The organism is Streptomyces sp. NPDC046977, assembly GCF_040644455.1.
Classification (GTDB): domain Bacteria; phylum Actinomycetota; class Actinomycetes; order Streptomycetales; family Streptomycetaceae; genus Actinacidiphila.
Map to the genome: position 1 here is coordinate 172588 of NZ_JBEYWO010000001.1, position 56081 is coordinate 228668.

General features: G+C 73.5%; 52 protein-coding genes and 7 tRNA genes (2 of these 59 only partly in view). 37 read left to right on the top strand and 22 right to left on the bottom strand.

All coding sequences use genetic code 11. The features are described 5' to 3' along the window. Positions 1–839, top strand: partial view of a SpoIIE family protein phosphatase gene (locus ABZ883_RS00610; RefSeq protein WP_360899135.1) — the 3' portion only. 775 nt of this gene lie to the left of the window's left edge; 839 of the gene's 1614 nt are visible here — the last part of the coding sequence; its start codon lies off the left edge, out of view; it ends in the stop codon at positions 837–839. A 169-nt stretch (positions 840–1008) separates the two neighbouring features. Here the strand turns inward: ABZ883_RS00610 and ABZ883_RS00615 are convergent, their stop codons facing one another. Further along, positions 1009–2466 (bottom strand): MFS transporter, encoded by a 1458-nt coding sequence (locus tag ABZ883_RS00615; protein WP_360899138.1) that lies wholly within the window; start codon positions 2464–2466, stop codon positions 1009–1011. 318 nt (positions 2467–2784) lie between these two features. Here ABZ883_RS00615 and ABZ883_RS00620 point away from each other — a divergent pair, with 318 nt between their 5' ends. The 6 genes from ABZ883_RS00620 to ABZ883_RS00645 all read left to right on the top strand — a co-directional run bounded on the left by ABZ883_RS00620 (position 2785) and on the right by ABZ883_RS00645 (position 13386). Continuing rightward, complete coding sequence (locus ABZ883_RS00620) at positions 2785–3363, top strand: helix-turn-helix domain-containing protein (RefSeq protein ID WP_360899141.1); 579 nt, start codon at positions 2785–2787, stop codon at positions 3361–3363. A 67-nt stretch (positions 3364–3430) separates the two neighbouring features. Continuing rightward, positions 3431–3646, top strand: coding sequence for a type II toxin-antitoxin system VapB family antitoxin (locus ABZ883_RS00625; RefSeq protein ID WP_360899144.1), 216 nt, complete (start codon positions 3431–3433; stop codon positions 3644–3646). A 355-nt stretch (positions 3647–4001) separates the two neighbouring features. Beyond that, positions 4002–5513 (top strand): NlpC/P60 family protein, encoded by a 1512-nt coding sequence (locus ABZ883_RS00630; protein ID WP_360899147.1) that lies wholly within the window; start codon positions 4002–4004, stop codon positions 5511–5513. Between the two features lie 259 nt (positions 5514–5772). Next, on the top strand, positions 5773–9567 hold the full coding sequence (locus ABZ883_RS00635) for a helix-turn-helix domain-containing protein (RefSeq protein WP_360899150.1): 3795 nt from the start codon (positions 5773–5775) through the stop codon (positions 9565–9567). 404 nt (positions 9568–9971) lie between these two features. Then, entirely contained in the window at positions 9972–11987 is a 2016-nt protein-coding gene (gene fusA, locus ABZ883_RS00640) for an elongation factor G (RefSeq protein WP_360899153.1), read from the top strand. A 295-nt stretch (positions 11988–12282) separates the two neighbouring features. Further along, on the top strand, positions 12283–13386 hold the full coding sequence (locus ABZ883_RS00645; protein ID WP_360899156.1) for a mechanosensitive ion channel family protein: 1104 nt from the start codon (positions 12283–12285) through the stop codon (positions 13384–13386). Here the strand turns inward: ABZ883_RS00645 and ABZ883_RS00650 are convergent. From ABZ883_RS00650 to ABZ883_RS00690, 9 genes are all read right to left on the bottom strand, one after another. After that, complete coding sequence (locus ABZ883_RS00650) at positions 13374–14099, bottom strand: helix-turn-helix domain-containing protein (protein ID WP_360899159.1); 726 nt, start codon at positions 14097–14099, stop codon at positions 13374–13376. The two genes, ABZ883_RS00645 and ABZ883_RS00650, sit on opposite strands and share 13 nt — an antisense overlap. 70 nt (positions 14100–14169) lie before the next feature. Further along, on the bottom strand, positions 14170–15492 hold the full coding sequence (locus tag ABZ883_RS00655) for an ABC transporter substrate-binding protein (protein WP_360899162.1): 1323 nt from the start codon (positions 15490–15492) through the stop codon (positions 14170–14172). 74 nt (positions 15493–15566) lie between these two features. Beyond that, the gene (locus ABZ883_RS00660) at positions 15567–16679 is read right to left on the bottom strand and encodes a branched-chain amino acid ABC transporter permease (RefSeq protein WP_360899165.1); all 1113 of its coding nucleotides are present in this window, start codon (positions 16677–16679) and stop codon (positions 15567–15569) included. 6 nt (positions 16680–16685) lie between these two features. Then, positions 16686–17531: a branched-chain amino acid ABC transporter permease gene (locus ABZ883_RS00665; protein ID WP_360899168.1), complete on the bottom strand. Its 846-nt coding sequence runs from the start codon at positions 17529–17531 to the stop codon at positions 16686–16688. Between the two features lie 30 nt (positions 17532–17561). Further along, positions 17562–18278 carry an ABC transporter ATP-binding protein gene (locus ABZ883_RS00670; protein ID WP_360899171.1) on the bottom strand — a complete coding sequence of 239 codons (717 nt, stop codon included), beginning with the start codon at positions 18276–18278 and terminating at the stop codon, positions 17562–17564. Beyond that, positions 18271–19095, bottom strand: coding sequence for an ABC transporter ATP-binding protein (locus tag ABZ883_RS00675; protein ID WP_360899175.1), 825 nt, complete (start codon positions 19093–19095; stop codon positions 18271–18273). Before ABZ883_RS00675 ends, ABZ883_RS00670 begins: the two co-directional genes overlap by 8 nt. Positions 19096–19554: 459 nt before the next feature. Next, positions 19555–22068 (bottom strand): SpoIIE family protein phosphatase, encoded by a 2514-nt coding sequence (locus tag ABZ883_RS00680; RefSeq protein WP_360899178.1) that lies wholly within the window; start codon positions 22066–22068, stop codon positions 19555–19557. Between the two features lie 53 nt (positions 22069–22121). Continuing rightward, positions 22122–22937, bottom strand: a complete 816-nt coding sequence (locus ABZ883_RS00685) for a tyrosine-protein phosphatase (RefSeq protein ID WP_360899181.1) — start codon at positions 22935–22937, stop codon at positions 22122–22124. 36 nt (positions 22938–22973) lie between these two features. Beyond that, the gene (locus ABZ883_RS00690; protein WP_360899184.1) at positions 22974–23978 is read right to left on the bottom strand and encodes a polysaccharide deacetylase family protein; all 1005 of its coding nucleotides are present in this window, start codon (positions 23976–23978) and stop codon (positions 22974–22976) included. Between the two features lie 417 nt (positions 23979–24395). On the opposite strand from ABZ883_RS00690, the gene lpdA reads away from it, so the two are divergent. Then, complete coding sequence (lpdA, locus tag ABZ883_RS00695) at positions 24396–25799, top strand: dihydrolipoyl dehydrogenase (protein ID WP_360899187.1); 1404 nt, start codon at positions 24396–24398, stop codon at positions 25797–25799. 18 nt (positions 25800–25817) lie between these two features. On the opposite strand, the gene ABZ883_RS00700 is transcribed toward lpdA, so the two are convergent. After that, positions 25818–26942 (bottom strand): XdhC/CoxI family protein, encoded by a 1125-nt coding sequence (locus tag ABZ883_RS00700; RefSeq protein ID WP_360899190.1) that lies wholly within the window; start codon positions 26940–26942, stop codon positions 25818–25820. A gap of 715 nt (positions 26943–27657) precedes the next feature. Between ABZ883_RS00700 and ABZ883_RS00705 the strand changes: the two genes are divergently transcribed. Together ABZ883_RS00705 and ABZ883_RS00710 are read left to right on the top strand one after the other, a co-directional pair. Further along, the gene (locus ABZ883_RS00705) at positions 27658–28386 is read left to right on the top strand and encodes a hypothetical protein (RefSeq protein WP_360899193.1); all 729 of its coding nucleotides are present in this window, start codon (positions 27658–27660) and stop codon (positions 28384–28386) included. Next, positions 28383–28889, top strand: coding sequence for a histidine phosphatase family protein (locus ABZ883_RS00710; protein ID WP_360899196.1), 507 nt, complete (start codon positions 28383–28385; stop codon positions 28887–28889). Before ABZ883_RS00705 ends, ABZ883_RS00710 begins: the two co-directional genes overlap by 4 nt. Before the next feature lie 15 nt (positions 28890–28904). On the opposite strand, the gene ABZ883_RS00715 is transcribed toward ABZ883_RS00710, so the two are convergent. Then, entirely contained in the window at positions 28905–29522 is a 618-nt protein-coding gene (locus ABZ883_RS00715) for a TetR/AcrR family transcriptional regulator (RefSeq protein WP_360899199.1), read from the bottom strand. Positions 29523–29683: 161 nt separating this feature from the next. Between ABZ883_RS00715 and ABZ883_RS00720 the strand changes: the two genes are divergently transcribed. From ABZ883_RS00720 to ABZ883_RS00735, 4 genes are all read left to right on the top strand, one after another. Further along, on the top strand, positions 29684–30589 hold the full coding sequence (locus ABZ883_RS00720) for an ABC transporter permease (RefSeq protein ID WP_360900185.1): 906 nt from the start codon (positions 29684–29686) through the stop codon (positions 30587–30589). Continuing rightward, positions 30582–31355, top strand: coding sequence for an ABC transporter ATP-binding protein (locus ABZ883_RS00725; protein WP_360899202.1), 774 nt, complete (start codon positions 30582–30584; stop codon positions 31353–31355). Before ABZ883_RS00720 ends, ABZ883_RS00725 begins: the two co-directional genes overlap by 8 nt. A 92-nt stretch (positions 31356–31447) precedes the next feature. After that, on the top strand, positions 31448–32233 hold the full coding sequence (locus ABZ883_RS00730; RefSeq protein ID WP_360899205.1) for a VOC family protein: 786 nt from the start codon (positions 31448–31450) through the stop codon (positions 32231–32233). 126 nt (positions 32234–32359) lie between these two features. After that, entirely contained in the window at positions 32360–33154 is a 795-nt protein-coding gene (locus ABZ883_RS00735; RefSeq protein WP_360899208.1) for a VOC family protein, read from the top strand. A 13-nt stretch (positions 33155–33167) separates the two neighbouring features. Here ABZ883_RS00735 and ABZ883_RS00740 read toward each other — a convergent pair whose 3' ends face one another. Both ABZ883_RS00740 and ABZ883_RS00745 read right to left on the bottom strand, forming a co-directional pair. Next, a complete protein-coding gene (locus ABZ883_RS00740) occupies positions 33168–34082 on the bottom strand; it encodes a YceI family protein (protein WP_360899211.1) in 915 nt (304 codons plus the stop codon). A 65-nt stretch (positions 34083–34147) separates the two neighbouring features. Continuing rightward, positions 34148–34804: a TetR family transcriptional regulator gene (locus tag ABZ883_RS00745; RefSeq protein WP_360899214.1), complete on the bottom strand. Its 657-nt coding sequence runs from the start codon at positions 34802–34804 to the stop codon at positions 34148–34150. A gap of 163 nt (positions 34805–34967) precedes the next feature. Here ABZ883_RS00745 and ABZ883_RS00750 point away from each other — a divergent pair, with 163 nt between their 5' ends. The 3 genes from ABZ883_RS00750 (at position 34968) to ABZ883_RS00760 (ending at position 36024) form a co-directional block, all read left to right on the top strand. Continuing rightward, entirely contained in the window at positions 34968–35123 is a 156-nt protein-coding gene (locus tag ABZ883_RS00750; RefSeq protein ID WP_360899217.1) for a hypothetical protein, read from the top strand. Between the two features lie 29 nt (positions 35124–35152). Continuing rightward, a complete protein-coding gene (locus tag ABZ883_RS00755) occupies positions 35153–35437 on the top strand; it encodes a DUF4190 domain-containing protein (protein ID WP_360899220.1) in 285 nt (94 codons plus the stop codon). Between the two features lie 461 nt (positions 35438–35898). Further along, positions 35899–36024: a hypothetical protein gene (locus ABZ883_RS00760; RefSeq protein WP_360899223.1), complete on the top strand. Its 126-nt coding sequence runs from the start codon at positions 35899–35901 to the stop codon at positions 36022–36024. Between the two features lie 14 nt (positions 36025–36038). Here the strand turns inward: ABZ883_RS00760 and ABZ883_RS00765 are convergent, their stop codons facing one another. Further along, a complete protein-coding gene (locus ABZ883_RS00765; protein WP_360899226.1) occupies positions 36039–37415 on the bottom strand; it encodes a helix-turn-helix domain-containing protein in 1377 nt (458 codons plus the stop codon). A gap of 183 nt (positions 37416–37598) precedes the next feature. Between ABZ883_RS00765 and ABZ883_RS00770 the strand changes: the two genes are divergently transcribed. From ABZ883_RS00770 to ABZ883_RS00785, 4 genes are all read left to right on the top strand, one after another. Continuing rightward, on the top strand, positions 37599–38213 hold the full coding sequence (locus ABZ883_RS00770; protein WP_360899229.1) for a hypothetical protein: 615 nt from the start codon (positions 37599–37601) through the stop codon (positions 38211–38213). Between the two features lie 309 nt (positions 38214–38522). Further along, positions 38523–39905 (top strand): FtsK/SpoIIIE domain-containing protein, encoded by a 1383-nt coding sequence (locus tag ABZ883_RS00775; RefSeq protein ID WP_360899232.1) that lies wholly within the window; start codon positions 38523–38525, stop codon positions 39903–39905. A 72-nt stretch (positions 39906–39977) separates the two neighbouring features. Beyond that, complete coding sequence (locus tag ABZ883_RS00780) at positions 39978–40331, top strand: VOC family protein (protein WP_360899235.1); 354 nt, start codon at positions 39978–39980, stop codon at positions 40329–40331. Positions 40332–40411: 80 nt separating this feature from the next. Next, positions 40412–40485, top strand: a tRNA-Met gene (locus tag ABZ883_RS00785). A gap of 71 nt (positions 40486–40556) precedes the next feature. Here ABZ883_RS00785 and ABZ883_RS00790 read toward each other — a convergent pair. Further along, a complete protein-coding gene (locus ABZ883_RS00790) occupies positions 40557–40826 on the bottom strand; it encodes a DUF6343 family protein (RefSeq protein ID WP_360899238.1) in 270 nt (89 codons plus the stop codon). A 146-nt stretch (positions 40827–40972) separates the two neighbouring features. Here ABZ883_RS00790 and ABZ883_RS00795 point away from each other — a divergent pair, with 146 nt between their 5' ends. The 6 genes from ABZ883_RS00795 to ABZ883_RS00820 all read left to right on the top strand — a co-directional run bounded on the left by ABZ883_RS00795 (position 40973) and on the right by ABZ883_RS00820 (position 45138). Continuing rightward, positions 40973–42064, top strand: coding sequence for an MFS transporter (locus tag ABZ883_RS00795; RefSeq protein WP_360899241.1), 1092 nt, complete (start codon positions 40973–40975; stop codon positions 42062–42064). Positions 42065–42107: 43 nt separating this feature from the next. Beyond that, a complete protein-coding gene (locus tag ABZ883_RS00800; RefSeq protein WP_360899244.1) occupies positions 42108–42629 on the top strand; it encodes a SigE family RNA polymerase sigma factor in 522 nt (173 codons plus the stop codon). 50 nt (positions 42630–42679) lie between these two features. Further along, positions 42680–43477 carry a hypothetical protein gene (locus ABZ883_RS00805; protein WP_360899247.1) on the top strand — a complete coding sequence of 266 codons (798 nt, stop codon included), beginning with the start codon at positions 42680–42682 and terminating at the stop codon, positions 43475–43477. Positions 43478–43737: 260 nt separating this feature from the next. Further along, positions 43738–44214: an SRPBCC family protein gene (locus ABZ883_RS00810; RefSeq protein ID WP_360899250.1), complete on the top strand. Its 477-nt coding sequence runs from the start codon at positions 43738–43740 to the stop codon at positions 44212–44214. After that, positions 44211–44558, top strand: coding sequence for a metalloregulator ArsR/SmtB family transcription factor (locus ABZ883_RS00815; protein WP_360899253.1), 348 nt, complete (start codon positions 44211–44213; stop codon positions 44556–44558). Before ABZ883_RS00810 ends, ABZ883_RS00815 begins: the two co-directional genes overlap by 4 nt. A 10-nt stretch (positions 44559–44568) precedes the next feature. Continuing rightward, on the top strand, positions 44569–45138 hold the full coding sequence (locus ABZ883_RS00820) for a hypothetical protein (RefSeq protein WP_360899256.1): 570 nt from the start codon (positions 44569–44571) through the stop codon (positions 45136–45138). 3 nt (positions 45139–45141) lie between these two features. Here the strand turns inward: ABZ883_RS00820 and ABZ883_RS00825 are convergent, their stop codons facing one another. Then, positions 45142–45390 (bottom strand): hypothetical protein, encoded by a 249-nt coding sequence (locus ABZ883_RS00825; RefSeq protein ID WP_360899259.1) that lies wholly within the window; start codon positions 45388–45390, stop codon positions 45142–45144. 17 nt (positions 45391–45407) lie between these two features. Further along, complete coding sequence (locus tag ABZ883_RS00830; RefSeq protein WP_360899262.1) at positions 45408–46547, bottom strand: inorganic phosphate transporter; 1140 nt, start codon at positions 46545–46547, stop codon at positions 45408–45410. A gap of 190 nt (positions 46548–46737) precedes the next feature. Here ABZ883_RS00830 and ABZ883_RS00835 point away from each other — a divergent pair, with 190 nt between their 5' ends. Further along, positions 46738–47877, top strand: coding sequence for a hypothetical protein (locus ABZ883_RS00835; protein ID WP_360899265.1), 1140 nt, complete (start codon positions 46738–46740; stop codon positions 47875–47877). Between the two features lie 203 nt (positions 47878–48080). After that, positions 48081–48734, top strand: a complete 654-nt coding sequence (locus tag ABZ883_RS00840) for a DUF4291 domain-containing protein (protein WP_360899267.1) — start codon at positions 48081–48083, stop codon at positions 48732–48734. Here the strand turns inward: ABZ883_RS00840 and ABZ883_RS00845 are convergent. Next, a complete protein-coding gene (locus tag ABZ883_RS00845) occupies positions 48709–49086 on the bottom strand; it encodes an MmcQ/YjbR family DNA-binding protein (protein ID WP_360899270.1) in 378 nt (125 codons plus the stop codon). The genes ABZ883_RS00840 and ABZ883_RS00845 overlap by 26 nt on opposite strands. Before the next feature lie 81 nt (positions 49087–49167). Here ABZ883_RS00845 and ABZ883_RS00850 point away from each other — a divergent pair. The 8 genes from ABZ883_RS00850 to ABZ883_RS00885 all read left to right on the top strand — a co-directional run bounded on the left by ABZ883_RS00850 (position 49168) and on the right by ABZ883_RS00885 (position 52252). After that, positions 49168–49239, top strand: a tRNA-Trp gene (locus ABZ883_RS00850). A 10-nt stretch (positions 49240–49249) separates the two neighbouring features. Further along, positions 49250–49321, top strand: a tRNA-Ser gene (locus tag ABZ883_RS00855). A gap of 21 nt (positions 49322–49342) precedes the next feature. Beyond that, positions 49343–49414 (top strand) — tRNA-Val (locus tag ABZ883_RS00860). A gap of 10 nt (positions 49415–49424) precedes the next feature. After that, a tRNA-Gly gene (locus tag ABZ883_RS00865) sits at positions 49425–49496 on the top strand. A 21-nt stretch (positions 49497–49517) separates the two neighbouring features. Beyond that, a tRNA-Asp gene (locus ABZ883_RS00870) sits at positions 49518–49589 on the top strand. A gap of 10 nt (positions 49590–49599) precedes the next feature. Then, positions 49600–49672, top strand: a tRNA-Glu gene (locus tag ABZ883_RS00875). A gap of 29 nt (positions 49673–49701) precedes the next feature. Further along, a complete protein-coding gene (locus tag ABZ883_RS00880; protein WP_360899273.1) occupies positions 49702–51072 on the top strand; it encodes an SDR family NAD(P)-dependent oxidoreductase in 1371 nt (456 codons plus the stop codon). Position 51073: 1 nt separating this feature from the next. After that, positions 51074–52252 (top strand): ribonuclease inhibitor, encoded by a 1179-nt coding sequence (locus ABZ883_RS00885; protein ID WP_360899276.1) that lies wholly within the window; start codon positions 51074–51076, stop codon positions 52250–52252. 18 nt (positions 52253–52270) lie between these two features. Here the strand turns inward: ABZ883_RS00885 and ABZ883_RS00890 are convergent, their stop codons facing one another. The 3 genes from ABZ883_RS00890 to ABZ883_RS00900 all read right to left on the bottom strand — a co-directional run. Further along, entirely contained in the window at positions 52271–54130 is a 1860-nt protein-coding gene (locus ABZ883_RS00890; protein WP_360899279.1) for an ATP-binding protein, read from the bottom strand. Beyond that, complete coding sequence (locus ABZ883_RS00895) at positions 54127–55536, bottom strand: hypothetical protein (RefSeq protein WP_360899282.1); 1410 nt, start codon at positions 55534–55536, stop codon at positions 54127–54129. The genes ABZ883_RS00890 and ABZ883_RS00895 overlap by 4 nt, the downstream gene beginning before the upstream one ends. Before the next feature lie 90 nt (positions 55537–55626). Beyond that, positions 55627–56081, bottom strand: the 3' portion of a protein-coding gene (locus tag ABZ883_RS00900; RefSeq protein ID WP_360899285.1) for a hypothetical protein. 412 nt of this gene lie beyond the right edge of the window; the window shows 455 of its 867 coding nt (coding positions 413–867); its start codon lies beyond the right edge, outside the window; it ends in the stop codon at positions 55627–55629.

The following is a 56081-nucleotide window of genomic DNA, read 5'->3' on the forward strand; positions in this document are numbered from 1 at the left end:
CGGCCATCCGGGCCCTGCTGCTGCTGGACATGAACCCCGGGGAGGTCATCGCGCGGCTGGGCCGCCGCGCGGGGGCCGCCCGCATCCCCGTGCACTGCCTGCTCGCGGTGTACGACCCTGTCACCCGCCGCTGCACGACCGCCTCCGGCGGTGACGCCGGGGCCGAACCGGCCTTCCCCGCGGACATGTCCCCGCCCGACCGGGCTGGGGCGGAGGAGTGCGCGCCCCTGGCCGCGGCTCCGGCGGCGGAGTTCGACGTGCCCTCCGGGAGCACCCTGCTGCTGAGCTGCGGCACGGACGACGGGACGGGCGCCGCCCCCGTGATCCGCATCCTGCCGCCGACGGGCGACGACCCCGAGGACGCCGTCGACACCGCCGTCTCGGTCGCCTTGGCCGCGGGCGCCGGCGGCCGTTCCGAGCCGGTGCTCCTCGCGGCCCTCATCCGCACCCTGGACCCGGCGGACGTCGCGACGTGGGAGGTCCCGAACGACCCCGCCGCCGTCTCCGCCGCCCGGGCCTGGGCCGACGGCCAGCTCACCCACTGGAGCCTGCCGGAGCTGTCGTTCACCACCACGCTGGTGGTCAGCGAACTCGTCACCAACGCGGTCCGCTACTCCAGCGGCCCGATCCGGCTGCGCCTCATCCGCGACCGGGCCCTCATCTGCGAGGTCTCCGACGTCTGCAGCTCCGCGCCCCATCCGCGCCAGTCCACCCCCAGCGACCAGAACGGCCGGGGCCTGTCGATCGTCGCCCATCTCACGGAGGCCCAGGGCACCCGCTACACGGCGACGGGGAAGACGGTGTGGGTGGAGCAGAACATCCTTCCCGAGGCGGCCTGATGGCCCGTCCCGGCCGCCGGCGGCCGCCCGGAGCGGGCGGCAGCCGCCGCCCCCGCCCGCCCAGGGGACCCGGGCGGCCCACCGCGCGCGGCCGTTTCACCGCGCACGGGTGAGCCGCCGCCGGCCACGGGGTTCCCGTGGCCGGCGGCAGCCCAAAGGTGCGACGGGATCAGCCGCTGGTGACCGGCTCCGCCTCGGCCGTGGTCTGCGCCAGGGCCGGGGTGTCCGAGGCGCGGACGACGCCCGCCGTGGCGTGCCGGCCGTGGAGGGCCGGGACGAGGAGAGCGGCGAGGGCCGCGCCGAGGAGCAGGACGGCGAGCAGGGCGAAGCCGTGGGTGTAGCCGGAGGCGTAGGGGAGGCCGGAGGGCTGCAGGCGGCTGGTGACCAGGACGCTGGTGACGGCGGCGCCGATGGAGCCGCCGATGGTCCGGATGTTGGCGTTCATGCCGCTGGCGGCACCGGTCTGCTCCGGCGGGACGCTGCGGACGATGAGGTTGGCCATGGAGGCGAAGGCGAGGCCGATGCCGAGGCCGAAGATGCCGGCCGACGTGGCGACCTGCCACTGCTGGTCGTGCCAGGCGGCGAGGATGCCGCAGGCCAACGCGCCGAGCGCGGAGCCGGCGACGAGGAGGCGCTTGGCGCCGACGACCGGTTCGAGGCGGCCGCTGAGCACGCCCGAGAAGAACATCGCGACCAGCATCGGCAGCATCAGCAGGCCGGCCGAGGTGACGCTCGCCCCGAAGCCGTAGCCCGCGGCGCGCGGGGTCTGGGCGAAGCCGGGCAGGAAGGACCAGATCGCGTACATGCCGGCGCCGAACAGGAGGCCGGCGGTGTTGGTCGTCCACACCGCGCGCAGGCGCATGATGCGCAGGTCGATCAGCGGGTTGCGGGAGCGGGCCTCGGCGGTCAGCCAGAGGGCGAAGAGCACCACCGCGGCGGCGAACAGCCCGAGCACGCGGCCCGAGGTCCAGCCCCAGTTGCCGGCCTGGCTGAGCGGCAGCAGCAGGGCCACGAGCCAGCCGGACAGGAGAACGGCGCCGAGCCAGTTGACGCGTCCCTCGGCCCGGTTGGGGGACTCGGGGACGTAGCGGAAGGCTATGAGCGCGGTGACGGCGACGATGCCGACCGGGATCCAGAACAGCGAGCGGTAGTCGAGGGCGGAGACGATCGGGCCGGCCGCCACGATGCCGACGCCGCCGCCCGCCGCGATCACCGCGGACAGGTTGCTGATGCTGGGGCTGACCCGGCTCGCCGCGAACTCGTCGCGGATGATGCCGAAGGACAGCGGGAAGAGGGCGCCGCCGATGCCCTGGACGACGCGGGCGATGATCAGGACGCCGATCGTCGGGGCGAGCGCGGCGAGCAGGCAGCCGAGCGTCAGCACGACGAGGACGCCGACGAGGGTGCGCTTCTTGCCGATGAGGTCGCCGAGGCGGCCCAGGATCGGCGTGAAGATCGAGGCGGACAGCAGGTACGCCGTCATCACCCACGTCGCGGTGGACTGGGACGTGTGCAGCGCGTGCTGGACCGTCGGCAGGGCCGGGGCGATCAGTGACTGCAGCATGGAGAACACGCCCGCACCGGTCGCGAGGACCGCGAAGGTGAGGCGGGTGGAGCGTCGGGGCATGAAGGAGCCTCTCCGGATCCGGACAGGGCACGGCCGGGCGCGGATACGTCCGGCGGCGATGTGAGCGGGCTGGTGGTACGGGACGGGCGGGCGGGGCGCGGGCCGCGTGGGGCGCGCAGGCGTCCGCCGGAAGTCAGAGGAAGGGCTTGCGTCGGTGCAAGGCCCGTAACGGGGCACATCAGTGCTTATCGAGGCGCTGCCGGCGCGTGTGGTGACACGTGTCGACGGAAGTGCGCCCCCTGCTGTTAAAGTGGAGGTACGCCTCCACTGTAGCGGAGGCTCACCTCCACTTCAAATGTTCCGGCCGGGGAGGCAGAAGTGACGGCCCAGCCGTTTCCCGTCAGCGAGATCGTCGCGGCCCAGCGCCCGCACCGCAGGGACGCCGCCCGCAACTACGACGCCCTGCTGGCGGCCGCCCGCGAGGCCTTCGCCGAGAACGGCGCCGACGCCTCGCTGGAGGACATCGCCCGCCGCGCCGGTGTGGGCATCGCCACGCTCTACCGGAACTTCCCGACCCGCCGGCACCTCTTCGAGTCCGTCTACGCGGACGAGGTCAACGACCTGTGCCGCGTCGCCCAGGACGTCGCCGCCCTGGAGCCCTGGGAGGCGCTGACCGCCTGGCTGCGCCGCTTCGTCGACTACACCGTGACCAAGCGGGCCATCCGCGAGGCCCTCAACAACGAGTCCGACGTCTTCCTGGCCTGCCGCGACTCCATGTACCAGGCGGGCTACCCGCTCCTCGAACGCGCCCAGAAGGCCGGCGAGGCCCGCACCGACTTCTCCTTCGACGACCTGCTCCGCATGGTCTCGGGCATCAGCTCCACCGCCTTCCCTGACGAGGGCCAGCGCGACCGCGTCCTGGGTGTCGCCCTGGACGGTGTCCGCACCACGCGCTGACGCGCATCACCCCGGCGTCGCCGGTGCCCGCGTCGAAATGCCGGCTGGTCCGCGCCGAGGCGGGCTCATGAGCGGAACCGTCATCGGTCTCGACGGCGACGCGTGGGAAGCCGCGGCCAAGGTGCTGGGCACTTCCACGAAGCGGGACACCGTCAACACCGCCCAGCGTGAGATCGTCGCCCGCAACCGCCGGCTGCGCGCCCTGCGCGATCCGCGGGATTTCGCGGACGAAGGCAATGGGGGCCCGGCTGATCGCTCCGTGCGGCCTCACCGCCAAGGGTGAGCATCGCCGTGCCTGCCGCGGAGGAGGCGGGACTCCCCCTGGTGCACGACGACCGTGACGTCGAAGCCGTCGCGCGCCGTCGGCCGGGAAGCGGAACGGCGAGATCCGGACAAGTGCGGGCGGAGGCGCCGGGGGTGGGTCCGTCCGCCGGGTACGGCGGTCCCCGCGAGGCCCGGCGCGCCGTCATCCCCTGTGCCGTGCAGCCCGGTTGACCGCGCTCACCAGGGGTTTTCCGGTCGCGGGATCAAGAGGAAACGGGAAACCCCTGTCCGCGACGGCCCGTTGGAGGCCACCGTGAGGGCCGACGCGAGAGCGAGGCGGCCCGAGGCGCCGCCGCCCGAGGGGGGATCACCACATGAGAGCACGACGCTGGGGAGGCGGGCTGGTCGCCACCGTGCTGACCGCACTGCTCCTCGCGCTCCTGCCGGCCGCCGCCGCCCACGCGGAGGGGACCAGGGAGCAGAACTGGTGCGCGCTGCAGGGCATCGGCTCCGACGAGGCGCACCGCGCGGCGGACGCGGCCTGCCAGGAGTGGCGCAACCGGACGCTGTACACCTGGGGCGGCGGCCACGGCCCCGCCCCGGGCGCGAGCTACGGCACGCTCGACCTCCACGACCTGGCGGAGACCTGGAACGACCCGTTCACCCGCGGCTTCGACTGCTCGGGCTTCGTGCGCTGGGCCTGGTACAAGGCCGTCGGCCGGGACATCCTCGGCGGCGGCACCGCCCAGGACATGTACATCGGCGCGGGGCGGACGTACCAGGCGGTCCACGGCAGCGGCGGCGGCAAGCCGGCCGTCTCCGACCTGCAGCCCGGGGACATCGTGTTCACCGGGGTGGGCGGCACGGTGGGCAGCATCAGCCACGTGATGCTCTACCTCGGTGGCGGCTACGTCGTCGAGGCGTACCAGTCGCAGCACCCGGTCCGGGTCATCGACATCAACGCGCGCATCAGCGACAACCGCCTGGTCGGCGTCGCACGCATGCCGCAGGGCGGACCGTTCACCGAGCCGCCCGGCTACGACGGGACGCTCCAGGTGACCTGGGGCACCGATGTCGCCGTACGGCAGCACCCCAACAAGACCGCCGCGCTGGTGACGAGGCTGTCGGGCCCCGACCTGGTGTACGCCACGTGCCAGCAGCACGGGGAGACCGTCACCGCCGAGGGCTACACCAACGACGCCTGGACGTACCTGTCCAACCGCGGCGGCTGGATCAGCAACATCTACCTCAGGGGCCCTGCCTGGCTGCCCGAGGTGCCGACCTGCTCCGGCTCGGCCCACGACCCGCAGACCGGGTCCGGCGGAGGGGGCGACGTCGCCCAGGGCGGCGCGTACAGCACCTGGGGCACGGATGTGGCGATCCGCTCCGAACCGTCCACCACCAGCGGCAGCACGGTGGCGCGGCTCAGTGGCCCGACGAGCGTCGCCGTCAGCTGCCAGACGCACGCCCAGTCCGTGACGTCCGAGGGGTACACCAACGACGCCTGGTCCTACCTCCCGCAGTACGGGGGCTGGATCACCAACATCTACATGCGGGGTGACGCCTGGCTGTCCGGCGTCCCCGCCTGCGACGGCAAGGGCACCTCGACCCCGGCAGGGGCGAGCCCGTACCGCACGTGGGGCACCGGGGTCGCGATCCACAGCTACCCGGCGGCGGGTTCGGCGGTGGTGGCGCGGCTGGCGGGCCCGACGAACGTCGCGGTGTCCTGTCAGAAGTACGCGGAGCAGGTCACGGCCGAGGGCTACACCAACAGCGCCTGGTCGTACCTGCCGGAGTACCAGGGCTGGATCACCAACATCTACATGCAGGGTGACGCCTGGCTGTCCGGTGTGCCGAGCTGCGGGGCCCCGGGCGGCGCGATCTGAGGTCCCCTCCGACGGGGATGCCGCGCGGTCACCGCCGCGCGGCCGTCCCGACCGCCACGGGCCGGAGTCGTCCCACCTCTCACGGGGGTGGTGGGCCGACGCCGGCCTGTGGCCGGTTCTCGCCCGTGCGCGTCCCCGCCGCGGCGTCCCCGGGAACCGTGACCCACCCGCCGCCCCTCCTGATCGTGCGGAAGGGCACACCGGCGGAACCGCCGGTGGCAGGCAACGGCGTCACCACGCCGTACGCGGCGGGGAGCCGATGGACCGGACACCAGACGAGCCGGCCGCACCTACGGCGCCGAAGAGGGCGTTCGGTCCGGCCTTGCGTGAACTGCGGCTGCAGCGCGGCCTGTCGCTGGCCGCGCTCGCGCGCCTCACGCACTACAGCAAGGGGTACCTGAGCAAGATCGAGACCGGCGGCAAGCCGGTCAACGCCGATCTCGCCCGGCTCTGCGACGAGGCGCTGGAGGCCGGGGGCGGTCTGCTCGCCCTGCTGCCGTCCGTGCCGCCGCCGGGGGACGACGCCGCGGCGCCCTGCCCCTATCCGGGGCTGTCCGCGTACGGCACCGAGGACGCGGCGCGGTTCTTCGGGCGCGAACGGGCCGTCGCCGCGCTCCTCGAACGCTTCCTCCTGCGCGTCGGCAAGGGGCCGTTGGCCGTGGTGGCGCCGTCCGGGGCGGGGAAGTCGTCGCTGCTGCGGGCCGGTCTGGTGCCCGGTCTGGCCGGGGGCCCGTACGGGCACTGGCCGGTGGTGGTGTGCACGCCGACCGCCCGGCCGCTGGACGCCCTGGTCCACGCGCTGCGCGCCGTGCCGTCCGTGGGCGGGCTCGACGGCCTGCCGGAGCAGGCACCGCCCGCCGTCCGCGCGTCCGCTCTCGTCGCGGCCCTCGGACCCGGCGCCGAGGGCGCGGGCCTGGTCGTCGTGGTGGACCAGTTCGAGGAGACCTTCACCCTCTGCGACGACGAGGCCGAGCGGCGCGCCTTCGTCGCCGCGCTCACCGGCATCGCGGCGTCCGCCGACGTCGCGGTCGTCCTGGGGATCCGCGCCGACGTCACGGGCCGCTGCCTGGAGCATCCCTCCCTCGTGCCGGTCGTCAGCGACGGCCTGTTCGCGCTGGGCGCCATGAGCCCCGGGGAACTGCGCTCGTGCATCGTGCGGCCCGCCGAGGAGGAGGGCACGGAGCTCGAACCCGGCCTGGTCGAGGTCCTGTTGCGGGACCTCGGTGCGCAGACGCAGGCCGGCGCCGGGCGGGAGGACGACGCATCTCCCGGCGGCCCCGCGGGCACGCTCCCGCTGCTCGCCCACGCCCTGATGGCCACGTGGCGGCAGCGCTCGGGCCGCACCATGACCGTCGCGGGCTACCTCGCCGCCGGCGGCATCCACGGGTCCGTCGCGACCGCCGCCGAGGCCCTGTTCACCGCGCTGTCCCCCGCGGAGCAGGAGGCCGCCCGGCGGCTCCTGCTGCGGCTGGTGCGGGTCGGCGAGGACAACGAGCAGTCCCGGCGGCCCCGCGGCACCGCGGACCTCCTCGACGGACTGCCGGACGCCGATGCCGCCCGCGCCGCACTGGACGCCTTCGTCGCGGCACGGCTGCTGACCGTCGGCGCCGACCACGTGGAGATCGTCCACGAGGCGCTGCTGCGCGCCTGGCCGAGGCTGCGGACCTGGGTGAACGCCGCCCGCGCCGACCTGCTGCTGCACCAGCAACTCACCGCGGCCGCCCGCGAATGGGAACGCGAGGGCCGCGACCCCGGGCTGCTCTACCGCGGCACCCGGCTCGCCGCCACCGCCGAGTGGGCGGCGGGGCCGGGCCCCCGGCCAGGTGAACTCAGCCCCGTCGAGGACGCCTTCCTCACCGCCTCCACCGGCGAGGAGGACCTGCGCCGCCTGCTCGTACGCCGCCGGGCCCGGCACCAGGGGATCGGGGTCGCGGTGCTGGCCGTCCTGCTCGTCCTCGCGGTGCTGGCGGGCGGCGTGGCCGTGGAGCAGCGGCTCGCCGCCGACCGGCAGCGCGCCACCGCGCTCTCGCAGGCCATGGCCGCGCGCTCCGCCGAACTGGCCGTGGGCCGCCCCGAGGCGGCGATGCTGCTGGCCGACGCCGCCTACCGCACCGCGCCCACCACCGAGGCCCGCGGCGCGCTGCTCAGTACGCAGGCCGACGCCTTCGCCGGGCGGCTCACCGGGCACACGGGCGCCGTCAACGCGGTCGTCTTCTCCCCGGACCGGCGGCTGCTGGCCTCCGCGGGCTCCGACCGCACGGTCCGGCTGTGGAACGTCGCCTCCCGGACCGGCGCGGCAGTGCTCACCGGGCACCACGGGCCCGTCCGGTCGGTGGTCTTCTCGCCCGACGGCCTGCTGCTCGCCTCCGCGAGCACCGACGGCACCGTCCGGCTGTGGTCCGTGCCGCGCCGCCGGCTCGTCGCCGTCCTGACGTCTCATCAAGGGCCGGTACGAGCCGTGGTGTTCGCGCCCGACGGGCGCACGCTGGCCTCGGCGGGCGGTGACGGCGGGATCAGTCTGTGGGACGTCGCCACGCGCCGCAGGACCGCTGTGCTCACCGGCCACACCGACGAGGTCCTCGCGCTGGCCTTCCGCCCCCGGGGCGCGCTGCTCGCCTCGGCGGGGGCCGACCGCACGGTGCGGCTGTGGAACACCCAGGACACCCAGGACACCCAGGACACCCGGAACACCGGGACGAGTCGGAGCGTGGCCGTCCTGCGCGGCCACAGCGGCGACGTGCTCGCCCTCGCTTTCAGCCCCGACGGACGCACCCTCGCCAGCGGCGGCGCCGACCGCACCGTGCAACTGCGGGACGTCGCCACCCTGCGCCGCACGGCGACGCTCACCGGCCACGACGACGACGTGAACGGCCTCGCCTTCGGGCCCGGCGGCCGCACCGTCCTGTCGGCCGGCGGCGACGGCACCGTCATCCGCTGGGACACCCGCACCCGCCTGCCGGTCGGTACTCTCACCGGCCACACCGACTACGTGCTCTCCGTCGCCGTGGCCGCCGGCGGCGACCTGGTCGCCAGCGCCGGCTTCGACCGGACCGTCGTCCTGTGGGACCTGCGCCGCAGCACCCTGGCCGCCTCGCCCGTCACCGAGGTGTGGAAGGCCGTCTTCAGCCCGGACGGGCACTCCCTGGCCTCGGCCGGCGGCGACGGCGGCGTACGGGTCTGGGACATGGCCCGCCACGTGCTCGCGTACACCCTGACCGGTCACATCGGCCCGGTCTACGACGTCGCGTTCAGCCCCGACGGACGGTGGCTGGCCTCGGCGGGCGGGGACCGCACGGTACGGCTGTGGGACACCCGGACGCGGCGGAGCGCGGCGGTCCTGAGCGGCCATCTGGGTGCCGTGTTCGCGCTGGCGTTCAGCCCCGACGGGCGGACCCTGGCGACGGGTTCCGCCGACCGCACGGTCCGCCTCTGGGACATCGCCGCACGGCGCCAGGCGGCCGTCCTCACCGGGCACACCGACTTCGTGAACTGCGTCGCCTTCAGCCCGGACGGCCGCCTGCTGGCCACCGGCAGCGACGACCTGACGCTGCGTGTGTGGGACACCGGGACCCGGCGCGCCGCGGCCGTCCTCACCGGGCACACCGGCTCCGTGCGGGGTGTCGCCTTCGCGCCGGACGGGCGGAGGCTCGCCAGCAGCGGCAACGACGGCAGCGTGCGACTGTGGGACGTGCCGCACGCCCGCCCGGCGGGCGTCCTCACCAGCCACACCGGCTCCGTGCGGGGTGTCGCCTTCGCGCCGGACGGGCGGACGCTCGCCAGCAGCGGCAACGACCGCACCGTCCGGCTGTGGGACCCGGCGGCACGACGGCTCACCGCCACGCTGACCGGGCACACCCGGGCCGTGTGGAGCGTCGCCTTCAGCCCGGACGGCGCGACCGTGGCCAGCGCGGGCAACGACGGCACGATCCGGCTCTGGGACCCCGACGTCCGCCATCGCACCGCCCGCCTGTGCCGTCTCGCGGGCCCCTCGGACCGGCAGCGCTGGCAGCACCTGCTGCCCGGCTACGCCTGGCGGGGCGCCTGCGGGAGCTGATGGGGCGAAGGGCGAAGGGCGAAGGCGGCGGGACGGCGTGACAGCGGCGGGAGAAAACCCGGTGACCCGGACGCCCGCCGCCCGCTACGCTCGCCCTCGATCACGCGCCGCACCGACACCGCGGCGCGTTCCGTGCCGAACGAGGGGAGCCGGGCCGTGCGTTGCCGCACCGCAGCCGTCGTTCCCCGGTCGGGCCACGAGGTGATCCTGGTGTCCTCCGCGGCCCGGTGCCCGCTGCGCGGCCGGCACCGGACGCCCGCGACGACTTTCTGATCCCCCGCAGGACCGCGGCCTTCGCCGCGCTTGTCACCGCGGGGGCACCCGCGCCCCGGCACCGGGGCGCGCCGTCCGGGAATCGCGCCGCCCTCCTCCCGATCACCTGATCGTCCGAAAGGCAACGGGCCATGCGCACCGTCCGACCCCTGACCACTGTCCGCGCCGTCCGCAATCTCGGCATCCTCGCCCACGTCGACGCGGGCAAGACCACCGTCACCGAGCGGATCCTCTACCTCACCGGCGCCACCCACAAGCGCGGCGAGGTCCACGACGGCACCACGGTCACCGACTTCGACCCGCAGGAGCGCGACCGGGGCATCACCATCTTCGCCGCCGCGGTGAGCTGCGACTGGGACGGCCACCGGCTCAACCTCATCGACACACCGGGCCACGTGGACTTCTCCGACGAGGTGGAACGCTCGCTGCGCGTGCTCGACGGCGCCGTCGCGGTCTTCGACGCCGTCGCCGGTGTCGAGCCGCAGAGCGAGTCGGTGTGGCGGCAGGCCGACCGGCACGGCGTGCCGCGGATCGCGTTCGTCAACAAGCTGGACCGGGCCGGGGCCGACCTGGACTCGGCGGTCGCGTCGATCGCCGAACGCCTCGGCGTCGTCCCGCTGGTGGTGCAGCTGCCGGTCGGGCGCGAGGACGGCTTCACCGGGGTGGTGGACCTGCTGCGTATGCGCGCGCTGACCTGGCCGGCCGGTGGAGGGACGTACGAGGACGGCGAGGTGCCCGAGGCGCTGCGCGAGGAGGCGCGGCGCCGGCGGCGGCTGCTGGAGGAGACCGTGGCCGGGCTGCACCCCGCCGCGCTGGAGGAGTTCTGCGCGGACGGGGCGGTGGCGGAGGCGACCCTGCGCGCGGCGCTGCGCGACCTGACCCGTACCGGGGAGGGCGTGGTCGTGCTGTGCGGATCGGCGTACCGCGACCGCGGCGTCGAGCCGCTGCTGGACGCCGTGGTGGCGTACCTGCCGTCGCCGCTGGACGTCCCGCCGGTGCGCACGGCGGCCGACCCGCGGCAGCCGTTCGCCGGGCTGGTGTTCAAGGTCGCCGCGACCGCGACGGGACGACTGACGTATCTGCGCGTGTACGAGGGCACGATCCGGAAGGGGGACACGGTGCTGGACGCACGGGCCGGGCGCACCGAGCGCGTCGGCCGCATCCTGCGGGTCCAGGCGGACCGGCACATCGACGTCGACCGCGCGGTGGCCGGCGACATCGTCGCGGTCGTCGGCGTGAAGGCGGCGGGCGCCGGGGCGACGCTGTGCGACCCGGCGGCGCCCCTGGTCCTCGAACCGCCCGGAACGGCCGAGCCGGTCGTCACCGTCGCGGTCGAGGCGCGCCGCGCCGCCGACACCGGCCGGCTGGCGACGGCGCTGGCCGGACTGGTGGAGGAGGATCCGTCGCTGACGGTCCGCAGCGACGCCGAGACCGGCCAGACCGTGCTGTCCGGCATGGGCGAACTGCACCTGGAGGTGGCGGTGGAGAAGGTCCGCCGCGCCCACGGGCTGGAGGTCGCCGTCGGCCGCCCGCAGGTCGCCCACCGGGAGACCGTCGTGCGCGGCGTGACGGGGTGGGTGCACCGGCACGTCAAGCAGGACGGCGGCGCGGGCCAGTTCGCCCACGTGGTGATCGACGTCGAGCCCCACGAGGACGACTTCGTGTTCGCCTCGGCGGTCACCGGCGGCCGGGTGCCGAAGGAGTACGTGCGCGCGGTCGAGGCCGGCTGCCGGGACGCCCTTGCCGAGGGGCCGCTCGGCGGTCACCGGGTCACCGGCCTGCGGGTCACGCTCACTGACGGCGCCACGCACGTCAAGGACTCCTCGGAGGCGGCCTTCCGCGCGGCGGGCCGGTTCGCGCTCCGCGAGGCGCTGCGGGCGGGCGGGACCGCCCTGCTGGAACCGGTGGCCGAGGTCACCGTCACGGTGCCCGGCGGGGCCGTCGGCGGGGTGCTCGGTGACCTGGCCGCCCGCCGCGGCCGCGTCACCGGCCAGGCCGTCCGGGCGGGCACGGCCGTGCTGACCGCGACCGTACCGCTGGCCGAGCTGTTCGGCTGGGCGACCCGGCTGCGCAGCCGCACCCAGGGCCGCGGCACCTTCACGGCCCGGTCCGGCGGTTGGGCCCGGGTGCCGGACGGCGCGCGGTAGGCCGCGCGCGCCGCGGCGGCCGGTCCGCTCCCGCTACTGACGGGGGCGGGACCGGCCGCCGTGTGCGCCGCCCCGGCGCGCCGGGCGCCGCCCAACCCGTGGCGCGATGCTCCCCGTTGGCCGGTCCGCGACATGCGCGCACCGTGACGACTGCGGCAGGATGGTGAAGATCGCACACGGACGAGTGATGTCCGGTGCGGTCCTTCGACGTCCCCAGAACGATAAGGCGACCAGTGACGACACAGCACGCACCCCGTCCCGCGGGTGGATCCGTACGCACGGCCGGAGCGGGCCGGTGAACCGCGCGCTGACGATGCACGACCTGATGGTCGCCGGCGCCTGGGTCGCCGCGGGCGCGGTGGCGGCGGTCGCGCTGCGGCTGGCGCTGCGCTGGCTCGGGGAACGGGCCACCCGCACGCGGTGGGACGGGGACGACATCGTCGTCACCGCGCTGCGCACCGCGGTTCCGTGGGCCGTCCTGGCCGCCGGCGTCTGGGCGGCTGCCGCCGCGCTGCCGCTCCAGCACGCGGTGGACCGCACGGTCAACCAGGTGCTGGTCGCCCTGCTGATCCTGGCCGCCTCGGTCGCCGCCGCCCGCATGGTGGCGGAGACGGTGCGGGCGGTCGCGCTGTCGAGGTCCGGTGTGGCGGCCTCGGCGACGATCTTCGTCAACATCACCCGCGTCGCGGTGCTGGCCATGGGCGGCCTGGTCCTGCTCCAGACACTCGGCATCTCCGTGGCGCCGCTGATAACGGCCCTGGGTGTCGGCGGTCTCGCGGTCGCCCTGGCGCTCCAGGACACCCTCGCCAACCTCTTCGCCGGTGTGCACATCCTCGCCTCCAAGACCGTGCAGCCCGGTGACTACATCCGGCTGAGCAGCGGCGAGGAGGGCTATGTCGTCGACATCAACTGGCGCAACACCGTGGTGCGGCAGCTCTCCGACAACCTGGTGATCATCCCCAACGCCAAGCTGGCCGGGGCCATCGCCACCAACTACCACCAGCCCGAGCAGCAGATGTCGCTCATAGTGCAGGCGGGCGTCGGCTACGGCAACGACCTGGAGCACGTGGAGCGGGTGACCGTGGAGGTCGCGGGCGAGGTGATGGCCGGCGTCGAGGGCGGCGTGCCCGCGCACGAGCCCGCGGTGCGCTTCCACACCTTCGGCGAGTCCCGCATCGACTTCTCCGTGATCCTGCGGACCTCGGAGTACGGCGAGCAGTACCGGATCAAGCACGAGTTCCTCAAGCGCCTGCACCGCCGCTACCGGGAGGAGGGCATCGAGATCTCCTACCCCACCCGCACGGTGATGCTCCGTCAGGAGGACGGCGGCAGGGGGACGGCGGAGGTCGCCCTGCCGCGCCAGCGCGACACGACGCAGACGCCGGGTCAGCGCATCTGAGGCTGCCGGGCCGGGTGGCGCACCCCGCCCGGGGCGAAGTCGCAGAGCCCGTCGATGAGTTCGATGGCGCTGTCGGTGAGGGCGGCCGCCTCGCAGGCGTCGTCGCAGGCCACCAGTTCGCGGCCGATCTCCGCGATGGTCGTGGTCAGCGCGATGAGCAGCGTACGGTCGCCCGGCTCCTCCCGGCTGGTGCCGAGCAGGGTCGCGTTGTGGTGGATCCAGGTCCGCAGGTTCCGGCGGCCCATCACGTCGAAGCCCGGCGGGGTGTCGCCGGTGTAGAAGAGCTTGGCCATCTCGCGCCGGGCCCAGGTGTGTTCGAGGTAGGCGCGGGTGCCGGTGAGGAAGAGCGCGCGGGGGTGGCTCTCCCCGGACGCGCGGCGGCGGGAGACGGCCTGCGCGGCGGCGTGCGCCTGGGCGGCGCGGAAGTCCTCCCAGAGGGCGAGGAAGAGGTCGGCCTTGCCGTCGAAGTGGTGGTAGAGGCCGCCCACGCTGGCGTCGGCGCGGCGGACCACCTCGGCTATGCCGGCGGCGGTGTAACCGGCCTCGCCGAAGACCTCCCGCGCGGCCTTGAGCAGGGCCTGGCGGGTGGTCTCGGCGCGGCTGGGCGTCCGGGCCGGCGCGGCCGCGGGTGCGGCGGCCGGCCCGGACCCCCGGTCCGTGAGGGCGTCAGGGGAATCGCCGGTCGGCGGCTCGTCGCCCTGTGTGTCGCCCATCCCTGGACCTCTCGTCCGTCACTGCCCGGTGGGGCAGAACACTACCCTTCGGTCCGATCGGTCCCTTCGGTCAGGATGCCGGTATCCCGTCCGCGGGCGCCTCGGGCTGAGCGGTGGTGTACTCCGTGATCGGTCCGGTCCCGCTGTCGGTGACCAGCGGCGTGCCCTCCATGCTGATCTCCGATCCCTTCAGCGTGCCGATCTGCACCCCGGTGTAGCCGGCGTGCGAGTCGGCGCTGTAGCGGAACGGGACCAGGCCGGGGCCGGTGAAGCCGCCCTTCTCGACGGCCTTGACCAGCGACTCGCGCGTCGGGTCCTTCCCGGCGGCCTTCAGCGCCTGCACGAAGGTGTAGGCCATGGACATCCCGAACTCCACGTTGCCCTCGAAGGGCGTCTTCGGGATGTACTTGTCGTGGATCGAACGGAACAGCTTGATCCAGCTGTTGGAGGTGTCCGTGGTCGGCGGCATGTAGGTGTCGGTGATGATGCCGTCCATCAGCGCGGCGACGTCGGCGGTGCCGCCCGCCTTCTTCACGTACGCGTCCAGCAGGCCGCCCAACGTGGTCGGGTCGGAGCCGACGTTGGTCACCACCAGCTGCGGGTTGTAGCGGAGCTTGACCGAGGTCAGCTTGAACAGCGCCGTGTAGCTGGGGATCGTGAACAGCACGACGACGTCGGCCTTCGAGCCCGCGATGGCCGCGACCTGCGGGCTGATGTCGGTGCCGCCGGGCTGGTAGCTCTGCCGGCTGACGACCTGGTCGGCCGGGATGAACTGGTCGAGGCCCGCGACGCCGTCCTTGCCGAAGTCGTCGCCCTGGTAGAAGTACGCGACCTTCTTGCCCGCGAAGTGCTCCTTGATGTACTGGCCGAGGATCTTGCCCTCGACGACGTAGTCGGGCTGCCAGCCGAAGGTCTGCGGGTGCTTCTTCGGTTCGTCCCAGCAGCGGCAGCCGGAGGAGACGAACAGGTCCGGCACGCGCTGGGCGTTGAGGAAGTCCACTACCTTGGTGTGCGTCGGGGTGCCGAGGCCGCCGAGCATCGCGAAGATCTTGTCCTGGAGGACGAGTTCCTTGGTGATCTTCACCGTCTCGGTCGGGTTGTACGCGTCGTCGCGGTACCGGAAGTCGATCTTCCGGCCGTTGACCCCGCCGTGGTCGTTGACGTAGTCGAAGTACGCCTTCGCGCCCTGCGAGACGTTGCTGTAGCCCGGCGCCGCGGGGCCGGTGAGCGGCTGGTGGCTGCCGATGACGATGCTGTCCTTGGTGACACCGGGCGCCGAGCCGCCGCCGGAGTCGCCACCGCACGCGGTGAGGGCGAGTGCGAGGACGGCGAACGCCGCCGTGGCGCGCAGGTGCAGGCGCGCGCGGAGTGCGGTGCGGAGACTTCTTCTCATGGTCCCTCCTGGAACCGAACCGGATTCGGTGGGTGATGGACGGATGTGCGGGGTCGTGCCGTGAGGGGGAGCGGTCAGGACGGCGCGCGGCGCGCCGCCCGCAGCCGCCGGGCCAGCCGGACCAGGGCGCCCTGGATGCCCTGCGGGAAGACGAGCATCGACAGGACGAGGACGAGACCGAACAGGGCGAGCGGCAGGTTCGCGTAGAAGCCACGCGACAGGTGCAGCGCGTCCGCGACGTCCCCGGTCCAGGTGGGGAGCAGGACGAGCACGATCGAGCCGTACACGGCGCCCGCGAGGCTGCCCAGCCCGCCGAGCACCGCCCCGGTCAGCAGCGACAGCGACAGCGCCAGCGGGAACGCCCCCGGCGCCGCGAGCGAGCTGACCACCGCGAGCAGGCCGCCGCCCAGGCCCGCGCAGGCAGCGCTGACGACGAAGGCGAGCACCCGCAGCCGGGCCACGGGGATGCCGGCGAGGGCCGCCGCGTCCTCGTCGTCCCGGATCGCCCGCCACGAGCGGCCCACCCGGCTGCGGCCGAGGTCCGCGAGCAGCACCAGGACCACCACCGCGCACAGCAGGCAGATCCACGCCTGCCAGCGCTCCAGCGGGAAGTACGGGCCGAGTGCCGCGGGCGGCGGGGGAGTGGCGACCACCAGGCCGTTCTCGCCGCCCAGCAGGTCCGACAGATGACGGTAGTTGGCCAGCGAGGGCAGGCCGACCGCCAGCGTCAGCGTCGCGCCCGCCAGGTACGGACCCTGAAGACGGGCCGCGGCGGTGCCGACGAGGGCACCGACCGCGGCGGTGACCGCCGTTCCGGCCACCAGGGCCACGAGCAGCGGCCAGCCGAGGTTGGTGAGGAACAGCCCGGTGCCGTACGCGCCGACCGCCATCAGGGCGCCGTGGCCCAGCGAGATCTGGCCGTTGAGCCCGGTCAGCACCGTCAGGCCGGCGACCGCGCACATATAGGTGGCCACACTCGCGACCTGGAGGTTCTGGAACGGCGGCAGGGCGGCGGCGACCGCGCAGAGCACGAGCAGGGCCACCGCGCCGGTCAGCGCGTGCCGGACCAGGGTCCGGTCGAGTGCCGGGCGCAGCCACGCCGGGCCGCCGAAGGGGGACTTCGCGGCGGAGGGCTCCATCGTGCCGGTCGTGTCCGCCGTGTCAGTCGTGTCAGTTGTGTCTGCCATCGTTCCTCACACTCGTCGCACGGAGGTACGCGAGAACAGCCCGTTCGGCCGCACCATGAGCACCGCCATCAGCACCACCAGGGCGCCCAGCAGGGCCACTTCGGAGCCCAGGTAGCCCGAGACGTAACTCAGCGTCAGCCCGACCACCAGCCCGCCGACCACCGCGCCCGGCGGACTGTCCAGTCCGCCGACGACGGCCGCGGCGAAGCCGAAGACCAGCACGGCGTCGAACTGGTTCGGCCCGACGAAGGTGGTCGGCGCGATCAGTACGCCGGCGAGTGCGCCGACCGCGCCGGCCAGCGCCCAGCCCAGCGTCAGCACCCGCCCGACCCGCACACCGAACATCCGCGCCACCTCCGGCGCGAAGGCCGCCGCCCGCATCCGCAGCCCCACCGGCGTGGCACGGAACAGGACCACCAGCAGCCCCATGACGACCAGCACGGCGCCGATGGTGAACAGGTCCGACGGCGACAACAGCAGCCGCGCGCCGCCGATGCCGAAGCCCTGGATGCCCAGCAGCGGCGGGAAGGAGCGCGGCGAGCCGCCCCACACCATCCCGGCGACCGCCTGGAGGAACAGCAGCAGGCCGAGGGTGACAATGACCGCGTTCATCGGCGGGGCGTTCTCCACCGGCCGCACCAGCAGCCGTTCCACCACCGCGCCCAGCAGGAAGCCCGCGGCCAGCGCGGCCAGCAGCCCGGCCCAGTAGGAACCCGTCGCGTGGATGACGCCGAGCGCCACGAAAGTCGTGATCATCAGCATGCCGCCCTGGGCGAAGTTGACGATCCGCGTCGCCCGCCAGATCAGCACCAGGGAGAGCGCGACCGCCGCGTAGACGATGCCGCTGCTCACCCCGCCGAGTGTCAGATTGATGAAATACATTCAGAACCCCAGGTAGGCGTGACGGAGGTCGTCCGCGGTGGCGAGACGGGCGGCCGCGTCGGCGGCGACGACCCGTCCCAGGTTCAGCACGACACCGTGGTCGGCGACGGACAGCGCGCTGCGCGCGTTCTGCTCCACGAGCAGCACGGTCAGTCCCTGCCGGTCCCGCAACTCCCGCAGGACGGCGAGGATCTGGGCGGTGACGCGCGGCGCGAGGCCGAGCGACGGCTCGTCGAGCAGCAGCAGCCGCGGCCGGGTTATCAGGGCGCGCCCGATGGCGAGCATCTGCCGTTCGCCGCCGGAGAGCGTCTCGGCGGGCCGGGCCCGGCGCTCGGCCAGCGCGGGGAAAAGGCCGTACACCTCGTCGAGCCCTTCGCCGAGCCGGGCCCGGCGCTCGGCGCGGCCGCGCCAGAGGCCGCCCAGGCGCAGGTTGTCGTGGACGCTCAGCTCGGTGATCACCCCTCGGCCCTCGGGCACATGGGCCAGTCCGCGGCGTACGGCGTCCTCCACGGGGAGGGGGGTGATGTCCTCGCCGTCCAGCACGATGCGGCCGGCGCGCGGGCGGACCAGCCCGTGGACGGCGCGCAGCAGGGTGGTCTTCCCGGCGCCGTTGGCACCGAGGACGGCGGTGATCGAGCCCTGGTCCACCGTCAGCGAGACCTCGTCCAGGGCCCGGACCATGCCGTAGCGGACGGCCAGACCGTCGATCTCAAGCACGGGAGGACTCCTCTCGGGTGCCGGGCGCGCCGGAGGCGGCCTCCCCGGCCGGCTCCGTGACCTCGTCGCCGAGGTAGGCCTCGGTGACCAGGGGGTCGTCCCGCACCTCGTCGGGCGTGCCCTGGGCGATGGCCCGGCCGAAGTCCAGGACGAGGACCCGGTCGCAGACGCTCATCACCAGGTCCATGTGGTGCTCGACGATGACGACCGCCATCCGCTCGCGCAGGCCGCCGATGATCTCGCCGAGCCGGCGCATCTCGGCCTCGGACAGCCCGGAGGCGGGTTCGTCGAGCAGCAACAGGCGCGGCTCCCCGGCCAGCGCGCGGGCGAGAGCCACCTGTTTCTGCACGCCGTAGGGGAGTTCGCCGGGCAGCCGGCCGGCGACGTCCTCCGCCCCGAGTTCGCGCAGCACCGCCAGGGAGCGGTGCCGCAGCAGGCGTTCGTCGCGGTCGGAACGGGGCAGTCCGAGCAGCGCCGAGGCGAAGCCCGCCCGGGCGTGCCGGGTGGCGCCCACCATCACGTTCTCCAGCACGGTGAGCCGGGGGAAAAGCCCCAGCCCCTGGAGCGTGCGGGCGATGCCGAGCCGGGCCAGCTGGTGCGGGCGCGGCCAGGACACCGGGCGGTCCTGCCAGTGCAGCGTGCCGGTGGCCGGGCGCACGAAACCGCAGACGGCGTTGAACAGGGTGGTCTTTCCGGCGCCGTTGGGCCCGATGACGCCGAGCACTTCACCGGGCCGGACCGACAGGGACACCGCGTCGAGCGCGGACAGACCACCGAAGGAGACTCCGAGGTCGTCGATCCGCAGGAGGCTTTCCACCAGTCACCCTTCCTAGGGGAGTTCGGCGGGGCGGGAGAAACGGGAGAAACAGCAGAAGGGGGGACAGGCCGCCACCGGAACCAGAACCAGAACCAGAATCGGATTCGGTCGCATCCAGGCGTCGGCGGGGACCGTGGACCGGCGGGGCCCACGGCACGTGATCCGGTCAGGCGGGCCGGGGCGCCGCGGTCCCCGGCCGCCGGCCGGGCACGGCGCGGCGGGGTGCGGACGGGTGGTGCCGGGTGTCGCCGAAGTACGTCATCACGTGGTCTCCCAGCGGGCAGGGCCGGTACGTCCCGGGGGCGCTCCGGGGTGGCCGCACGATACCGACTGGTCGGCATGTCGGGAAGAGGTGCTGCAGGTCACGGTTTTGAAGCGGTTCCGGTTCAACTGCCGTGGCACGGCGTCCGGTCGGCGGTCAGCGGTGATCAGGCGGGGTCCATCACGTCCGGGGGAGGCTCAGGAGGACCGTGGCGGCACCGTCAGCTCGCTCCACACCTGCTTGCCGCCGCTGAGCGGCACCGTGCCCCAGGTCGCCGACACCGCCTCGACGAGGAGGATGCCGCGCCCGCCCGTGTCCTGCCAGCTGACGACGGCGGGCTTGACGGGGGTGCGCGGCGAGGAGTCGCCGACCGCGATGCGCAGCCGGTCGCCGATCAGGGTGAGGTCGAGCCGGACCTGCCCGTCGGTGTGGACCAGGGCGTTGGTGACGAGTTCGGAGACGACCAGCAGCGCGGTGTCCACCTCGTCCCGGGGCAGCCCCCACGCACGCAGGGTGCGGCCGGTGAAACGCCGGGCGTGCGAGGCGGCGTCGGGCAGCCGCCACACCGTCCAGCTCTCGCGGACGGGCCTGACCGCCATGCCGTCGTAGCGCATGAGCAGCAGGGCGATGTCGTCGCCGCGGGTGGCGCCGTCCAGCAGCGCGTCGGCCATCAGCCCCAGATGGCCGGGGTCGGTGGCGGAGAGCGCCGCGGCCAGCCGCCGCATGCCGTCGTCGTAGTGCAGTTCCGCGGACTCCACCAGTCCGTCGGTGGTCATCGCCAGGACGGTGCCCGGACGCAGGCGCAGCGGGATCAGCGGGAACTCGGCGTGCGCGCTGACACCGAGCGGGGGCCCGCCGTCGCCCTCCACCGTCTGCGTCCCGCCGTCGGGCAGCCGCAGGACCGGGGGCAGGTGCCCGGCGCGAACGCACCAGCCGCTGCCCGCCTCCATGTCGACGGACACGTAGCAGCACGTGGCGAACAGGTCGGTCTCCATGCCCATGAGCAGCCGGTTGGCGTGCGAGACGACGACGTCGGGAGGGTGCCCCTCCACCGCGTACGCGCGGATCGCCGTGCGCATCTGGCCCATGAGCGTGGCCGCGCCCGCGTTGTGCCCCTGCACGTCACCGATGACCAGGGCGACGTGGTGGTCCTGAAGGTGGATCACGTCGTACCAGTCGCCGCCGACCTCCAGGCCGCCGGTGGTCGGCAGATAGCGGGCGACGGCGGTCCCGCCGGGCAGTTCGGGCAGGCGGCGGGGGAGCAGGGTGCGCTGGAGGGTGGCGACGAGTTCGTGCTCGGCGTCGAAGGCCCGCACCCGTACCAGTGCCTGGCCCGCCAGGCCGGCCGCGGCGGTCAGCACGGCCCGTTCGTCGGGGGCGAATTCGTGCGGGGAGTCCCAGCCGATCAGGCAGCAGCCGACCACCCGCCCCGCGGCCGGCAGCGGCAGCACGGCCAGCCCGCCGGTGCCCACCCCGGCCAGCGCGGGTTCCAGTGGCGTTCCCGGTGGGCAGAAGGCGATCCTGCCCTCGCGCAGCGCGGTCGCCAGGGTCGGCATCGAGCGGGTCGGCGCGTCCGGCCACTCGGTGCGCCACTCGCTGCGCCACACCTCGGGCCAGGCGCTCTGGTCTGCCGGGTCGAGCACGGTCACGACCAGCCGGTCGGTCTCCACCTCGGCCAGCGCGATCCGGTCGGCGTTGAGCGGCCCGCGCAGAGCCGTGGCCACGACCTGGCTGACCTCTTGGACCGTCGAGGCGTTCGACAGGTCGGTCGCCAGCTGCTGGATCCGGCCCACGTCGTTGGCACCGGCGCGCAGCCGCGAGGTGTCGCCGACGGTGCCCACCAGCCGCGCGGGACGCCCGTCCTGCGTGAACACCACGTGCCCGCGCAGCCGCAGCCAGCGCAGTTCGCCCGAGGGCCGGCGGATACGGAACTCCAACTCGCGCTCACCGGTGGCCATGTGACCGGGTTCGACCACGGACATGACCGTCGGCAGGTCCTCCGGCACCGTCAGTGCCAGCAGCGTGTCCACCCGTCCGTCGAAGTCCGCCGGGGCCAGGCCGAACAGCGCCAGAACGTCGTTGTTCACCCGGATCCGCCCGGTGTCCATGGCGAGGTCGAAGTCGTGGGCCGGGCCGCCGGACCGGGTTCCCGGCATATCCGGCATATCCGGCGTGTCGGGCGGTCCGGCCGGTTCCCGCGGGGAGGCCGCGGCCGCCGCGGCGTACAGCTCCAGGCACTGCCGGTCCTCGGCGCCGAAGCCCGCCGGGTCGTCGGTGACGGCGACCAGGCAGCCCGCGTCGCGCTCCTCCGCCCGCACCGGCAGCGCGATCAGCGGCGCGTCGAACGGGGCCGCCCCGTCGGGCGGTTCGCCCCCGGCCGCGGTGCCGTACGCGCCGGGGGTGCCCGAGGTCGCGACGACGGGCCGGCCGCGCCGGACCGCGGTGGCCACGGGCGAGGGCCCGTCCGCCGGATAACCGTCGCGCAGCCCGTACAGCGTGCGCGGAACACCGGCCGACGCGACCAGGCGCAGCTCCCCGCCGCCCTCGGCGGGAAAGTAGACGGCGACCAGCGTGGCGCCGGTGAAGACCAGGGCCTGCTCGACGACGGATCTCAGACGTCCCGCCTGGTCAGGACCGGATCGGAGCGTCTTGAGCGCGAGCTCGGCCGACAGCGTCCGAACTCTGCGTCCCTTCGCGCCGTCCCTGACCACCTCGTCATTACACCGTCTCCGGGGCGCCCGCGCAGCCCGTGTGCGCGGAATCGTCACGCCCGGGAGCCGGGGGCGACGAGTCCGTCCCGCAGGCGGTCCACGGCGGCATCGGGCAGTCTCAGGCCGTGCCGCACATAGCCGGTGACATCCCCCCAGTCCTCGGCCACCGTACGCAGCGCCGCCTCCAGGTAGCGCGGGCGGACCTCGACGACGGCCTCCGCGATCTCCGGGTCGCCGCCGGCCGCCACGAAACGCCGCAGCCCGGGGCCGAAGGCCTCGCGCACCGCGGGATTGACCGACAGGAACTCCCGCTCCACGACGGCGGGATCCGCGCCGAGCAGGGTCAGCAGGACCGTGCTCGCCCACCCGGTGCGGTCCTTGCCCGCCGTGCAGTGGAAGAGCACCGGCCGCGCCTCGGGGTCCGCCGCGGTCTCCAGCAGCGCGCAGTACGCGGAGCACGCCCGCGGCGACCGCACCATCCGCTCGTACGCCCGTGCCATCAGCTCCTCGGCCCGGCCCCCGCCGAGCTCCCGGTGCGCCCCCGAGGGGTCGTCGAGCAGGTCCGGCAGCCGCGCGGCGGGCAGGTCGGGGCTGTCGCCGAGGACGTCGGCGACGAACAGCCGGGCGCCCTCGGGAAGGACGTCGGGGGCGCCGGCCCGCTCGTCGTGGGTGCGCAGGTCGACCACCGTACGGATACCGAGACCCGCGACGTCCGGGTCCGCCCCGGCGTCGTAGCGGTCGAGCGGGCCGGAGCGCAGCACCACCCCGGGGCGCACGACCCGGCCCGGGCCCGCGCCGGCCAGCGGGATCCCGCCGAGATCGCGCATGTTGACCACGGTCCCGGCGTCGATGGCGCTCCCGGTAGCCATGTGCTCATGGTGCGCCGGGCGCGCCGCCCGCGCGATTCAGCGCCCGGGGAAGGTGTACGTGTAGCCGGCCGCGTCCAGGCGGTCGAGCAGGGTTTCGAGGGCCTGGACGGTCTGCGACCGGTCGCCGCCGCCGTCGTGCATCAGGATGATCCCGCCGGGCTTGAGCTCGGTGTTCACGTTCTTGAGGATGGAGTCGACGCCGGGCCGGCGCCAGTCCTCGGAGTCGACGGTCCAGCCGAGCGGGCGCATGCCGTGGCCGGCGGCTATGGCGCGGATCGCGGGCGAGAAGTCGCCGCCCGGGGCGCGGTAGTACCAGAGCCGGTCGCCGTTCCCGGCGGCGCGGGAGATCTCCTGCTGCGCGTCGACGATCTCGTGCCGGTTGTAGGCGGCGGACTTGCCGCTCTGTGCCTCGTCGTGGTGGACGGAGTGGTTGCACAGGCGGTGGCCGGCCGCGCTGATCCTCTTGACCAGGTCCGGGTGCGCGGCGGCGTTGGGGCCTATCTCGCAGAAGGTGGCCTTGGCGTGGTGCGCGGCGAGGACCTGGAGGACCTTCGGGGTCCACGTGGGGTCCGGGCCGTCGTCGAAGGTCAGTGCGACCGACTTCCCGCCGCCCTCCGCGCCGTGCTGGATGGACTGGTCGACCCGGCCGGCGGCCGGCGCGTGCGCCGGGGTGCCGGCGGTCGTGCGGTGCGCGGCCGGCGGGGTGGCGGGCGCGGTGTGCTTCGGGTGCGACGGGTGAGCCCGGTGGGCCGGAGCGGCGGCGCGGTGGTGCGTGGGCTTGGCGGGGGCCGTGGTGCGGGGGGTGCCGCCGGTGGGCGCGGGTGCCTTGGCGGCGGGGGAGTGGGCGGCCAGGGAGTGCGGGACCGCCGGGGCGGACGGGGCCGCCGGGGAAGGCGTGGCGGTCGCGGTGGGCGCGGCCTTGGCGGGCGCCGCGGCCGCCGTCTGGGACATGTGCTGCGTCCCGCAGGCCATCACCGAGGCTCCGGCGATCGTCACTGCCAGGACGCCGAGCGTCCGGTTCGCGCGAGTCGTCAGTGCCACGGGGATACCTCCTGGTGCCGTTCGGACGCATGCGCCGCATGCGTGGATCAGCACTCCACCGTAGGGCGCGGATCCGCCGCTGACCTCGGACTTTGGTCCGTCCTGAAGTCCTTTGCGTTCGGGACGTAGGTCCCTGCCGCCCCGGGCGCCCGCAACCGGTCGCCTCCTGGCAGAAGTGATCCGCCGCACGCCCGGAGCGCGCACTCCCGGTCAACCGGGCCCGCCGTCCCGGGCCCGGCCGGAACCTTTGGCCACGGTTGCTGAGGGTGTGCCGGCTCATCCGCCGTGCGACGGCGCCGATGTGACGGGCCGGACACCGCGCACATGTTGCGCGGCCGAACCGCGCGGGTGATCGTTGCACACGGGGAAGTCCGGCCTGCACGAGCATCCGTCAGTGGTCCAGACAGGGGTTGCCGCATGACCAGTTCACACTTCGACGTCGTCGTCCTGGGCGCGGGCCCCGGCGGGTACGTCGCGGCCATCAGGGCCGCCCAGCTGGGACTGCGGACCGCGGTCGTCGAGGAGCGCTACTGGGGCGGTGTGTGCCTCAACGTCGGCTGCATCCCGTCGAAGGCGCTGCTGCGCAACGCCGAACTGGCCCAGATCTTCACCCAGGAGGCCAAGACCTTCGGCATCCGGGTGAACGGCGAGGTCACCCTCGACTACGGCGCGGCCTTCGAGCGCAGCCGCAAGGTCGCGGACGGCCGGGTCAGGGGCGTCCACTACCTGATGAAGAAGAACGACATCACCAAGTTCGACGGCCGCGGCACCTTCACCGACGACCACACCCTCCAGGTGGCCCTCAACGAGGGCGGTTCGCAGACCGTCACCTTCGACCACTGCATCATCGCCGCCGGGGCCACCACCCGGCTGCTGCCCGGTACGGCGCTCAGCGAGCGGGTCGTGACGTACGAGGAGCAGATCATGACGGACACGCTCCCGCGCAGTGTCCTGATCGCGGGAGCGGGCGCCATCGGCGTCGAATTCGCCTACGTCCTGCACAACTTCGGGGTCAAGGTGACCCTCGTGGAGTTCCTGGACCGCGTGGTGCCGCTGGAGGACGAGGAGGTCTCGGCCGAACTGGCCCGCCGCTACAAGCGGATGGGCATCGACGTGCTGACCTCCACCCGGGTCGAGGCGATCAACGACTCCGGCGACCAGGTCAAGGTCATGGTCACCACGGGTGGCCAGCGGCAGACCCTCCAGGCCGACAAGGTGCTGCAGGCCATCGGCTTCCAGCCGCGCGTCTCGGGCTACGGCCTGGAGCAGACCGGGGTCCGGCTGACCGAGCGCGGCGCCATCGACATCGACGCGTACTGCCGTACGAACGTCCCGCACATCTTCGCCATCGGCGACGTCACCGCCAAGCTGATGCTCGCGCACGCCGCCGAGGCCATGGGCATCGTCGCCGCGGAGACCATCGGCGACGCGGAGACCATGCCGCTGGACTACGTGATGATCCCGCGCGTGACCTTCTGCCAGCCGCAGATCGCCAGTTTCGGCTGGACCGAGGCCCAGGCCCGCGAGCGCGGCTTCGACGTCCGCGTCGCCAAGTTCCCGTTCTCCGCCAACGCCAAGGCGCACGGTCTCGGGGACTCGGGCGGCTTCGTCAAGCTCGTCGCCGACGCCACCCACGGCGAACTGCTGGGCGGCCACCTCGTCGGGCCCGAAGTCACCGAGCTCCTGCCGGAGTTGACGCTCGCCCAGAAGTGGGACCTGACGGCGGCGGAGCTCGCCCGCAACGTCCACGGGCACCCCACCCTCGGCGAGGCGGTCCAGGAGGCGCTGCACGGCCTCGCGGGCCACATGATCAACATGTAAACCCCCAGGCGATTGCCGTCAGCCGGACGCCGCGACGCCGCTGAGCGCGGGCGGGTGGATGGCTCCCGCGGTGGCGGAGAGCGGCATGCCGGTGCCGCCCCAGCGCAGGGCGACGATCTCGGCGGCGATGGACACCGCGACCTCCTCGGGTGTGCGCGCGCCGAGGTCGAGCCCGATGGGGGAGCGCAGGCGGGCGAGCGCCTCGGCGGGGACCGAGGTGTCGCGCAGGCGCTTGAGGCGGTCCTCATGGGTGCGGCGGCTGCCCATCACGCCGATGTACGCGGCGGGACGCGTCAGCGCCTCCTCCAGCAGCGGCACGTCGAACTTGGGGTCGTGGGTCAGGACGCAGATGACCGTGCGGTCGTCGGTCGTGGTGCCGCCGAGGTAGCGGTGCGGCCAGTCGACCACGACCTCCACGCCCTCCGGGAAGCGCCGGGGCGTCGCGAACACCTTCCGGGCGTCGCACACCGTCACCTGGTAGCCCAGGAACAGCCCCATCCGGGCCACCGCGGCGGCGAAGTCGATCGCGCCGAAGACGAGCATGCGCGGGGGCGGGGCGAACGACTGCACGAAAACGCCGACGGCGTCCTCGCGCCGCTCGCCGCGCGGGCCGTAGTGCCGCAGCCCGGTGACGCCTTGGGCCAGCCCGCCGCGGGCGTCGTCGGTGACCGCCGCGTCCAGGCCCTCCGTGCCGAGGGTGCCGGCGACCGCGTCGGGCCACACGGCGAGCGAGGCCCCGCGCGGGGCGGGCCCGTCGAGCACGGTCGCGGTCACCACCGGCCGGTGCGCCGCGACGGACGCGGCCACCGCACCGAAGGCGGGATCGCTGACGGGGGACACCGGCCGGACGAGCAGAGTCAGCTCGCCGCCGCAGGTCAGCCCCACCTCGAAGGCGTCCGCGTCGCTGTAGCCGAAGGTCTGCACCTGGGCCTCGCCGGACTCCACGACCTCCTTGGCGAGTTCAAAAACGGCGCCCTCCACGCAGCCGCCGGACACGCTGCCCACGACCTCGTCGCCCGGCCCGACGGCCATGGCCGCGCCCGGACCGCGTGGCGCGCTGCGGCTGACATCGACGACGGTCGCCAGGCCGAAGGGGGTGCCGGAGGCGTACCAGCGGCTCAGCGCCGGGAGGATCTCACGCACTGACGGCTCCTCTCACCGGGCTGTGCGGCTCTTCCGTCTGTTATGTCCGATACGCGCAACTGTAGGTCGGGCTCCGAGGGGGTGCACAGCGCCGCACGCTGCGCTTCGCTGTGCCGGGTTGTTTCCCCGCCCTCCCGCCCGTGTGCCCTGTGAAGTCACGCGCCCCGACGCGCGTTGTTGGGGGGCCGGGTGCGGGGCCTCCGGGGCTGCCATTCTGGACAGCACATTTAGGTGCCTCAGGCACTGTCGGCTGCGTGCTCCGGGTTGTGCACCCAAATATGCTCCACAGTCCAGAACGCCACCCCTCCAGCCCCGCCCCTAGGTTTCGTCATGCGCCTGATCCCCGGTGGGTGGGTGAAGGGGCGGTCCGGGGTGGCCGCAAGTGCTCTCTGACCCCCACCGGCCGTAAGTCGCCCCAACGACCCAGGGAGGGGGTGTGGCGGGGTGCGCCCGTGGGGGCACCTCCCAGCGGTAGCTGGGGGAGACGAGCGGTGACGGCGTGGTCGATGCCGGACGATGTGGGGGTAACCCGCGAGCGCTGAGGGGGTCCCCCCGGCCGAAGGCTGGGGGAGTACCCCGGCGCGGCACCGACCCCTACGGCAAACGTGCGGGGCCCGCACTTACCGCGCCGGGCACTCGGGTGGGAGGGCGGGGAAAGAACCACGCGGCATTGTGCTCGGGCCGTAAGGCCCGCACCCGGCGTAGATTCGGAGACGTGTTGCGCATCGAGGACGGCCGGACGGGCGGGACCGTGGAGTTGGAGCCGGGACGCCGGGCTCCGCTGAGGGTCGTGGCCTGCGTGCCCCGCGGCGGCGGTGCGCAGGCCGCGCGGGTGATCGTGACGGCCGACGTGCTCGTGCGCACGGTCGAGGCCACCGGGGGGCAGGTGCTGCTCGCCCTGGTCGGGGCGGAGGACGCGGGCGTCTGCGGGGCGCTCGGGGCGGCCCCCGCGGCGATCCGGGTGGCGACCGTGTCCGAGGCCCAGGAGGGCCTGGCGGGCCGGATGGCGGTGCGGGTCGTGGCCGTGGGCGACACGGACGACCCCGGCGACGAGGGAGAGGGCGTGCGCATGGATGTCGGCCCCGTGTCCGGGGGCATGTCCCCGGGGCTGGACCTCCGGCTGGCACTGATGGGCCGGGACCGCCGGGTGCCCCTGGAGCTCGCGCCGCCGGCGCTCGGCACGGCCGCCGCGCGGCTCGCCCGCTGGCGCCGGGACGTCGCGCTGTGGGCCGAGGAGCCCTCCAGGCCGATGTGCGCGCAGCACGTCGAGCGCATGCGGGCGGCGCTCTCCCGGGACCTGGACACCCCGGCCGTGCTGGAGGCCCTCGACTTCGTCGGGGCGCAGACGGAACTGCCGCCCGGTTCGCGGTTCGAGACCTTCGCGCACATGGACCGCTTCCTGGGTCTGGAGCTCACCCGTGAGATCGGCGGGGTGCGGCCGTGACCCGGCATCTCGTCCTGCTGCGGCACGCCAAGTCCGCCTGGCCCCCGGACGTCCCCGACCACGACCGTCCGCTGGGCGCCCGCGGTCGCCGTGACGCGCCCGCCGCGGGGCGCTGGCTGCGTGAGAACAAGCACATCCCGGATCTGGTGGTGTGCTCCACCGCCGTGCGCACCCGGGAGACCTGGGAGCTGGCCGCCGGCGCCCTCGGCGCCCGCGCGGAGCCGCAGGTCGCGTACGACGAGCGGCTCTATGCCGCCACCGCACGCGCCCTGCTCGACGTCCTGCGTGAGACGCCCGACAGCGTGCGTACCGTCCTGCTCGTCGGGCACAACCCAGGCGTCCAGGACCTCGCGCTCCGGCTCGCGGGCGGCGGCGCGTCGGAGGCCCTGCTCCGGGCCGCCGACAAGTTCCCGACGTCGGCTCTCGCGGTCCTCACCGCAGCCGTTCCCTGGCCGGCCCTGGACCAGGCCCACCTCGACGACTTCGCGATCCCTCGCGGCTGACGGGTGTGCGTATGATCACATCGCGGCTGTCGCCGCGAGTGCCGCGGTCGTGGCGGCCGAGAGACGGTCGAGGTAGCGCGGCGAGAGGGGTGCGCGGAGCACGGCGAGGCGCCAGTAGAGGGGGCCCGCGATGAGGTCCAGGGCGAGCTCGGCGTCGGTGTCCTGCGGCAGTTCACCGCGGGCGATCGCGCTGTCGATGATGCCGGAGGCGATGCCCCGCTGGGTGTCCCTGAGCGCGGTCTGGAGGGCTTCGGCGATCTCGGGGCTGCGGGAGGCCTCGGCCAGCAGATCGGGGATGATCTGGGAGGCGACGGGGTGCCGCAGTGCCCGTGCGGTGACCTCCAGCAGCACGCGGATGTCGGTCAGGAGCGAGCCCGTCGAGGGGGCGGGGACGCCGAGTGCGGCGACCGCGGACACGACGTCGAGGACGAGCGGTAGCTTGGACCGCCAGCGGCGGTAGACGGCGGCCTTGCCCACACCGGCGCGGCGGGCGATGCCCTCGATGGACATCCGGCCGTAGCCGACCGCCGCCAGCTCCGCGAAGACCGCAGCGCGGATGGCCTCCGTGACGTCGTCACGGAGCACGGCTGCCCCGGCGGGGGCGCGGCGGGAGGGGGCTGTGTCCGATGCCATGTGCGGCAGCCTACGCGACGTCGCGACGGAACGGTTGCGTTCCAGCGCTCGGGTGGTCTAACGTCTCGATCACGACGGTACGGTGTCGTTCCGGTTTAGCGTTAACCCCCCACCCCGCATCCCCTCCCTCGAAAGAAAGCGCCGCCCCCGTGAGCCTTGACATCGAGTCCTCCTCCGCGGCCACCGCGCCGCCAGGCACGCTGACGCTCCCCCCCGGCGAACTGGCGGCCAAGTACGGCCTCTCGGTGAGTGGAGCCAGGCCCAGCCTGGTCCAGTACGTACGGCAGCTTTGGGGGCGCCGTCACTTCATCGTCTCGTACGCCACGGCCCGTGTGTCGGCGCAGTACACCCAGGCCCGCCTCGGCCAGCTGTGGCAGGTGCTGACGCCGCTGCTCAACGCGGCCGTCTACTACCTGATCTTCGGCCTGCTGCTCGGCACCGACCGGGGCGTGGACAACTTCATCGCGTTCCTCGTCACCGGCGTCTTCGTCTACACCTTCACCCAGTCCTCGGTGATGGCGGGCGTCCGTGCGATCGCCGGCAACCTCGGCCTGGTGCGCGCCCTGCACTTCCCGCGCGCGAGCCTGCCGATCGCCCAGACGCTCATGCAGCTGCAGCAGCTCATGATGTCGATGCTCGTGCTGTTCGCCATCGTGCTGATGACCGGCGAGGTGCCGCGGCCGTCGTGGCTGCTGGTGGTGCCGGCGCTGCTGCTGCAGTCGGTGTTCAACGCGGGCCTCGCGTTGGTCGTGGCGCGCATCGGCAGCAAGATGACGGACCTGGCGCAGCTGATGCCGTTCATCCTGCGGACGTGGATGTACATGTCCGGTGTGATGTACAGCATCAGCCACGTCGCGGCACACGCCCCCTACGTGGTCAGGCTGCTGCTGGGTCTCAACCCGGCCGCCGTCTACATCGACCTGATGCGTTTCGCGCTGATCGACAGCTTCACCGGCGACCAGCTGCCGCCCCACGTCTGGCCGGTCGCGCTGGGCTGGGCCCTCGTGATGGGCATCGGCGGCTTTGTGTACTTCTGGAAGGCAGAGGAGCGGTACGGCCGTGGCTGACGAGCGCATTCCCACCGTGATCGTGGACGACCTGCACATCGTCTACCGGGTGCACGGCGCCGGCGGCGGGCGGGGCAGCGCCGTCAACGCGCTGTCGCGCATCATCCGCCGCAAGGGCAACCCGAACGTGCGCACGGTGCACGCCGTGCGCGGTGTGAGCTTCACCGCGTACCGCGGCGAGTCCATCGGGCTGATCGGCTCCAACGGCTCGGGCAAGTCCACCCTCCTCAAGGCGGTGGCCGGCCTGCTGCCCGCGGAGAGCGGCAAGGTCTACACGCAGGGCCAGCCGTCGCTGCTCGGCGTCAACGCCGCGCTCATGAACGACCTGTCCGGCGAGCGCAATGTGCTGCTCGGCGGCCTGGCCATGGGCATGACCCAGGACGAGGTCAGGGAGCGCTACGACGACATCGTCGAGTTCTCCGGCATCAACGAGAAGGGGGACTTCATCTCCCTGCCGATGCGGACCTACTCCTCCGGCATGGCGGCCCGGCTCCGCTTCTCCATCGCCGCGGCCAAGACGCACGACGTGCTGATGATCGACGAGGCGCTGGCCACCGGCGACAACAGCTTCCGCAAGCGCTCCGAGGCCCGGATCCGCGAGCTGCGCGAGGAAGCCGGAACGGTTTTCCTCGTCAGCCACAACAACAACACGATCCGGGACACCTGCACGCGTGCCATCTGGCTCGAGCACGGCACCCTCCGCATGGACGGTCCGACCCCGGACGTGCTGAAGGCGTACGACGAGTTCACCAAGGCCAAGAAGTGACGCCGCCCGGCGGGAGCCGGGCGGCGGTGCCAGACTGAGGGCGGAAGCGGGAGGACGGCACAGGGCAGCGCGCCGTAGCGAAGGAGCCCGTCATGCTCACGACTCACTACGCCCACGGGGCCCCGAGCTGGCTGGATCTCGGATGCAGCCATCCCGGCGCGTCCGCCGCGTTCTACAGCGGGCTCTTCGACTGGGACATGCGGCCCCTGGGGCCGGAAGCGGGCGGCTACGGGTTCTTCCAGCTGGACGGGAGGACCGTGGCCGCCCTCAGCCCGTCCGCCGACGAGAGTTCGCCCCCGGCCTGGATGCTCTTCTTCCAGGCGGACGACGCCGACGCCACCGCAAAGGCCGTGGAGCAGGCGGGCGGAACGGTCCGCTTCGGGCCCTTCGACGTGTTCACCAACGGGCGGACGGCGGGCTTCACCGATCCCGGAGGCGCGGACTTCTCGGTCTGGCAGCCCGCCGGGACCCGGGGCCTGGACCTGGTCACCGAACCCGGCAGCCTGTGCTGGGCGGAACTGTTCGTGCCCGACCCCGCCGCGGCGATCGCCTTCTACGGTTCCGTCCTGGACTGGCAGGCGCAGGAGGTCCCCTTCGGCGACTCCGGCTACACGGTGCTGTCCACCTCCGACGGGAGCACCACCCTCGGCGCCGTGGTGCGGATCACCGACGAGATGGGGGCGGCGGGCGTCGTCCCGCGCTGGCTGCCGTACTTCGAGGTCACCGACTGCGACGCGGTGGTGCGCTCGGCGGACCGGCTCGGCGGCTCGGTGGTCATGGCCCCGCAGCACACCGAGGGCGTCGGCCGCTTCGCGCACCTGGCGGATCCGGGGGGCGCGGTGTTCGCCGTCATCGCCAGCCAGCCGCGCCGCTCCTGACGGTCCGTCGGGCGGTGTGGACCCGGGGGCACCCGCGGAGCTGTTCCCGCTGGTCGGGGGCGTTGTCAGTGCCCCCTGCAAGACTGTGCGCGACCAGGGAAACACCCTCCGTCGAAGGAGCACCCCATGCTCAGCACAGACTTCCTCCCCGGCGCGCCCAACTGGCTCGACCTGGGAGCGCCGGACAGCAAGGCCGCCGCCGCGTACTACGGCGAGGTGTTCGGCTGGGAGTACGTCTCGGCCGGACCGGACGCGGGCGGCTACGGCATGTTCAAGATCGGCGGCCGGACCGTCGCCGGGATCGGCCCGGGCGACCCGGACGCCGGCTCGGCGGCCTGGGAGCCGTTCTTCCGGACCCAGGACGCCGAGGCCACGGCCAAGGCGGTGGAGCAGGCCGGCGGCACGGTCCGCGCCCCGGCCATGGACGTCTTCGACCAGGGCCGCATGGCGGTCTTCGCCGACCCGGCCGGCGCGCACTTCTGCGTCTGGCAGCCCGGCGCGAACCAGGGCATCGACATCGTCAACGAGCCCGGCAGCCTGTACTGGACCGAGCTGTACACCGCGGACGTTGCCGCGGCGCTCGACTTCTACCGGAGCGTCTTCGGCTGGAAGACCGACGACATGAGCAACCCCGGATTCACGTACGTGGTGGTCTCCCCGGGCGCCGGCGACGACAACGCGGGCCACGGCGGCGTCGGGCTGCTGGAGGAGGCGCAGCTCGCCGCGGGCACGACCGCGCACTGGCTGCCGTACTTCACGGCGGCCGACGTCGACGCGACCGTGGCCAAGGCCGTGGCGGCGGGCGGCACCCTGCGCGTGCCCGCGACGGACATGCCGGGTGTCGGCCGCTTCGCCCAGATCACCGACCCGCAGGGCGCGGTGTTCGCGGTCATCACGCCCGCCGCCGACAGCGCGTTCTGAGGCCCGGGCCCGGCTACTCCGGAGGCGTCGGGGTGTCGTGCGCGGAGAACATGGCCTGGATGTCGAGCTCCAGCTTGATGGTCGGGCCGACCACCGCGATACCCCGCGCCAGCATGTTCTGCCAGTTCAGGGTGTAGTCCTCACGGTGCAGTTCGGCGCTCGCGAGGGCCGCGCAACGCAGTTCCTCGCCGTAGCCGCCGGTCGCCAGGCCCAGGTAGTTGGTGTCCAGGGAGACCGAGCGGCTGGTGCCGTGCATCGTCAGATGGCCCTGGACGGTCCACTTGTTGCCGGTGCGGTGCAGGAACCGGTCGCTGGCGAAGTGGATGAAGGGGTAGGCGGCGACGTCCAGGAAGTCCGCAGAGCGCAGATGGTTGTCCCGGGTGCGGTTGCCGGTGTTGATGCTCGCGGCGTCGATGCTGATCTCGACCTGCGAGTCCTCCATGCGCTCGGCGACCCGGATGCCGCCCTCGAAGCGGTCGAAGCGGCCGTGCACATGCGCCATGCCCACGTGCTTGGCGATGAAGCGGATCGCGGTGTGCGGAGGGTCGAAGAGCCAGGTGCCGGGGGGCGGCAGCTCCAGCCCGGGGGAGGGGGCCAACTGGATGCTGCCGATGGGGGATTGCAGTCCCTCGGCTATCTCCACCGTGCCGCGGTAGGGCTGCAGGCTGTCCGCGGAGACGACGACGGTGTACTGCCCGGGCGGCAGCGTCGCGATGAAAGTGCCGTAGGGGTCGCTGGTCGCCTTCACCCGCACGCGTCCGCTGCCCAGTTCGGTCACTACGATGTCGGCGCCGTTCATGGGCTGCCCGAGAGGGTCCAGCACTTGGCAGCTGATCAGTCCCGCGCCTCTGGCGATCGGCGGTGCCAGCACCGCCGCTTCCGTACCGTTGCGTGCCGAACGATTGCGCCGAAAGAGTGCGATGGCCATGGCTTCACCTTAGATGGCCGATCTCCACAAGTGCGAATCGTCATTCCGGATCGTGGCACGCTCCTTCAGTCCTGGGGCGCGCTGCCGTCCTCCTGGGCGGCGAGCCAGTGCCGGCGGCCCAGATGGATGAGGAACAGCTCCTTGCGGGCAGTGCGTTCGATGCGTTCCGCGGCCGCGGGGTCGTCCGCCGGTGCCTCCATGAAGGCGATCGCGGTCATCAGCATGCGGTCGACGTAGAGTTCGGCGAGCATGCGCACGTCCTCGGTGCGCCAGCCCGCCGAAACCGGCTGCGCCGCAAGGGCGGTGGCCACCTCCTCGGCGAACTGCGCCATCTCGGCCGCGATGGCCTCACGGACCGCGGTGACGCCGCCGTGGCGCTCGCGCGCGATGAACCGGAAGTGCGGCCGGTGCTCGTGCACATGCCGTGCCATCAGGCGCACGGAGCGGGCGATGACCTCCCCGGCGTCGTCCTGTTCGGCCAGGATCGCCTGGATCATCGCGTGCAGGCTGCTCAGCGACTCGCCGACCAGCGCCACCCCGAGGTCGCTCATGTCCCGGAAGTGGCGGTAGAACCCCGCGGGTGCGACGCCCACTTCGCGCGTGACGGCGCGCAGTCCCAGGCTGCTCAGGCTCTGGTTCTCCAGCAGGCGCAGGCCCGCGTCGAGGAGGGCCTGCCGGGTCTGCTGCTTCTGGGCCTCGCGGACCCCGAGGGTGTGACTCATGTCATCCAGTAAACAGCTGTTCGCTGAGTTTGGCGACACTAGACTACGGATTCAGTGAACAACTGTTATTCCAACTGTTCACTCAAGCGCCACCTCGCCCCGCTCCGCCCGTCCGCGGCACGTACCGCCGCGGCACCGCAGTCATCGAGAAAGGCAGCGCCTCGTGACGTTCCTCGTCGCCCTGGTCGCCTTGGGGATCCTCCTGGGCACCGTCTCCTGCACCTCGTTCCCCGTGTTCCTCACCGCCGCCGGCGCGATCGCCGCCTGGCTGCTCGTCTTCTCGGTCCGCGAACGCCTCGCCCACCACCGCAACCGCTGACTCCACGTCTCCCAGGGGGGATTCGACCCATGGACTCCTACGCACCCACGCGCCGCGACGCACGCCCCAAGGACGGCTCGGACGGCGCCGACGGCATGGCCGTCGCCTCGTTCGTCCTCGGGCTGATCGGCCTGCTCGCCTTCAACATCGTGCTCGGCCCGTTCGCCCTGGTGCTCGGCGGCGTCGCCCTGGTGCGCGGCACCAAGCGTCCCGTGCGGGCCCTTCTCGGGCTCGTCCTCGGCGCGGCCGACCTGATGGTGCTGGTCGTGCTGCTCACCATGAACAAGGGGCTGCTGCTGCCGTTCGGCTCCTGACGCCCCGTCGGCCCGCGCCCGCGATCCCGCGGGCGACCGGCCGGCAGCACGCCGGCGTCGCCGGACGGGAGACCTCGACCGGTCAGGCCCAGGAACGCCTCCTGGCCCGTCGTGGCGGTCGCGTCAGGGTGCTGGGCCGGTCCGCGCAGCGCCTCGATCGTCCCGTCGTCGACGCGGAACTCGTACACGGCGCGGAAGTCCACCACCGTCCCGGGATCGAAGCGGGCCCGCAGCCCGAGCACGGCCCAGCCGGGGTGGAACGTCTCGGCGGGGCGCGGTCGGCCCATTCCCCTTCAAGCCCCATGTGGCCAACTCCGGCATCGCCGGGTCGAGTTCCTGCCCGGTGTCTGCGCGGGCGGCGGCCGCTCGTCCGACGGACAGCTCGATCCGGAACCGCGGCACTCCAAGGAGCCAGGCAGGGCGGCGACGGCGCCGATGCGGGCCCGGAGCAGCCATTCGCAATGACGTACGCCGCCTGCTCCGGGACGGCGGTCACCCTGCTCGGGCACGCCGAGATCGACTCGTCGGTCTCCCTCGCCCCGGCCGGCCCCGGCGAACAGGCCCCATCGAGGCGGAGCCGGTGGTGAAGCAGCCCGCGGCCTCAGCCGCGGGTCCAGCCGGTCTCCGGCCAGTAGCCGTACTGGGGGCGGCCCTTGACGCCGCTGGTGCGGAAGGGCCTGCCTCCGTCGTCGATGCGGACCGTGCCCGTGCGTCCGCCCGAGGTCCAGTCGGCCTCCAGGTACCAGTCGCAGTCGCAGCCCTGCGTCCGGGCGTCCACCCGCAGCACCAGCGGATCCCGGCCGGAGACCTGGTACGGCAGACGGACCGCCGGGACGGTCCGCTCGCCGTCGAAGCCGTCCTGGGGACGGGCGAGAGGGCGCGCGACGTCGAGGTCGACGGCGTACACGGCGGGGGTGAGGGCACCTCCGCAGCCGTTGTCCATCGCGTACGAGGACCAGCGCAGCGGGCCGCGCCGCTCCACCACCCGCACATGCAGCGCCTGCACCACCACCGGCGCCGCCGCGCTGCCGCGCAGCGTGGTCTCGACGATGGTGGTGCCCCCGTGCACGGCGTCGAGGGCGGTCGCCCACGCCCGGGCGTCCTGCGCGACGGGCGGCGGCGGGACGTCGGCGGGGGGACGGTCGATCAGATAGCGGTGGTCGCAGCCGTTCTCCCACACGTGCGACCGCACACTCCACGTCAGCGGCTCGGCCGGGACGCCCGGGCCGGCGGGCGTGGAACCCTTGGGCGTTCCCCCCGGTGAGGGCCGGCGGGACGGCCCGCCCGACGACGGAGCGACCGAAGGAGCGGCCCGGGTCCCGGTCGCCGAGGGCGTCGGCGAGGGTCGGCCGCCGTGCACCCCTTCCGTCACGGGGGCCGAGGCGCGGGCACTGCCGCTGCCGCCGGTCGCGGAAGGCGCGGTGCGGGCCGCCCGCGGACGGCCGTCGCCCGTGGCGTCGGTCATCGCCAGCGCGGCGCCGGTGAGCACGAGCGCGGCCGCAGACACCACGACCGCCGGGCGGGACAGCCGCCGGCGCCACGGACCGCGGCGCGGCGGCCGGCGGGCAGGCTCCCCGGCGCCGGGCGCCGGGCCCTCCACCGCGACCACTGCGGGCGCATCAGGCACGTCGGGCACTTCGGGCGGCATGTCCTCCGCCGGCTCCGCGCCGCCGCCCCGGTTGCCGGTCCGCCGCGCCGCGTCCGCCATCACCCACCGGCGGTGCAGCTCGACCAGTTCCTCCGGCCCCGCCCCGCACAGCCGCGCCAGGCGCTCCACGACCGCGTAGTCCGCCGGAACGGCGTCACCGTGGCAATAGCGGTGCAGGGTCGACGTGCTGACGTGCAGCCGGCTCGCCAGCTGCCCGTAGCTCAGCCCCGAGCCTTCCTTGAGGGCGCGCAGGCGCTCCGCGAACTGCCCGCTGCCCGCCGCCGTACCGGCCATCCCCGTGCCCCCGCCGTCGTCCCGCGTTCCCGGCACCCGTTCCAGGGCGCTCCTCTCTCCCCAGGCCAGGGTACGCGGAACCGTTCCGGCGTCCCGGATGACGCGGTATCCGTTGCCGGGCCGCGACCGTCCCGCGCAGCCTGGTGCACATCGCCGCCGTCGCTCCGGCGCCGGTGGCACCACGACCGAGGACCACACCACAGACAACGGGGACGCATCGTGTACCAGCACTCACTGACCCGCCGCGCCGTCGTGGCGGCCGTCGCCGCCACCGCCCTGCTCGGCCTCGGGGCGGCCGAGGCGGAGGCCGCCGCGCCCGCGCCGAAATTCCTGGCGCCCAAGGAACTGCCGCCGCACCCCACTTCCCCCTGGTACGCGGGCCGGGTCACCCAGGGCCTGCCCGACTACCCGGTCTTCTGCCTGGAGCGCGTCCTGCCGTCCCGCCGCGCCGCGTACCGGGAGTTCGGCACGGAGTTCGACACCGGCGCCGTCCAGCTCACCTTCACGGCGAAGAACGCCACGGCCGCCCGCGACCTGGCCACCCGGCTCCGTACGTCCGTCCGCGGCTGCGCCGTCCGCTTCGAACGCCAGAACCCGCAGGGCGAGGCCGACTGGAAGGACTACGGCCCGCTCGGCGTGGCGAACGGTGCGCACGTCTACGGCGTCCACACCGCGCCCCCCGAGTCCGAGCACGGTGTCGCGCTCTACGGCATCGGGCGCGACGGCCGGACCGTGACCGTCGTGAAGTGGAGCCAGATGGGCACGCTCGACCAGGCGCCCGTCAAGGCCTTCAAGAAGACCACCACGAGGGCCGTCGCCAAGCTCTACGGCTGACCCGGCCGGCCGAGCGGCACGACGAAACGACGACACGACGGCACGCGGCGGCGGGGCACCGGGGGGAGTCCCGCCGCCGTCGCGTCCGCGCACCCGCGCCCGACGGCCGGTCAGCGCCCATCCGCAGTAGCGGTGTCACCGATCCGGGCTGCGTCCGGCGCCCTTCTGCGCCGGTTCCCGGGACGGGGGTCCGGGAACTGCGACCATCCGTTCAACCGCCGTACCCGGCACGGGATCCCTCCCGGTCCGCGCCGCGGCGGTCATCGCACGGGTCCGGGCCGGCGCGTCGAGTGGCAGGGGCTGATCACCATGAGGGTCGTCGTGCTCCTGGGCCTGGTGCTCACCCTGGCAGGCGGCCTCGACTACGTCCGGCGCAGGTACCCGGTGGCCTTCTGGCTGCTGGTCGGCCTGCCGCTGACCTGGGGCCGGTTCCTGGCCACGTACGGCTCCACGATGGTCGCCTGCGGGCTGGCCCTGCCCCCGTCCCGGCTGCGGGCGTTCGCGGTGTGGGCCGCGGGCCGCGGGCAGGCCCGGCCGGTGCCGCCGAGGATCCGCCGGGTCAGCGGCTCCCTCATCGGACTGCGGGTCCGGCTGCGGCTCCCGCCCGGGCTGGAACCGGCCGACGTGGCCGCCGCCGCCGGCCGGCTGCGGCACGCCTGGGGCGTGCACGCCCTCAGCGTGGTCCCGGTCAGGCCCGGGACGGTGGAACTGCGCATGACCGGCTACGACGTGCTCCGCGACGTGCGCATGCCGCGCCGTCTCCCGTCCGGCCCGATGGTGGTCCCGGTCGCGCTGCGCGAGGACGGGACGACCTTCGTGCGCGACTACCGGCGGATCCCGCACACCCTGACCCTGGGCGCCAACCAGTCGGGCAAGACGGTCTACCAGCGCAACCTGATCATGAATCTGGCCAAGCTGCCGGTGGCCCTGGTCGGCATCGACTGCAAGCGCGGCGTGGAGCAGGCCCCCTACGCGGCCCGCCTGTCGGCCCTGGCCACCGACCGCGAGCAGGCGTCGAAGCTGCTGGAGGCCCTGGTGGCGGAGATGGAGGATCGTTTCGACCTGCTCAAGGACCACCAGGGCGCGGCGTTCACGGAGCCCGAGGAGGAGGTCGCCTCGGACATCTGGGGGCTGCCCGCCTACGTCCGGCCCTTCCCGGTCGTCGTCCTGGTCGACGACATCGCCGAGCTGTTCCCGAACGCCACGACGGTCGACGAGGAGACCCGGGACCGCATGGTCGCCAACCTGATCCGGCTGGCGCAGCTGGCCCGTCCGGTCGGCATCTACCTGGAGATCTGCGGACAGCGGTTCGGGCCCGAGCTCGGCAAGGGCGCAGGCCTGCTCCGCGCACAGCTCACCGGCCGGGTCGTGCACCGGGTGAACCGGCAGACCGCCGAGATCGGCCTGGCCGACTTCGCGCCCGAGGCGATGGCGGCCGCGACGTCGATTGCCCGGGACCGGGCCGGCCTGGCGGTCGCCGGGGACGCCTCCGGCGGCTGGTCCCACATCCGTACCCCGCTGGTGTCGATCGCCGAGACCGCCGCGGTCTGCCGTGCCTACGCCCATCTGGTCCCCGACCTGCCGGCCCTGGAGCCCTTCCGGCCGTACGCCCCGGACGCCTCCTACGCTTCGGACGCGGACGACCCGGAGGGCCCGCCGACGCTGCCCAGGCCCCGGCCGGGACCGGAGTAGGAGCCGCGGTCCGGGCGTGGCGACCGGGCATCCGAACCGCCGCCGTACACCAGTTCCGGCAGGATGGGCCGCATGGAACATGTACTGGGAATCGGCGGATACTTCCTGCGGGCCGACGACCCGGAGGCGCTGAGCGCGTGGTACCGCGACTGCCTGGGTCTGGACTCCGACGAGCACGGTCTGTGGCGCCAGGAGGCAGGGGCGACGGTGTTTGCGGCCTTCGAGTCCGGGACCGACTACTTCGGGTCGCGCACGCAGCAGACCATGCTCAACTTCCGGGTCCGCGACCTGGACGCGATGCTCGCACAGCTGCGGGCCAAGGGGGCCGACGTGGCCGAGGAGACCCAGGACATGGACGGCATCGGCCGGTTCGGCTGGGTCACCGATCCCGAGGGCAACCGCGTCGAGCTGTGGCAGCCCGCCTGACCCCTCGCGGGCTCCTCGGCGCGGCCGCGGGAAATGGATTTGGTCCTGGGGCCCGCACCCCGTAGGGTGGTGTTCACCGACGCGGGGTGGAGCAGCTCGGTAGCTCGCTGGGCTCATAACCCAGAGGTCGCAGGTTCAAATCCTGTCCCCGCTACTGAAACGGAAGGCCCGGTGCGCAAGTACCGGGCCTTCCGCGTTTTCGCGCCTCACCAGGGGTGCGCGGTGTCACCTCCTGCTCACCGGGCGGTACGGCGGTACGTCGCGCCCCGGCTGGTAGTGCGGGCCCTGCCGGATGTGGCGGACGACCACCACCAGGTCGGTCGCGGCGGCCAGCGCCAGCACACCGAAGAAGATCGCCCAGCCCATCTGCCCGAGGATCGAGAAGATCACCGTCCCGGCGATCGCCCAGACCAGTCCGAAGACGGCCAGCCCCAGTCTCATCCGCAGCGCGCTGCGGGCTTGCAGGGGCTCGCTTCCGGTACGTCCCAGATGCATGGAAACCACTCCTCACCGGAGACGTACCCGCGTACGCTCGTGTCATGACATGGCGACATTGATCGACAGGGAAGTCCCCGGAGTCCTTCCTCGCACGCAGGCTGTACGCCTACGCACTGTTCGAGGACCTCATCCCGCTCTACCCGGTGTACGCGGTGCTCTTTGCCGACTCCGGGCTGTCCGAGGCCGGGATCTCCTCGCTCTTCGCCCTCTGGTCCTTCACGGCGTTCGCGCTGGAAGTGCCGTCCGGAGTGTGGGCGGACCGCTTCTCGCGGCGCACCCTGCTCTTCGTCGCGCCCCTGCTGACCGGAGCCGGCTTCGGCCTGTGGACATTCCTGCCCGGCTACACCTCGTTCGCGGCCGGATTCGTGCTGTGGGGCGCCGGTAGCGCGTTGCGTTCGGGAGCGTTGCAGGCACTGGTCCACGAGGGGCTGAGCGGGGCCGGCGCGGCCGATGCGTACGCGCGGCTCATCGGCCGCTCACAGGCGATCGGCACCACAGCCGCGCTGGCGGCGACGGCCGCGGCCGGACCGCTGCTCGCCGTGGGCGGGTACCTCGCGGTGGGGGTGGCCAGCATCGCCGTGACGGTGCTCACCGCGCTCGCCGCACTCCGGCTGCCCGAGCGGCGCCCGGAGACGTCGCACGACGAGACGGCCTACGGCGCGCTGCTGCGCGACGCGCTCACCGAGGCCCGGCAGGAGCCCGGGGTCGCACGGATGCTCGCCGTGGTGTCGCTGATGGCGGGTGCGGCCGCGCTGGACGAGTACGTACCGCTGCTGGCGCGGGCCACCGGCGTGGACGCGCCCCTGGTGCCGCTGCTCGTGCTGCTGGTCACCGCGGGTGCCACCGCGGGCGGCTGGCTCGCCGGACGCGGTATGCGCTGGGCCCCGGCCGCCCCGGCGGCGGCCGGGCTGTGCCTGGCTCTCGGCGCGGGGACGTCGGGCGTCCATCCCGTGGGCCTGGTCGCCGTGGCGATGGCTTTCGGGGTCTTCGACTGGGCGGCTGCCGCCGCCGACGCCCGCCTCCAGGACCTGCTCGGCGACCGCACCCGGGCCACCGTGACCTCCCTGGCCGGCCTGGGCTCGGAGGCCGCCGCCCTGCTGCTGTTCGGCCTCTGGGCGCTCGGCTCGCGCTGGGCGGGCCCGGGGCCGCTGTTCGCCGTGGCCGGACTGCCGTTCCTGGCCGGGGCCCTGCTGCTGTGGCGGTGCAACATTTCCGGTGGTCCACGGCGTCAGTGAAGTGAAGGCGCGCCGGAAGACGATCACGACCACGGGACGGTACATGCACGACGAACGCACGGAGGACTACCTGGAGTTCGCCGCCACCCGCGCGGCGCCCCTCTTCCGTTCGGCCTGCCTGCTCACCGGCGGTGACACGCATCTGGCCGAGGACCTCGTGCAGGAGACCCTCGGCAAGATGTACCTCACCTGGCGGCGCATCGCCCGCATCGGCAATCCCGCCGGGTACGCCCATACCGTGCTCGTCCGTACGTTCCTCACCCATCAGCGGCGGCGCAGCAACCGCGAGTCGCCCATCGGTGAGATGCCCGACATCCCGTCGGGCATCTCACCGGACGGTGACACGACGCTGCTGCGGCTGACCCTCCTCGACGCCCTGGCCCGGCTGTCCCCCAAGGACCGCGCGGTGCTGGTGCTGCGCTACTGGGAGGACCGGAGCATCGAGGAGACCGCGGAAGCCCTGCGGATCACCTCCGGCACCGTGCGCACGCGCTCGTTCCGCGCGCTCGCGCGGTTGCGCGAACTGCTCGGCGACAGCCTCGCGGACCTCGTGTCCGCCCGCTGATCCCCCACCGGTTCACGACTTCCCGCTCTCCCACGGACGGTGACACCCCCATGCCCTTCGAAGACGACCTCGGCGCCGCACTCCGCCGCACCGCCGACGGCTTCAGTACCGACAACCGCTCCCTCGTCGCCGGGGGCCTCGCGCGCGGCCGGACCCTCCGGCGGCGGCGCACCGCCGTGACCGGTGCCGTCGTCGCCGTGGCGGCGGTGGGCGTCGCCGTCGCGCTGGTCGTCCCGGCCGGCAACTCCCCGCAGGCCGTCCCGGCGACGCGGACACCGGCGAAGGCACCGGCCACGGCGACGGCACCGACGCCGACGCCGAGTACCCGGCCCCCGGAGGTCTCCGGCCAGGAGATGGCGGACCTGCTCAAGGCCCTGCTGCCCGCGGGAAGCGTGACAGTCGAACGGGTAAGGGGCACACAGGCCTTCGAGGGGGGCGACCCCCTGCCGTACGCGGAGGTCGTCTTCGACGACGGCAAGGGCGCCTCGTTGCTCTCCGTCGACCTGAGCTGGGTCATGGACAACCAGCAGCAGGACAACGAGTGCCCGGCCACGTCCTTCGTGGAGAAGGACACCAAGTGCACCCGCACCGAACTGGGGGACGGGCTGGTGCTGACGGTCTTTCAGGGCTGGGAGTTCTCGGACGGGCGCGAGGGGCCTAAGGAATGGCGTGCGGTCCTGACCACGCCCAGGGGCGGTCAGATCGGGGCGAGCGAATGGAACGCGGCCGCGGAGAAGGGCTCCCCGCAGACCCGCCCCGATCCGCCGCTGACCCCGGCGCAGCTGGGCGCGCTCGTGCGCTCACCCAGCTGGGACAAGGTCTTCGACGCCTTCACCCCACCGTCCTGAAGGGCCGCGCCGGGGGCGGTCCCCGACCGCAGTCCGGCCCGACCAGGGGGTGTGGGCCTCAACTGGCCCCCTGCGGTGCCGCGTTGCGCTGCGGTGGCTGCCATTGCCGTGCGCCGGGCCGTCGGCCTCGGCACGGCCGTGCCGCACCCGCGGTGGCCGGACTCTCAGCATAACAACGTGCAACCATAAGGTTGCGCATCGGGTCGACGTCGTGCAACCATGAAGTTGCACGTAAGGTTGTCGTCGATGGAGGTACGGCCATGAGCACGCAGACCCAGGACCGGATCGAACGCGAGATCAGCATCGGGGCGCCCGTCGAGCGGGTGTGGGAGGTGCTGACCCGTCCGGAGCACATCGGCCGCTGGTTCGGCCAGGACGTGGGCGGCAGCGGCGAGCCGCGGTCCATGGACCTGCGCCCGGGCGGCATCATGCGCCTGGACCACGGCGGGGACGTCTATCCGACGCGGATCGTGAGCGTCGAGCCGCCGCGCTACTTCGCCTACCGCTGGGCCAGCGCCTTCCCGGGCGTGGAGGCGGCGGAGGACAACTCCACCCTCGTCGAGTTCACCCTCACCCCCGAGGGGGACGGGACGCTGCTGCGGGTGGTCGAGAGCGGCTTCGCGACCCTCGACATCCCCGAGGACCGCATTCCGCAGGCCGGGTACGAGAGCCACTCGGAGGGGTGGACGCAGGTCCTCGCTGGATTCGCCGCGTACACGGAGAAGCTGCCCGTATGACGGAGCGTCAGGCGGGTGGTGAGGAGGACGTCTTCGCCGCGCTGGCCGATCCGATGCGACGGCGCATCCTGGACGCCATTGCCGGGCACGGTGACACGACCGCCACCGTGCTCGCCGCCGAACTCCCCGTCACACGCCAGGCGATCGTCAAGCACCTGGCCGTCCTGGACCAGGCGGGGCTGGTCTCCGGACGCCGCGCGGGGCGCGAAATGCGGTACGTCGTAAGGCCGGAGCGGCTGATCGCGGCGGCGCGGTGGATGGACCGCGTCGCCGCCCAGTGGGACGCGCGGCTCGGCGCCATCAAACGTCTGGCCGAGGAACCCGGCGCCGGGCCCCCGGTGTAGCCTGTGCGCCGTGAACGGGGAGAGACCGCCTGATGTGTTCTCCGGCCGCATCGGCGACGGCCGGATCAACTGGCGAGTGGGCTCGCTGCTCGTCGTGGTGAACGTGACGCTGCTCGCGCTGGGCGTGGGCTCCACCTTCTGGTTCTTCGGCCAGGACATCGGCATCGCGGGGCTGTCCGTGGCGCTGCCCGCGATGAGCCTGTGCACCTTCCTGGTGCTGTTCACCGACTCGCGCGACGTCCGCACCGCCGTGATGTCCGCCTTCACCGTGCTCTACTTCGGCTTTGTCGCGGCCTCGTTCAACAGCGAGGTCGCGCGGGCGATGGCGGACAAGACGGGCTTCCTGGACGACGTCTACGACAGCTTCAACACCTTCATGATCGTGATGGTGGGCTTCTACTTCGGCGGCAAGGCCGCGGAGAAGGTCGTGGAGAAGAAGGTCGCCGCCGCCCTCCCGCTGCCCGGACAGCCGGTTCCCGGCCCGGCTCCCGCGCCGGGCAAGGGCGACTCCGGCACCGGCACCGGCACCGTCACCCCGCTCCAGGCGCCCCCGGCGGCGATGGACGGCACCCGGCTCTGAGCGTCACCCCGGGATGATCAGGTCGATGCCGTAGGCCGCGACCGCCAGGCACGCGGCGAAGCACAGGCCCGCCGCGCCGAGGGCGACCTTGCGGTGGACGTCACGCGTCCCCTCCGGCGGGGGCGTTCCCCCCGATCCGTCGCCGGCGCGGCCCCAGGCGGCGATGCCGAGCGAGAACATCACGACCAGCAGGATCGTGATGCCCAGGCTGGCGCCGAACACCGAGGCGAGATTGCCCCACTTGATGTCCACGCGTCGCTCCTCGCCGCTCAGACGGCCGACCGCTGCGCGGCCTCCGGCACCCGCGGGCGCTCCTCGTTCACGTTGTCGGGGGTGACCGGCCGCCGACGGGACAGGACGTAGAAGCCGGTGGCGGCGGCCAGGGCGGTGCCCGCGACGAGCGCGACCCCCACGTTCCCGTGGCCGGCGACCCAGGCGGCGACACCGCCCACGGCGGCCGCCGCCGGCAGCGTCAGCACCCAGGAGACGGCGATGCGCCCGGCCACGCCCCAGCGCACCTCGGCGAGTCTTCGGCCCAGTCCCGCGCCCAGGATGCTGCCCGTGCAGACCTGGGTGGTCGACAGCGCGAAACCCATGTGCGACGACGCGAGGATGACGGACGTCGCGCTGGTCTCGGCCGCGAAACCCTGCGGGGCCTGGATGTCGGTCAGGCCCTTGCCCATCGTCCTGATGATCCGCCAGCCGCCCACGTACGTGCCCAGCGCGATCGCCAGCCCCGCGCTCAGCACCACCCACCAGGGCGGCCCCGCGCCGTGCGCGAGCACCCCGGCGGAGATCAGCGTCAGGGTGATGACGCCCATCGTCTTCTGGGCGTCGTTGGTGCCGTGGGCCAGCGCCACGAGCGAGGCCGAACCGATCTGGCCCGCGCGGAAGCCGCGGCCGACCTCGCGGTCCGCCGTCCGCCGCGTGATCACGTAGGCGAGGTAGGTGGCCAGCAGGGACACCACGCCGGCCACGACCGGCGAGGCCACGGCCGGGACGACGATCTTCTCCAGCACCTCGCCGACGCGGACGGCGGAGCCCCCGGCGCCGACCCAGACCGCCCCGATCAGCCCGCCGAACAGGGCGTGCGAGGAACTGGACGGCAGTCCCACGAGCCAGGTGAGCAGATTCCACAGGATCGCCCCCACGAGCCCCGCGAAGATCATCACCGATGACACCTTGCTGTCGTCGACGATGCCGTTGGAGATGGTCTTCGCGACCTCCGTGGACAGGAAGGCGCCGAGCAGGTTCAGCGCCCCGGCGATCGAGACGGCGACCCGGGGGGTGAGCGCACCCGTGGCGATCGAGGTCGCCATGGAGTTGGCGGTGTCGTGGAATCCATTGGTGAAGTCGAATGCGAGAGCCGTGACGATGACCACCACGAGCAGGAACGTCACAGAGCCCACCGGGGACCTCCCGCCCGGCTGCCGCGCGGCGGACCGGGCCCTTCGTGCAGATGTCGCGTCGGGATTCCACGCTAAGCCGGGGGCCGGCGGGGCGCACCGCCCGCGCGGCCATACGGGGGCCGCGCCCACGTCCCGGTGCCCGGGTGCGGGGCCGGGTGGGATGTCAGTGGCTGCTCCTACGCTTCCCGTCATGAGCAGATGGATGGGGAACACCCAGGTCCTGGCAGAACAGGCGGTTCACTTCCAGGTCCTCGCCGGACGCGGCGATCTGCCGGAGCTGTCGCGCGCCGTCATGCGGGCGGCCTGCAACAACGGCTCCATGACCGGTGTCGGCTCCCGGAACATGGAGCTCCTGCGGGCGCTGCCCGACAGGGACCGGCTGGAACTCGCCGGCATGTGGGCCCGTTGGTACGGCCACGTGGAAGAGGACTGGTCGGCCGAGGAGTTCAGGCGAGATGTGGAGTACCTCCGCGCGGAGTTGCTCACGGTCGCCTCCGGAGTCGTCCGCGACCTCGACGGTGGCCTGCTGGCCACTGAACGTCATCGAGAACTCGACCGGTTGAGGGACCAGTGGCTCGTCTGGTCGGGCCACCGGATCTGGGAACTGGCCGAGGCGGAACTCGCGGCCGGGCGTACTCCCGGCACCGCCGTCCTGGCCGCCTTCCGGCGCACCGGCGCGGCGGCCAACGTGCCCGCTCTCCGGCGCACCGGCGCGGCGGCCAACGGCACGGAACCCGGACTGCGGAACCTGCTGAGTCATTTCCCCGGCCCGGCGCTCAATCCGGGTGAGCCGTGGGCCGACGCGGCCCTCAGCGAAGCCGCCGCCGGAGGAGAGCCGTGGCAGCGGCTGCTGGAGCACGCGGCCCCCGCGACGGCGGGCGCGCCGTCGGCGAAGTGGCGACGGGCCGGATCGGCCCTGCTGGACGCCGTGGGCCCGGAGGAGGCGCGACGGGCGATGCACCGGTGGTTGGAACTGGCGCACCGGGATCGGACCGTCCCGCTTCTCGGCCATCCGCACCTCCCGTTCGACGTGAACACGTCTTTCGACCCCCACAACTCGCACGTGCTGCGTGGGCTGGCCTGGATGCTCTCCTTCCTGCCCCCGCGGCCGGACACCGCCCGGGCGCTCGCCGGCCTCGTCGAGACTTCCTTGGACCACCGGTCGGGCAACGCTCCGCGAGCGCTCCACGTTGCCGAGGCGGGGGTCGTGGCGCTGGGCCTGCTCGGGGACAGTGCGGCGCGGGACGAGTTGGAGACGCTGAGCGAATGGGTCACACACGAGGGCACGTCCCGGCGATTGGACAAGGCGCTCACGACGACCGGCGGGTAGGGCCCGGCGAGGAGGGCGCGCATCGCCACGACGCGCGGGCCCGGGCGTGCGCCGCGGCGTGACGTCGACCGGCCGGCGTCGATGGCCACGCGGTCGTGCCGGCCGGGCACGAACGGGTGGTTGGCATGGAGCCGGGGCGGAGCGGCGGTTCCGGGAAAAACCGATGGCGTCCGACGGAGCCGCCACGGCACGATGCCCGCATCATGAACAGCGTCCCGACCACCCCGACCACCCCGGCCCCGCACCGCCGGATCAGAGCCGCCCACACCGAGGACACCGTGACGGTGTATCAGGCGTACCGTCCCGAGATCGGCGACCACACCGCACGGCACGGCCGCTTCCCCGAGAGCTGGAGCCGGTCGCGCATGACGTGGATCAAGCCGTCGTTCCTGTGGATGATGTACCGCAGCGGATGGGGCGGCAAGGACGGCCAGGAACGCGTCCTCGCCCTCGACATCAGCCGCGAGGGTTTCGAGTCCGCGCTCCGGGGTGCCTGCCTGTCCCACTATGACCGCAGCGCCTACCCCGACCGCCAGGCCTGGGCCGAGCGGCTGCGCGCCACCTCGGTCCGCGTCCAGTGGGACCCCGAGCGCGACCTCGCGCTGCGCCCGCTGCCGTACCGGTCCCTGCAACTCGGCCTCACCGGGCGGGCGACGAGGGACTACGCCGACCACTGGCTCCGCGCGGTCCGGGACGTCACCGGCCTCGCGCACGCCGTCCGCGACCTGGTCCGCTCCGGCGACACGGCCGGCGCGACCGCCCTGCTGCCGGATGAGCCGGCGTACCCGCTCGACGCGGCGACCGCCGCGGTGATCGGCGCGACGCCGGAGGTCAGCGCGCGTCCAGCTCCGCGATGAGCCGCTTCGGCGCGATGACACGGTAGCTCTCCTCCACCCACTCGCAGAGCACGTCCGCCGCCGGTGTGCCCTCGGCGAGCGGGACGGAGACCCAGCCGGCCCTGCCGAGGCCGTAGCCGCTGGGCTCGGCGCCGGGGACGGACAGCGCGTGCTCGTGGACCTCGGGGTCCTTGAGCTTCACACCGATCCGGGGCGGATGGCTGTTGTCGCCGACGCCGAGGAAGACAAAGACCTTCCTGCCGGCTTTCACCACGCTCTCGCCCCAGGGGAACTCCTCCCCGGCCCCCGGCAGGGCGAGGGCGAACGCGCGTACCTCCTCCCGGACGGCGAACGGATCGCGGGCGGCGGTCACGGGGCCTCCTCGGGGCGGTCGGGCGGCGTCAGCCCGATCGTAGGCCCGGCGGCCCGGCACCGTTAGGATCGCCGGCAATGCCCGGACGTAGCGCAGAGGCAGGCGCACCTTCTCCAAAAAGGAATCACGTCGGTTCGATTCCGGCCGTCCGGGCAGTCCGCGCGGGTCCGTAGCGCAGAGGCAGGCGCACCGCCTTGCTCAGGCGAATACGCCGGTTCGAATCCGGCCGGGCCCTCGATAGGATCATCGGCAATGCCCGGACGTAGCGCAGTGGCAGGCGCGCCGCCTAGACAAGGCGGAGACGCCGGTTCGATTCCGGCCGTCCGGGCAGTCCGCGCGGGTCCGTAGCGCAGTGGCAGCCGCACCGCCTTGCCAAGGCGGACACGCCGGTTCGAATCCGGCCGGACCCCCGTTAGGATCATCGGCAATGCCCGGACGTAGCGCAGAGGCAGGCGCGCCGCCCTGTCAAGGCGGAGACGCCGGTTCGATTCCGGCCGTCCGGGCAGTCCGCGCGGGTCCGTAGCGCAGAGGCAGGCGCACCGCCCCCTCAAGGGCGGAGACGCCGGTTCGAATCCGGCCGGATCCATCTCAGGGAAACACGAACGGGCGGGCTCAGTGGGGGAGAACGGCGGGGACAGGGCCGTCATCGGCGAGGCCGAACTCGCCGCGTTCGACGCGGTGGTCGGCAAACTGCGCGCGCTGCCGGTCGACGACCCGGTACGGCTGCGCGCCGAGCAGGTCGCCGCGTCGTTCACACGGGACGGGCGGCTGCGCCGCCGCAGGACCCGGCGCGAGGAGCGGAGCGCCGCGGACGCCGAGGTCGTCGCGGCCACCGCCACCGGTGCCCTGGCCCGCCGCGAGGACGCGCCCCTGGACACGGACGACGCCGGCACCGCGGGGGAGTTCACCCGGCCGCGCCGCTGCTACGTGTGCAAGGCCCACTACCGGCAGGCGGACGCCTTCTACCACCTGCTCTGCCCGGACTGCGCCGCCGACAACTCCGCCCACCGCCGGGCGCGAACGGACCTCACCGGCTGCCGGGCCCTGCTCACCGGCGGACGGGTCAAGATCGGCTTCCAGCTGGCCCTGATGATGCTGCGCGACGGCGCCGAACTCCTGGTCACCAGCCGCTTCCCACAGGACACCGCGCGCCGGTTCGGCGCCGCGCCCGGCAGTGAGGACTGGCTGCACCGGCTGACCGTCGTCGCCGTCGACCTGCGTGACCCGCGCCAGGTCGTCGGCCTGTGCGAACGGCTGCGGGAGACCGGCGAGCCGCTGGACATCCTCGTCAACAACGCGGCGCAGACCGTGCGCAGGCCGCCTTCCGCCTATGCCGCCCTCACCGCCGGGGAGCGGCTGCCGCTGCCGGCCGGGCCGCGGCCCCGAGCGGTGCTGACCGCCCCCGGATTCGGTGCGGCCCCCGCCTTGCCCGCCGCGAGCGGCCCGGTGGCCGAACTGGTGCTGGCCGAGACCGACGAGGCCGGTCTGCTGCCCGACACCGCGCCGCGGAACTCCTGGTCGGACGAGCTCGGCGGACTCGACCCGGCCGAGCTCCTGGAGACCCAGCTCGTCAACGCCGTTGCCCCCGCGCTGCTGTGCGACCGGCTGCTGCCGCTACTGCTCGCCTCGCCGCGGACACGCCGCTACGTCGTCAACGTCACCGCCGTCGAGGGCCGCTTCGCGGTCCGCAACAAGACGGCCGGCCACCCGCACACCAACATGGCCAAGGCCGCCCTCAACATGCTCACCCGCACCAGCGGTCCGGCGCTGGCCGGGCACGGCGTCCACATGTGCAGCGTCGACACCGGCTGGATCACCGACGAGAATCCGCATCCGAAGAAGCACCGGCTCGCCGGCGCCGGCTTCCGCACCCCGCTGGACATCGTGGACGGCGCCGCACGTGTCTACGACCCGATCGTGCGCGGCGAGGCCGGGCACCCGGTGTCCGGAGTGTTCCTCAAGGACTACCGGGAAGCCGAGTGGTGACATGACGGGCGATCAGCAGCCGTACGCGGGCGTCCCGGAGGTCGTGCCGCGTCCGCGCACCGACCTGGAACCCCTGCTGGGCTGGCTGCGCGGCGGCGAAGCTGTGGCGCGGCGGACCGACTTCGCGGCGGGGACCGCCCTGCCCGACGGCCGGCTCGACCTGTGCAAGCAGGCGCTCGGCGCCGAAGGTGCCGCGGCCGTCGCCGAGGCACTGCGCCAGGCCCCGGTCACCGGCGCCGTCCGCCATCTCCTGCTCGGCACCGACGGGCTCGGCGACGCGGGCGCCGCCGCCGTCGCCGAACGCACCGCGGGCACCGGAGTGGAGACGCTCTACCTCGGCTGCAACGGCATCACCGCGGGCGGCGCCTGCACCATCGCCGACGGCCTGCGGGCCTCGCCGCAGGCCGTCACCGGGGTGTGGCTCAAGCGCAATCCGCTCGGACTGGGCGGCGGGCCGGCCGCGGCCGGACTCGTGGAGGCGGCGCGCTCGCTGCGCACCCTGGACCTGGTGCAGACCGGTCTGGACGTCGCGGGACTGGCGGTCCTGGTGGACGCGTTGCTCGTCGCCGCCGGGGACGGGCGGGGCGTGGAGCGGCTCTTCGTCGGCGGCAACACGCTGGGGCCGGCAGGGGCGGCCGTGCTCGCCGACCTGATCACCCAGGGCGCGATCGGCGAACTGTACGTCTCCGCCGCGCGCCTGGGCGACGAGGGCGGCCTGATCCTCGCCGAGGCGTTGCGCCGGGCACCCCACGGCAGGCTCACCCGGCTGTCCGCGGCGAGCAACGGCATCGGCCCGCGGGGCACCGCGGCGCTGGTCGCCGCCGCGGCCGCCGCCGGCGTCGAACTGCTGGACCTGGGCCGGGTGCGCGCCGCCGCCGTCCTCGGCGCCGCGGACAACCGCGTCGACACCGGGGCCGCCGAGGCCATCGCCGCCGCCCTGGCCGCCGCGCCGCACCGGCTCGGCCACCTCGTCCTGGCCAACACCGGCATGCGCAGCCGTGAGGCCCACCGCCTGCTCGACGCGGCACCCGGAGCGGCTACGCCCACCCGCTACGTGCTCGGCAAGGGCGTCGCGACCAGCGTCCGGCAGCGCCTCGACGCGCTCAGCGCCCACCTGCCCCACCCCGCAGTCCCCGACGCCGTGGCCGCCGTCCGCAGCGTCCACCGCACACCCCGCTGAGCCCCGCCTGCCGGCACCTCAGCGGGGTATGCGGGCGAACGTCTCGATCCAGAAGCGCTGCGCGTCCTCCGGCGCACCGACGAGATAGGTCGAGCGCAGCTTCGGCGGCAGCAGGGCCACCAGCCGGGTCACCACCTTGCGGTAACGCTTGAGCTGCGACAAATCGGCGTTGGCGATGACCTGGTGGACGATGTCGCTGTCGTTGTTGCCCTCGCCGGACTCCTCGCGGGCACCGCGGAGCCGCGCCTCCCAGCCCTCGACGTCCTCCGCCAGTTCGCGCAGCCCGGTCACCTGACGCCGCGCCAGCCGGTCGATCAGGGCGGTGAGCGGGACCGGCGCGTACTCCCCGTCGCCGAGGTAGACCGTCGCCATCTCCAGCGGCAGACCGCGCTGATGGAGCTTGATCAGCCGCTCGATGGTGCGCTTGGTGATCCACGCGCGCCCGTCCTCGTCGATGTCGTGCTTCCACCACTCCAGCACGGTCTCCGCGACCGCGCCGTAGCGGGCGATCAGCCACTCATTGGCGGGGATGTCGCCCGGCTCGACCGTCAGGGAGGCGGTGAACCGGGTGGCCTGGGCGATGTTGTTCCGCGACACGAGCAGCTTGCGGCCCAGGTGGTAGGGCGGGTTCTGCACGGCGATCTGCGCCCGCAGGTTCTGGATCGGGCGACCGGCCAGCGACCACTCCTGCGTGATCTCCATCAGTTTGGCGAAGGCCGCCTTGTCCTTCGGCCGGTTGTACTCGTCCCAGACGACGGCCTTCGGCTCGGCCCCGGTGAAGACCGCCGCCAGCAGGTTCTCCAGCGAGCCGTCCCGGCCCGGGATGGGCGCGCAGAGGTCCTCGACGTTGGTGACCGGCAGCGAGAAGTACATCGGGTCGCGGCCCAGTCCCTCGCGCAGCGTCTCGCGCACCAGCTCGGTCTTGCCGCAGCCGGGCGGCCCCTGGAGCAGCACCGTCCACCGGTTGCGCAGCGCCGCGCGCACCACGGAGCGCACCGGGTCCGGGACCGTCGCCGGGTTGGGGACGCCCAGCGCCTTGGCGATCCGGTCCAGGATCTCGGCCGTCCGGTCCGGTCCGGGGGCGCCGTCGGCCCGCGGCTCGGCCAGCCGCAGCCGCTCACCGTTGAGCAGTGGCAGCCCCCAGCGCAAAGGGAACCCCTCGCGCGCGTTGGCCAGGATGTGGTCGAGGGTGCGCGGGGACAGCAGCTCGCGGACCGCGGGGCCCAGCGACGCCCACACACCGAAGACCCCGGACAGGTCGCGGTCCCGGTACTTCGCGGCCAGCTTCGTCCGCCAGGACGTGTCGTTGGCGGTGACGCGGACGGTGACCATGCGGTCCAGCAGCGCCAGGTCGCCGCGCCGGCTCGCGGTCTCCGCCAGCGACTCGTTGTCGCTGAGGAACACCCCGATGCAGCCGAGCGCCCGCAGGTCGTACTCACCGAGCGTCCAGTTGCAGGCGATCTGCATCAGCTGCGACTGGATCGTCTCGCCCGCCTGCAGCGAGTCGTCGATGAGCAGCACGAACGGCCGCCCCGGCTTCAGCTGGCTCATCACCAGCTGACGCAGCATCAGGTCCCCGGTCTCCTCGTCGCGGACGGGCGCGTTCGCCAGCAGGTCGTCCGGGGTGAGGTTGGCGGCGGGGACGAAGACCAGCTCGGTGTCCGGGTACGCCTCGGCGATGTGGGAGAAGAACGTCGAGGTCTTGCCGATGCCGTGCTCGCCGAAGACCTGACCGGTCTGCCGCATGTCGATCATCGCGTCGATGAAGGACTCCAGCCGCGACCGGCCCGTCCAGCCCTCGGGCGGCCCGGGATACGTGGCATTGGCCCGCCAGGGCCGGGGGCCGGCCGTGGCGGTCGCCGCGGTGGTGGTGGTCATCTCGCTCCTGTCGTGACGCGGTGGCAGGCCATGGGCGGTGTGTGGCTGTCCGGCCAGTCGTCGCCGCCCTGGGTGATCAGCCAGATCCATTTGTCCGGCTCGGCCGGCGTGATGTGCGGGGCGAAGCCGTCGGTCAGCACGATCACGGCGTCCGGACGCTCCTCGAAGCGGCGGCCCCGCACTTCTGTGCGTCCCTCCACGTAGTCGGCGACGGCCCGGAAGCTCGTGCCCCCGCCGCCGTAGACCCGCTCGCCCGGCGCGAAGGGCATCACGACGCCGTCGAAGGACAGCCAGTGCGCCTCCACGCCCTCGATGCGGCCCACGAGTTCGGTCAGCCATGCCACAACGGAGGCCGGCATGGACCCCGAGGTGTCGTAGGCCACGACGAGCACTTTGTCGCGCACCGGACCGCGCCGCGACAGCATCGGGTCGTGCCCGAGCGCGGCCAGCAGGGCGCCGCGCTTCTTCGGGTACACCAGCCGCTCGCCCTCGCGCAGCTTCGAGGCGACCACGTCGACCAGCCACCGCTGCCACCAGTGGACCTGCCGCGTCCGCACGGTCTCGCCGCGCAGCGCGCCGGCCCCCAGGTTTCCCCACAGCCGCGAGGTGCGCTCCGAGGCGTCCTGGGTGCGGTCCATGAGGTCGAGCAGTTCGCGCTCCGCGCCGGTGTGGCCACGGCGTGCCGCCAGCAGGGAGTTGAGCAGGGCCGAGGACACCATCCGGTCGACGGTCTCCTGGTCCGCCGGTACTCGGGGCCCGTCCATGTGCACACACCACGCCGCGACCGCCGGCACCGGCGGGCGGGCCATCCGCTTGAGCTCGGTGTAGACGCTCATGTCGGTCGCGGTGAACTCCTCGTAGGGCAGCGGCGTCAGCCCCTGCTCCCGCAGGTCGCCCTCGTACGCGGTGTGGACGGCGCGGGGGTCGACGCCGGTCGGCTCGCCGTCCAGCAGCGGCAGCGTGTCGCGCTCCAGCCGGACCATCGCGACGTGGTTGATCGACACCTCGGCGGCCAGGGCGAAGACCGGGTCGTCCCGCAGTTCCGGCTCGGTGAACAGATGCCGCTGCACCACGTGCCGCGACTCGTGGAAGAGGACGAACTTCACCCCCTCCAGGCCGAGTCCCACGAAGAAGTCCGGGTTGAACAGCAGCAGGACCGTGCCGTCGCCGGAGGCGACCACGGCCGCCGTGTCCACCGCCGTCGTCGGGATCTGGTGCCGGCACTTGGCGTACAGCCAGGACGCGACCGCGGACTGCGTCAGGCCGAAGTCCAGCAGCGCGGCCTCCTTCAGCCGCCGGGCCTCCGCCACGACCTCCGCATCCGCCGGACGCCAGCGCTCCAGCGCCCGCCGGTCGTCGAGCCCGACGGTGAGCCGTCGCGCGGCTGTGCCTGCCCCGTACGCCATGACCGCCCCCCCGTGCACGACCTCCGCATCCCCCGGATGCCCCCGTGGATCAGTGGTACCAGAGCCCACCGACAACGGGCCATCGACTTCTCACGCGGCGTCGCCCGCGATCGCCCGCGCCGTCGTCACCAGCTCCGGCACCGTCCCCGTGAACGTCGGCAGCAACTGCGCGAGCACGGCCCAGGCCTCGGTATTGCCGCCCAGCTCGGCCCGGACGAGGGGCCGCAGCGCCGCGTGGGCCTCGGCGAGGCGGGCGGGGAACGCCCAGCGGCCCATCGCCAGGACCGACAGGGCCTGCGGCGCCGGCCGCGTCGTCGTCGCGTACGCCGCCGGGCCGTCCACGATGCCCGCGGTCCTGAGCCGGTGCGTGAACTTGCGGTGCGTGAACTTGCGGTGCGTGCCGAAACGCGCGCGCACCTCCGGCGGGCAGTCGGGCCGGACGGACAGCGCCCAGCGGGCGTAGCCGGGCAGCGGCCGGACGGCGTCCGCGGCGGCCACCACCGGCCAGTCCTCGCGCCCCACCATGCGGGCGGCGGCGCGCCCCT

Excerpts from the sequence above, each read along its gene's own strand:
- ABZ883_RS00615 (WP_360899138.1), bottom strand. The coding sequence starts at position 2,466 with ATGCCCCGACGCTCCACCCGCCTCACCTTCGCGGTCCTCGCGACCGGT.
- ABZ883_RS00625 (WP_360899144.1), top strand. The coding sequence starts at position 3,431 with ATGAGCGGAACCGTCATCGGTCTCGACGGCGACGCGTGGGAAGCCGCG.
- ABZ883_RS00630 (WP_360899147.1), top strand. The coding sequence starts at position 4,002 with ATGAGAGCACGACGCTGGGGAGGCGGGCTGGTCGCCACCGTGCTGACC.
- ABZ883_RS00635 (WP_360899150.1), top strand. The coding sequence starts at position 5,773 with ATGGACCGGACACCAGACGAGCCGGCCGCACCTACGGCGCCGAAGAGG.
- fusA (WP_360899153.1), top strand. The coding sequence starts at position 9,972 with ATGCGCACCGTCCGACCCCTGACCACTGTCCGCGCCGTCCGCAATCTC.
- ABZ883_RS00650 (WP_360899159.1), bottom strand. The coding sequence starts at position 14,099 with ATGGGCGACACACAGGGCGACGAGCCGCCGACCGGCGATTCCCCTGAC.
- ABZ883_RS00655 (WP_360899162.1), bottom strand. The coding sequence starts at position 15,492 with ATGAGAAGAAGTCTCCGCACCGCACTCCGCGCGCGCCTGCACCTGCGC.
- ABZ883_RS00660 (WP_360899165.1), bottom strand. The coding sequence starts at position 16,679 with ATGGCAGACACAACTGACACGACTGACACGGCGGACACGACCGGCACG.
- ABZ883_RS00685 (WP_360899181.1), bottom strand. The coding sequence starts at position 22,937 with ATGGCTACCGGGAGCGCCATCGACGCCGGGACCGTGGTCAACATGCGC.
- lpdA (WP_360899187.1), top strand. The coding sequence starts at position 24,396 with ATGACCAGTTCACACTTCGACGTCGTCGTCCTGGGCGCGGGCCCCGGC.
- ABZ883_RS00715 (WP_360899199.1), bottom strand. The coding sequence starts at position 29,522 with ATGGCATCGGACACAGCCCCCTCCCGCCGCGCCCCCGCCGGGGCAGCC.
- ABZ883_RS00730 (WP_360899205.1), top strand. The coding sequence starts at position 31,448 with ATGCTCACGACTCACTACGCCCACGGGGCCCCGAGCTGGCTGGATCTC.
- ABZ883_RS00735 (WP_360899208.1), top strand. The coding sequence starts at position 32,360 with ATGCTCAGCACAGACTTCCTCCCCGGCGCGCCCAACTGGCTCGACCTG.
- ABZ883_RS00740 (WP_360899211.1), bottom strand. The coding sequence starts at position 34,082 with ATGGCCATCGCACTCTTTCGGCGCAATCGTTCGGCACGCAACGGTACG.
- ABZ883_RS00745 (WP_360899214.1), bottom strand. The coding sequence starts at position 34,804 with ATGAGTCACACCCTCGGGGTCCGCGAGGCCCAGAAGCAGCAGACCCGG.
- ABZ883_RS00755 (WP_360899220.1), top strand. The coding sequence starts at position 35,153 with ATGGACTCCTACGCACCCACGCGCCGCGACGCACGCCCCAAGGACGGC.
- ABZ883_RS00760 (WP_360899223.1), top strand. The coding sequence starts at position 35,899 with ATGACGTACGCCGCCTGCTCCGGGACGGCGGTCACCCTGCTCGGGCAC.
- ABZ883_RS00775 (WP_360899232.1), top strand. The coding sequence starts at position 38,523 with ATGAGGGTCGTCGTGCTCCTGGGCCTGGTGCTCACCCTGGCAGGCGGC.
- ABZ883_RS00780 (WP_360899235.1), top strand. The coding sequence starts at position 39,978 with ATGGAACATGTACTGGGAATCGGCGGATACTTCCTGCGGGCCGACGAC.
- ABZ883_RS00790 (WP_360899238.1), bottom strand. The coding sequence starts at position 40,826 with ATGCATCTGGGACGTACCGGAAGCGAGCCCCTGCAAGCCCGCAGCGCG.
- ABZ883_RS00800 (WP_360899244.1), top strand. The coding sequence starts at position 42,108 with ATGCACGACGAACGCACGGAGGACTACCTGGAGTTCGCCGCCACCCGC.
- ABZ883_RS00805 (WP_360899247.1), top strand. The coding sequence starts at position 42,680 with ATGCCCTTCGAAGACGACCTCGGCGCCGCACTCCGCCGCACCGCCGAC.
- ABZ883_RS00810 (WP_360899250.1), top strand. The coding sequence starts at position 43,738 with ATGAGCACGCAGACCCAGGACCGGATCGAACGCGAGATCAGCATCGGG.
- ABZ883_RS00815 (WP_360899253.1), top strand. The coding sequence starts at position 44,211 with ATGACGGAGCGTCAGGCGGGTGGTGAGGAGGACGTCTTCGCCGCGCTG.
- ABZ883_RS00835 (WP_360899265.1), top strand. The coding sequence starts at position 46,738 with ATGAGCAGATGGATGGGGAACACCCAGGTCCTGGCAGAACAGGCGGTT.
- ABZ883_RS00840 (WP_360899267.1), top strand. The coding sequence starts at position 48,081 with ATGAACAGCGTCCCGACCACCCCGACCACCCCGGCCCCGCACCGCCGG.
- ABZ883_RS00885 (WP_360899276.1), top strand. The coding sequence starts at position 51,074 with ATGACGGGCGATCAGCAGCCGTACGCGGGCGTCCCGGAGGTCGTGCCG.
- ABZ883_RS00890 (WP_360899279.1), bottom strand. The coding sequence starts at position 54,130 with ATGACCACCACCACCGCGGCGACCGCCACGGCCGGCCCCCGGCCCTGG.
- ABZ883_RS00895 (WP_360899282.1), bottom strand. The coding sequence starts at position 55,536 with ATGGCGTACGGGGCAGGCACAGCCGCGCGACGGCTCACCGTCGGGCTC.